The sequence below is a fragment of the Candidatus Sulfotelmatobacter sp. genome (assembly GCA_035504415.1).
Classification (GTDB): Bacteria; Vulcanimicrobiota; Vulcanimicrobiia; order Vulcanimicrobiales; family Vulcanimicrobiaceae; genus Vulcanimicrobium.
On record DATJRY010000019.1, the window covers coordinates 1 to 57,107 of the forward strand.

Consider the following 57,107-nt stretch of genomic DNA (forward strand, 5'->3'; position numbering starts at 1 on the left):
CGCCGCTCCGGCGGCGCGCTTCTCGTCCAGGTCCAGGAGTTGGAACCAGGTGGTAACGTCGGGGCGGTTCGGCGCGACCTCGGCCTTCATCTTGTCGAAGTAGGCTCGCGAGTGATCGTCGGGCGCCCACGCGCGGCGCTCGCGGTTGAACGCCGCGATCGCTTCCGGCGAGCGTTTCGCCAACAGCGACTTCGCCCACGCTTCGATCTTGGCGTCGTCGTAACCGAGCTCTTTGATCTTCGCCGCGAAGGTGTTGAAGTCGACGCCCAGCAGCTCGAGCACCGGCCGGTCGTGCGGGCAGTCGACGTCGTATTCACCCAGCGTGCCGTCGGCGTTGGCGTGCGCTTTGTCGATCACGCGCGGCAACGAGACGATGCCCGCCATCATCTCGTTGGGGCTGCGCGGATATTCTTTGGTCAAGTCCATGCTGCCCGTTTCCCCGAAAACCGCCGCGTGCTAGAGCTTGGCGGAGGCGCGCTCGGGCAGCACCCAGTCGGGGCGCACGAAGTGGCAGGTGTAGCCCTGCGGATAGCGCTCCAGGTAGTCCTGGTGCTCCGGCTCGGCCTCCCAGAAGGGGCCGGCGGGGGCGACTTCGGTGACGACCTTGCCGGGCCACAGGCCCGAGGCGTCGACGTCGGCGATCGTCTCTTCGGCGATGCGCTTCTGTTCGTCGGTGGTGTAGTAGATCGCGGAGCGATAGCTCAGCCCGCGGTCGTTCCCCTGACGGTTCAGCGTCGTGGGGTCGTGGATCTGGAAGAAGATCTCGAGCAGTCTGCGATAGCTCACGCGGCTGGGATCGAAGATGATCTCGATCGCCTCGGCGTGCGTCCCGTGGTTGCGATAGGTGGCATTGGGGACGTCGCCGCCGGTGTAGCCGACGCGGCTCGAGATGACGCCGGGGATGCGACGGAGCAGGTCTTGCATGCCCCAGAAGCAGCCACCGGCAAGAACGGCGCGTTCGGTTGCGGTTGCCATACGCTCCGTAGAACCCGTCCGCGGGTGCTATTGTTGCCACATGGAATCGTCCGCCGGCTTGCCTCGGCTCTGGGCCTCGCGCCCGGTGCCGCTCGCCTCCTTCACCGCGATCATGGGGATCATCGCGCTCGGGCTTGCTTGGCGGCTCGCCGCCGACGCCTGGGCGGTCCCGGCCGTCATCGGCGAGGCGCTCGTTCTGGGCGGGATCGCCGCCTTCGCGCTGCTGCTGCTGCGCTGGGCGCGACGGATCGCCGCGCATCCCGACGAGCTGCGGGCCGAGAGCCATGTCGCGATTACCGCCAGCTACTACGGGACGCTGGCGATCGCGCTCTCGGTGACCTCGGCGGCGCTGGTCCGGTACCAGCCCGCCGTGGCGCTCGTGCTGTGGGCGGTCGCGGCGCTGGGCGGTATGGCCCTGTTGATCTACCTGCTCGGCCATTGGATCGAGACCGGGCTCAAAGACGTCGAGCTGACGCCGGCGCTGCTGTTGCCGGTCGTCGGCAACGCCGTCTCGGTGTACCCGGCCGCGGCGCTGGGCGTCGTCCAACTCGCGTGGTTCTCGTTCGCGGCGGCGTTCGTGTGCTGGCTCGCGCTCTATCCGCTTACGATGTACCGGTTGCTGGTCGTCGAGCCCCGGCTTCCGCGGCGGATGGCGCCGCAGCTCGGCATCCTGGTTTCCTCGCCGGCCGTGTTTGCCAACGCGTGGTTCACCCTGAACGGCGGCGTCGTCGACGCGTTCGTGCTGCTGTTCGCCTTCAAAGCGCTGTTCTGCGCGATCTTGGTCGCCCGAATGTGGCGCATCGGCTACGGCGAGCCGTACAACGTGGCGATGTGGGGCTGGGCGTTCCCCGCCGCGGCGCTGGCGGGCGCCTTCATGCGCATCGCGCTGCGGACCGGCGCGCCGCTCTACTCGGTGCTCGCGGTTCTCACCGTGACGGCGGCGTCGTTGATCGCGCTGACCTGCGCGCTGCTGACGCTGCGCGGCTGGATCCGGGCGGCCGCCGTCGTCGCGGCGTCCGCGCCCTCGGTGCAGCGCGGCGGCTGAAAGGCCGTCGGGGCCGCGACGACCGGCATCTGCAGCTGCGCCAAGCCAAACGCGGTGAACAGCAAAACGGCGGCAAGCAAGGGGCCCGAGGCGGCGATGCGCGGCGAGACGTCGCGGCTGGCGTCGATCAGGCGATCGACGCGCGCCAGCACTTGGCTGCGGCCGACGAAGAAGCCCGGGACGACCGCGATGCGCCGGCCGCGCAGCTGACGGTCGACGATGTTCGTGAGGCACTCGGCATACGCGAGCGGATGACCGATCGCGTGCAGCACGACGTCGTCGCAGGCGACCTCGCGCTCGAAGTCGATGCGCCGCGCGACGTAGTGCAGCACGGGATGGAAGAAGAGGAGCGCGCCGACGATCCGCTGGGCCGCGTTGAGCCAGTCGTCGTAGCGCCGCAGGTGCGCGTGCTCGTGGACGATCACGCGCGTCAGGTCGGCCGGTTCGAGCGCGTCGGCGAGCGCGGTCGGCACCACGATCATCGGTCGCACGAAGCCGATGGCGCACGGGACGCGCACGCGTGCCGAGGCGCCGAGCGCGACCGGACGGCCGCGGCGCAGGTCGAGCGCGGCTCCGGGCGCGTCGAGCGGCTTCGCATCGGTCTTGAGCTCGAGGACGACGGCGAAGCGCCACAGCAGCCGCACCAGCAGCACCACCGCCGCGCTCGTCCACAGCAGCACCGTGAACGGTGCCGCGCGGCTGATGACGAACCCGGCACGGTGCACGGCGACGCTCGCCGCGAGCGCCTGCGCGGGATGCGCGGTCGCGACGTCGATGAGCGGCAACGCCGCCACCAAGAAGTACGTCGCCGTCCACAGCGCGCAGGCCGTCGCCGCGTTGCGCTGCGGCCACAAGCGCAACGCGAGCGCGACCAGCGCGACCAACAGCGCGCCTTGCCAGACGCCGTTGAGCAGAGCGGTGAGGGTGAGCGCGGTCATCGTTGTGCTCGCTTCGCGGCGTCGATGCGATGCCGCAGCTCGTCGAGTTGCTCCGGGGTGATCGCGGCGTCGTCGATCAGGTTGAGCGCGACCGACGCGGGTGAGCCGCCGAAGAAGCGTTGCGTGACGTAGGTGAGCGCGGTGCGGGCGGCCGTCTCGCGGTCGACGAGCGGCGAGTAGACGAACGCGCGTCCCTGTGCGCGGTGCTCGACGTAGCCCTTCGTTTCGAGGATCTTCAAGGTCGTCTGCACCGTGTTGTGCGCCGGCCGGTCCGCGAGGGGAATCGCATCGACGATCTGCCCCAAGCTGGCCGCTCCCAGCTGCCACATCACTTCCATGAGCCGCTGTTCCGCCTCGGTGAGCGGAACGGATCGTTTGCGAGCCATCGAGGGCCTCCCACGGCGGCGTACCTAACGAATTAGGTATAAGGGACCCTACCACCGCGGCGCGCTCGCGTCAAGCCGCCCGCGGGCGCTTAAGACTGGCCTAAGGGCGTCCTAAATTTGTTCTAACGAGCACATTTGGAGAGCGGAACCTCACCCCGTAGGGCAAAGAGGCAGGCGGATTCCCCGCGCGAACCCCCACCGCAGTTCTCTTCCGAGGAGCTCTCCATATGAGGATGCTTACCGGGCGAGCGATGTTGGCTATTGCATCGCTCGCGCTGGCCGTTTCATGCGGCCAGTCCACGACGCCGCCGCAGAACTTGAGCCCGGCGGCGACCCCCAGCCCGGCCCCGACGCCGACGGCAGGTTCGGGGGCACTCTCCTCGAGCGGCGCCGCGATCACGATGCCGGCGCTCGCCGGGACCACGGCCTCGATTCACTTCCCCGCACCCAGCGGATCGACGACGGCCACCGCGCTGAACGTCACCGAGTCGACGACGCCCCCGGGCTCGGTCACCGCGGCCGCCGGCAGCCGTCGCGGGGCGCAAGCGGTGCGCAAGATCGCCGACGCCTCGGGCGCCATCGTCTACTACGAGGTGCTGCCCTCGCCGGCGACGTCGGTTGGGTTCAGCAGCGGTCCCACCTGGCAGGTCAACGTCACCTCGGTGACCGCCGGGACGAACTACTACATCGCGCTCTACGATGCGACCACCGGCGACTGGAACACGACCTACGAAGGTCCGGCGACGGTGAGCGGAACGTACCTCAGCTTCAGCGCCAACAGCAGCGGGCTGACGCTGCCGGCCACCGGCGACGTCTTCGCGATCGTCGGGATCGCGGCGGCGACCCCGACGCCGACGCCCACCGCGACGGCGACGGCGACGGCCACCGCGACCGCAACCGCGACGCCGACGGCCAGTCCGACCGCGACGCCGACCCACACGCCGACGGCGTCCCCGACCGCGACTCCCACCGCGACTCCCACCGCGACCGCGACGGCCACCGCCACCGCGACGGCTTCGCCGACCGTCGCGCCGACACCGACCAACGTCATCGCCGATCCGGCGTTCGCCAGCGACAGCGTCGTGGCGTACAACTACGGCAGCGCGACGCCGGTACCGGGAACGAACGGTTGGACGCAGTGCGCATACAACGGCACGGCCAGCGCGGCCGCAACTGCTGCGCCGTATCCGAGCCCGAATCCGAGCTACACCCCGGCCTCCGGCGCGACTCCGGCGGCGATCATCGCCACCGGCGGCGCTCCGCTGCCGACGCCGACGACCGGGACGTACTCGCCGTTGCCCACCGTCTCGACGGTGCCCACGGCGAGCGGCGACAGTTACTCCGCGCAGTTCGCCGGCATTCTGAACTCCAACATCGAGGGCTTCTACTACAACGGGCTCTGCCAAACGGTGACGATCCCGAGCTCGCCGACGCTGTCGATGAACGTGTACCAGCAAACGAACGAGACTTCGGCGTACTTCGACTTCGTGGTGATGCTGCTGAACACGAACGGACAGTTCGTGGATGTGATCTACCACGAGAACAACGAGGCGACGCCGGACTCGTCGTTCCGCGCGCTGACGGGCCTTGCGCCGAGCGCCGGTTGGTCGGCCTATGCCGGCGGCACATATGAGCTCTACGTCGGCATCTGGACCAAGGGCTACAGCGCCAAGGACTACGGCTACTACTGGGTCGACGACGTGAACCTCACCGGGATTCCGGTGTCGCCGTCGGCGATCAAGCACAAGCCGACCTCCACGGTCAGACGCCCCGCGGCGGTACCGCGCCACTAAGGGTCCTCCGTCCTGGATGAAGCGCGTCCGGTCACTGTAATGCGACCGGGCGCGCTTCGCGTTCTCTTGCCTCTTTCCCGATAGAGTGTTGTCGATGATGTCCGTGCGTTCGCGTCGTCTCTTTTTCGCCGCGGTGCTCCCGCTCGTGCTGATCGCGTGCAGCGGCGGAGGCGGCGGGTCGCCGGCGCCAGCCGCTCCGGCGCCGACGGCGACGCCGGTGCCCAGCGGCTCGCCGGGCGCGAGCGTGTCTCCGAGCGCGACCCCGCACGCGACGGCGACGCCCACCGCCAGCCCGACCGCCACGCCGACGGCGACGCCGAGCCCGGCGCCGACCGCCAATCCGGCCGTCGTCTGTCAGCAGGCGCAGGCGGCGACCACGCCGGGAATCAGCCCGACAACGACGACGGCGTTTCTCGCCACCGTCCGGTCGGCGCGTTCGATCTGCATGAGCGCGTACGTCTTCACGACGGTCGCATTCCAAGCGCTCGACGCCGCGGCGAAGAGCCACGCCAGCGTCGTCGTCGTGTTCCCGCAAGAACAGGACAGCGGGTCGAACGCGAGCGATCTCGCGCAGCTGCAGGCCGACGGCGCGACGATCGTGATCGACCCCGGTACCGGCAGCACGAATCCGATCCACGCCAAGCTCGCCGTCGTCGACGGGATCGCCTATCTGGACGGCCACAACTGGGTCGAGGCGAGCGGCTCGGAGCCGACCGACGACGTGATCATCCAAGACACGCTGCCGGCCGACTTCACGGCCATCGAGAGCGCGCTCCAACTCGACCCCGTCAGCTCCGCCTCCGGGACGCTCGACACGCTCAAGTCGAACTCGCTCGCCATGGAAGCGGGCTTCCTGTCCGGGCTCAACCCCGGCGCGGGCGCACAGGTGCACTTCATGACCGAATCGTTCAGCAGCGGCGCGAGCAACGTCGTCTCGGCGCTGGAAACGGCCGCGCAGAACGGCGCAGCCGTCAACGTGATCCTGGTCGGCAGCGACGAGACCGGTTCGTCCGATCAGCAGTTGATCGCGACGATGAAAGCCCCACCGTACAACATCACCTTCTGCAGCAACGTGAGCACCGGCAGCGAGAAGGTGCTGATCGCCTCGACCTCACCGGGCGAGGTGTGGTACGGCTCCTCGAACGCGACCTCGTCGAGCTCGCTGGCCAGCAACTACATCGACTGGGGCATGCTGATCAGCGACGCGACGACGATTTCCGCCATCGACGCCTACTACCAGGCGCAGTTGCAGGCTTGCACGCCGATGTGAGCGAGCCGGGGCAAGCGGAGCCGCACCCGGCCGCCGCGAAGACCGCCCGCCCATGATCCGGCCGCGTATCCTCGTCATCGCGGGCATCATCATCGTCCTGGCCCTGCATCCGTGGACGTGGCCCGCGCACGGCACCGGCGACCTTTTCGTCCCGCTCGTGACGCTGGCGATCGTGGCGGTCGTGGCCGTGCTGTGCGCGATCAAGCTCGGGGATCTGCGTGTGCCCAAGCGCCGTCCACGCCGTCCGCACGTTCGCTTGGTGAAATCGCCGCCGCCGCGCACCGCCGACGACGTCACCCGCGCCGCCGAAGCGATCTTGCGCTCGACGCAGCGCCCGAAGCGCTGAGCGCGTCAGGCCGCGGGCGCCGGAACCGCGACCGCGACCGGCGCCGTGCGCAGGTCGGCGTAGACGCGCGTGAACTCCGCGCCGAACAAGAACAGCATCGCGGAGTAGTACACCCAGACCAGCAGCACGACCAATGAGCCGACGGCGCCGTACGCGTTGGCGATGCCGGCGCGGCCGAGATACAAGCTGAGCAGCGCTTCGCCCGCGACGAACAGCAGCGCGGTGACGGGTGCGCCCACCTCGACGTCGCGCCAGGAGACGTGGGCGTCGGGCAGCACCTTGTAGACGAGCGCGAACATCAGCCCGATCAGCACGACGTCGACCAGATAGCTGACGGCGCTCGCCGCGACGGGCGAACCGAAGAACGGCAAGACCGTCGCGAGGTGGGCGGTGAAGAACGCCAGCGCGACGTCGACGCACACCGTCAGCAACAGGCCCACGCCGATCAGCAGCAGCATCGCGGCCGAGACGAGCCGATTGCGCAGCGTCAGCCAGATGCCGTGCTGCCGCGGTTTCGCGCGCCATACGATGTTGATGGCCGATTGGAGCGTCAGGAACAATCCGGATGCCGCCAGCGCGAAGGTCACCCAACCGGCGGTCTGCGCGATCAACGAGCCTTGCCGGCTGGCGAAGCTGGTGTCGACCAGCGAGCGGACGAGCTGCGCGGTCTGGGCACCCGCGCCCAGCCCGATGGTCGAGATGATCTGGTTCTCGGCGACGTGGTGACCGTGGCCGCCGTCGGCCAACCCCACGACCTCGCCGGCGATCGCGATCGCGATGACGATCAGCGGCGCGATCGCGAAAACGGTCGAGTAGGCGATGGCGGCCGCCAGCAGCGAGGCGTTGTCGGCGCCGAACCGCGACCAGGTTTCCTTGAGCAGCCGAAGCGCGCGCGTCGCCATCGCCCGCCTCGTACCCGTGCGGAAGCGCGTTCAGGCGGGAAATCGCGCGGTTTTGGCCGGAAGACGAATCCCGTTGCTCAAGACGATCAAGGCGGCGGCCGTGCTGCCCGGGCTCGTGGCCTCGGCGGTCATCGCCGCGGCGGCCGTGGTCTGCGCGCACGCGGCGCCGGTCGTCGGCGCGCCGGTCTTCGCGCTGGTGTTCGGCGCGCTGCTCCGCGCCGTGCGGCCGCTGCCCCTGGTGCTGCGGCCGGGAACGGCGTTCTCGGCCCGGTCGGTCTTGCAGGCCGCGATCGTGCTCTCGGGCTTCGGACTCTCGCTGGCGACGGTGGTGCAGACGGGGCTGGGCACGTTGCCGGTGACCCTCGGGACGGTCGCGGTCGCGCTCGTGCTGGCGCCGCTGGTCGGGCGCGCGCTGGGCATCGCCGGGACGTTGCGCACCCTGGTCGGCTGCGGCACGGCGATCTGCGGCGCTTCGGCGATCGCGGCCGTCTCGGCCGTCATCGAGCCCAACGAAGCCGACGTCGCGCTGGCGATCGCGACGGTGTTCTTCTACAACCTGGTCGCGGTGTTCGTTTTCCCGCCGATCGGCCACGCGCTGCACCTCTCGCAAGACGCGTTCGGGTTGTGGGCGGGGACGGCGATCAACGACACCTCGTCGGTCGTCGCCGCAGGCTACGTCTACGGGCACGAAGCCGGAGCGCACGCGACGATCGTCAAGCTGACGCGCGCGACGCTGATCCTGCCGCTGGTCGCGGCGATCGCGATCGTGCGAGCGCGGCGCCTCGGCGCCGGCGGCCGGCGGCTGCCGTGGCGGCAGATCGTGCCGTGGTTCATCCTGTGGTTCTTGGTCGCCGCGCTGGCCAGCGGCGCCGGGTTGATTCCCGCCGCCTGGCACGCGGCCGTCGCCGAGCTGGCGACGTTCCTGATCTCGGTCGCGCTGGCCGCGATCGGCCTGCAGACCGATCTCGCGCGACTGGTGAAAGCGGGCGCGCGGCCGTTGGCGCTGGGCGGCATCCTATGGGTCGCGGTCGCGCTCTCGTCGCTCGCGATCCAGCGCGCGACGGGTCTGTAACCGCTAGCGAATCGTCAGCACGAAGCGCGCGGCGCCGCCGGTGCGCGGGCGTCCGTTGACGACCGGCGCGGCCTGGACGACGGCCGGGCCCGGCTGCACCAGCTCGATCGTGAGCGAGATGGTGGCCTTGCCCGCATCGTCGCTCTTGACGTCGTACGCCTGCGGATCGACGCGCGTCACCTCGTCGGGTTGATCGGAGGGCGGCAAGACGCAGCCGCGGGTGACGCAGGTGAAGCGTACCGCGGCGTGACGTTGGTGCGCTCCGTGCAGCTGCACGACCAGCGGGGTGGGGAACTGCGCGTCGTACGCCGCCTTGTCGCTGGCGACGTATCCCCACGCGCTCTGCGGCGTCCCCGAGACGGCCGTCACGGTGAACGGACCGCTCGCGGCGGCCGCCGCGGCGAGCAGTACCGGGACCAGGGGGCGCAGCATCTCGCCGGGGTCTTACCCGGCCAGCGCGACCGGTTCCTCGCCCATCAGGCGCGCGGCCAGCTCGCGCGCTTGCAGCGCGATCTCGGGGATCGCCGTCGTCTCGATCAGCGTCCCGAACCGGACCGGACCGAGCGCGTAGACGCGCGCTTGCGCGGCCCCGTCGCGACCGATGAGCGTGCCGTTCTGCGCGACCTGCACGCCGATGTGCAGCGGATACGGCGTCATCGTCCCGCGCGCCAGCAGCTGCGCGATCAGCGGGTTCGCCAGGTGGCGGAAATCGTGCTCGGGGCCGCTGCAGTTGACGACCCGCGCGGCCTCGAGAACGATCTGCTCGTCGCTGCCGCGCAGGCGAATCGGCACGCGCAAGCCGGCCGGCGTGGCGGCGATCTCGCCGGTGCGGCCGGCCAGCGTGCGCAGCGTGTCGGCCGCGAACAGCTCGGCCAGCAGCTTCGCCGCCTCCGGCGCGACGCGATGACGGTGCACGTTCCAGTACGGCATCACGTGGCGCACGAAGCGGCGCTGCTCGGCCAGCGAGAGGGCTTGCCAGAGCACGTTGGCGCGCGGCCGCACGCGATCGACGGCGACCCGCCAGTCCGCGCGCACGCCACGCGCGTCGTCGGCCAGCGTACGCATCGCGTCGAGCAGGTCGCGCGCGGTCTCCGCTTCCGGCGCGGCGGCCGGCGGCGCGTCGAACAAGCGGTGCTCGTGCGGCAGCAGACCGCGCCGCGAAACCATGACGATCGTGCCGCGGTGTCCGCGATGGCGCAGGCCCAGCACCGCGTCGACCGCGGTGAGCCCGGTGCCCAGCAGCACGACGGTCTCGTCCGATTCGGCGTCCAGCGCACCGGGCGCCCAGGCGGAGCGGAAGAAGCGCGGCGAGAGCTCGGCCCCGCTGCCCAGCCGCGGCCACGCCGCCGGCTCGGCGTTGCCGGTCGCCACCACCAGCGCGTCGGCTCGCAGCGTGGCGCCGTCGGAGCAGACGGCGCGCACGCCCTGATCGTCGATCTCCGCGTCGACGACCAGCGCGCGCCGGTGCTGGAGCCGCGCTCCCGCCACGGCGCGCGCGCGCGTCGCGATCGCGTGCAGATACGCGCCGTAGACGCCGCGCGGCGCGAAGCTCTGCGGTCCGGCGTGCTCGGGCGCGTGCGTCGCCAGCCAGCGCACGAAATGGTCGGGGTCGTCGGCGAAGGCCGACATCGCGCGCGCCGGCGCGTTGAGCAGGTGCAGGGGGCAGTCGGTCGCGTACGCCATCCCGGCGCCCAGCCGTTCGCCGGGCTCGACGATCGTGATCGGCGCGCGCAGGCCGCCGCGGATCAGCGCCGCCGCGAGCAAGGCGCCGCTGGCGCCGCCGCCGGCGATGACGACCGAGCGGTCAGGCATCGTAGGAGAGGTCGACGCGCGCGGCGCGCCACCAGCCGGCGTCGTCGACCGAGAACGCGCGGCAGAACTCGAACGCGCCGCCGTAGACGTGCACCGTGTGCGCCGTCTTGGTCCCGACGTTGCGGAACGAGTGGTACTCGAGCGGCGGGATCAGGATTCCCACGCAGCTCGGCGGAGCCAGGTGCTCGCCCTGGCAGCGAAACTTGTAGCGGCCTTCGACGTCACGGTCGAGCAGGCGGAACGCCGTCTCTTCCATCGTGCCGCGCACGACGATCTCCGCGCCCCACAGGCCGGCGTGGTCGTGCAGCGCGCTGGCCTGACCGGGCTCCCAGGTCATGCCGACGACGACGAAGCGGTCGTGCGGATCGCGGTGGATCAGCCGCCGCTGGTAGTGGTCCGCGCTCGCCGCCGGAAACAGGTCCGCGGCGAAGGCGCCGGCGGCTTCCAACTGGGCCAGCACCCGGGCGAGCCCCGTCACGCGGTCGGCGACGACGGCTCGCTCGATCGGTCCGATCACGTCCGCGAGGTCGGCCGGCGGCGGCGTGGCTGCGTGCATCTCCATCCCTTGGCGACGAGGGGCTCTCACCTTTCCATCGGGTCGGCCGCGGGCCGACTTGAGGAACCAGGCGGCCTCAGTCGTAGCGAATGGAGCGCACGACGACCGTCCTGTCGCCGGCCGGCCGGTGCCACACCCCGCGCTGGCCGACTTTCTTTCCCACGATCGCGACCGCCAGCGGCGAGTCGAAGGCGATCTTGCCGGCCCGCACGTCGCTGGCGTCCTCGGCGACGATGGTGAAGGTCGACTGGCTGCCCTCGGCCGCGCCGTCCAGGGTCACGGTGGCGCCGTAACCGACGCGGCTGCGGTCCTCCGGCGGCGCGTGGCTGATCGGTTGGCGGGTGGGCGGGACGACCTCGGGTTCCGGCACGTCGTCGCGCTCCTTGGTGAAGGCGCGGCTCATGCGCTCATGCTTCCCATGCCACGTGGGCGGCACACGCCGCCGACCGGGGCTCGCCGCAGCCGCGGGGCGAACGGCCGGGGTCGTGTTCCGATCAGCGGAATTCGATTGACTCCTCGATCGGCGGTGGCGTACCGTGAGGCCATTCTGCGCGCGCGAGTCGGAGGCGGCGTTTGGCGAGCTTACAGACGATCGACGACGCCCTGAGCATCCTCGAGTTCCTCGCACGGACCGGCGCGCCGCAGCCTCTCTCGCGCATCAGCCGTGACTTGAGCATGTCGAAGCCGCGTACGCATCGCATGCTCGCGACGCTGGTCGCGCGCGGCTACGTCACGCGCGATCCGCTGACCGCGCACTACGGATTCGGCGCGATGTGCGGTTCGCTGATCGCGCAGGCGCGCGCTGGCGTCTCGCTCTCGCAGGCGTGCGGACCGGCCCTGCGCCGGCTGTGGTCGTCGACGCGCGAGACCTGCTACCTCGCCGTCCTCGAAGCCGATCGCGCGATCGTCGTCGACAAGCTCGACAGCCAGCTGCCCGTGATCGCCACCTCGGTACTCGGGCGAGCGCTGCCGCTGCACGGCGTCTCCGCCGGCAAGGTGCTGCTGGCGAGCCGGCCCGACCACGAGGTCGAGGTGCTGATCCAGCGCAGCATCGCCGCCTACGGGCAGGCGCGCCCGCGCGACCCCGCGCGCGTCCTCGCCGAGGTGCGCCGCACGCGCGCGCACGGGTACGCCGAGAACCCGGGCGGCGGTTTCCGCGACGCCGTCGCGGGCGTCGCCGCGCCGGTGCGTTGGCCGGAGAAAGGCACCGTGGCGGCGGCCATCGCGGTGTGTCTGCCGGTCAACCGGTTCCGCGCGAACAGCGCCGAGCTGCGCGCGGCCGTGCTGGCCGCGGCCGCGGAAGCGTCGGCCGCCCTCGACGCCGCCGTCGACGCGGGGATCGGCGGACTCTCCAAGCGCGGCCGCTCGCGCACCCCGGAGGCGTCGTAGTGGTCTACGAGCTGCGCCGCTACGTCGCCGCGCCCGGCAAGGCCGACGCGCTGCTGCACCGCTTCGAGCACGGCACGCTGGCGATTTTCGCGCGCGCCGGGATTCGGATCGAACACTTCTGGCGCGATCGCGACCGCCCCGGCGACGTCGTGTACGTCTGCGCGTTCGCCGACGACGCGGCGCGCGAAGCGGCCTGGAAGGCGTTCGGCGCCGATCCGGCTTGGCACGCGCTCAAGGCGGAGACCGAGCGCGACGGCCCGCTGACCGTCTCGATGACCTCCGAGCTGCTGGTGCCGATCCTGGGCTTTCCGCGCGCGTGAAACCGGTCGACTTCGACTACGTGCGGCCGCACTCGCTGGCGGCCGCGCTCGCCGCGCTGGCCGGCGCGAACGGCGAAGCGAAGGTCATCGCGGGCGGACAGAGCTTGGGGCCGTTGCTCAACATGCGGCTGGTGCGCCCCGCGCTGTTGGTCGACGTCAACGCGCTGCCGGGGTTCGACGCGATCGAGGAACGCGAGCAATGGGTGCGCGTGGGTGCGACCGTGCGACAGCGCGACGCCGAACGCTCGGAGCTGGTGGCGCGCCGGTTGCCGCTGCTGCGCGACGCGCTGCCGTTCGTCGGCCACGCGCACACGCGCAACCGCGGCACCGTCGTCGGCAGCGTCGTCCACGCCGACCCGACCGCCGAGATCCCGCTGGTCGCCGTGTGCCTGGACGCGGTGGTCGAGATCGCCGGCCCGCGCGGCGCGCGCGAAGCGCCGGTCGCCGACTTCTATCAGGGATATCTGGCCACCGACCTCGCGGCCGACGAGCTGGTCGTCGGCGTGCGCTTCGGTGCGCATCCTCCGGCGGCGGGCGCGGTGCGGGTGACGGGCTTCGCCGAGATGGCGCGCCGTGAGGGCGACTTCGCGATCGTCGCGGCCGCCGTGCAGCTCGACGTCGAGCGCGAGAGCCGCCGGGTCCGCGAGGCGCGGTTGGGATTGGCCGGCGTCGGCGGCGCGCCGGTGCGTCTGCGCGCGAGCGAAGCGGCGTTGTGCGCCGGGCGCGACGGCGCGAGCGCGTTCGCCGACGCGGTGGCGGCGGCCGGGCCGGCGATCGATCCCGACGGCGACCTGCACGCGACCGCCGCGTATCGGCGCACGATCGCCGGACCGTTGCTCGCGCGCGCGCTGCGGCTCGCCTGGGCGCGGCTATGAGCGCCCGCCACACCGTCACCGTGACCTTCAACGGGCGCGAGCACCGCGCCAGCGTCCCCGCCCGCCGCAGCCTGGCGGATTTCTTGCGCGACGATCTGCAGCTGACGGGGACGCACCTCGGCTGCGAGCACGGGATGTGCGGTGCCTGCACCGTCCTGCTCGACGGCGCCGCGGTGCGCTCGTGCATCCTCTACGCGGTGCAGGTCGACGGCGCGCAGGTCACCACCGTCGAAGGGCTCTCGCCCGACGGCACCACGCTCTCGCCATTGCAGGATGCGTTCGTCGCCTGCCACGGGCTGCAGTGCGGTTTCTGCACGCCGGGGATGCTGATCGCCGCGACCGAGCTGCTGCGCGAGAACGCGGCGCCGAGCGAGGACGAGATTCGCACCGCGTTGGGCGGCAATCTCTGCCGCTGCACCGGCTACCAGCAGATCGTCGAATCGGTGCAGCTCGCGGCGCGCGGAGCGGACGCGCGATGATCCTCGCGGAGCCGCCGGTCGGCACGGCGGCGCGCCGCTTCGTCGGCAAGAAGCGCCGGCCGGTCGAGGATCGCCGCTTCGTGCTCGGGCAAGGCCGCTACGCCGCCGACGTGACGCTGCCGCACCTGCACCACGTCGCCGTCGTCACCAGCCCGTACGCGCACGCCCGCATCGTGCACGTCGACGTGCGCGCCGCGCTGGCGGTGCCGGGCGTGCTCGGCGTCGCGACCGGGGCCGAGCTGCGCGCGGCGTGCAAGCCGCTGCGGCAGTACATCGACGTCCCCGAGATCGCCTGGTACCCGTTGGCCGGCGAGCAGACGGTCTACGCCGGCGAGTGGGTCGTGGCCGTCGTCGCGTCCGAGCGCGCGATCGCCGAAGACGCCGCCGAGCTGGTCGAGGTGACGTTCGAGGAGATTCCGGCCGTGCTGGATCCCGAACGCGCGATCGAGCCGGACGCGCCCCCGACGCACGCCGCGCACCCGAGCAACGTCGTCTACCGGCGCACTTTTCGCTGGGGCGAGGTCGAGCGTGACTTCGCGCGCGCACCGCACCGGCTGCGCGGGCGCTACCGGTGGCACCGCAGCGCGACGGTGCCGATCGAGACCTTCTCGGTCGTCGCGGCCTGGAACGCGGGGACGAACCTGCTCGACGTGTGGGCGTCGATCCAGATGCCGCAGTTTCCCGAGCAGATGGCGCAGTCGCTGGGCATCCCGCTCAACGCGGTGCGCGTGCACTTCGACGTCGACGTCGGCGGCAGCTACGGCGTCAAGCGCGGGATCAAGCACGGGGTGTTGGCGGGGTACCTGAGCCGGCGCTTCGGCGTGCCGGTCAAGTTCGTCGAGGACCGGCTCGAGAACATGCGCGGCGGGGACATGCACGGCCCCGACCGCATCTTCGACGTCGAGGTCGCCTTCGACGACGACGGCGTCGTGCGCAGCATGAAGATGCGCACGCTCGACGACGAAGGCGCCTATCCGGGCCGCTCGCCGCTGCAGATGGGCAAACCGGTCGGCGCGATCGTCGGCCCGTACACGATCGGCAGCGTCGAGTACGAAGCGATCGCGGTCGTCACCAACAAGTGCAGCCAGGTCGCGGTGCGCGGTTTCGGGCAGGCGCCGACCAACTTCGCCATCGAGCTGACGATGGACCGCGTCGCCGAGGCGGTCGGCATCGACCGCTTCGAAGTGCGGCGGCGCAACTTCATTCCGCCCGACGCCTTTCCGTACGTGATCCCCAGCGGGACGCCGTACGACAGCGGCGACTACGGCGTCGTGCTCGGCAAGGCCGTCGACTGCGCCGGGCTGGACGAGCTGCTGCGTTGGCGCGATGCGGGTCGCGCGGACGGGTGCCTACGCGGGGTCGGCGTCGCGACGTGTCTGGAGCCGGGCGGCGGCAACGCGATCTTCGAGGCGCTCTTCAACCCCAAGAACGAGTCGACGACGTTCCCCGAGGGCTGTCAGGTCAAGATCGACCGCACCGGCACCATCAGCGCGCAGATCGGCGTCGCGACCTCCGGCCAAGGTCACGAGACGCTGGTCTCGACGATCTTGGGCGAAGCGTTCGGGGTCGAGCCGGACCGCATTCGCGTCATCCACGCCGACTCGCTGGCCGGGCTGCCCTCGCAGAGCCCGGTCGCGAGCCGGATGGCGATCGTGCTCGGCGACGCCGCGCTCGGCGCCGCGCGCAAGCTCAAGGACAAGATGCTGCGCATCGCCGCGCACCGGCTCGGCGCCGCCGCCGAGGAGTGCGCCTGGGACGCCGACACGGTGCGGCGGATCGCCGACCCGGCCGCCAACGTGAGCTGGGCCGAGATCGCGCGCATCGCGCACACGGCCTACCATCTGCTGCCGCCGGGGATGGAGCCGGGGCTGCAGGCGCAGTTCGTGCAGCAGGTCCAAGGCGGCGGCACGCTGCCGACGGCCGAGGGCGTGGTGCGGATGTATCCGTGCCAGTCGTTCTCCGCGCACGTCGTCGCGATCGAGATCGATCGCGACACCGGCCGGATCGCGTTCCACCGCTACGCGCTGGCGCACGACTGCGGCACGGTGATCAATCCCGACATCGTGCGCGGCATGGTGTTGGGCGGGATCGCGCACGGAATCGGCGCCGCGCTCTACGAGCGCTTCCAGTACGACGAGCACGGCCAGCTGCTCACCCAAGCGCTGTCCGACTATTTGATGCCGACGACGTACGAGGTACCCCACGTCGAGATGGTTGAGCACGAGACGCCCTCACCGCTGACCGCCTTCGGCCAGAAAGGCGTCGGCGAAGGCGGCTACATGACCACGCCGGCCGCGGTCGTCGCGGCGATCAACGACGCGCTCGCGCCGGGCGGCGCGCGAATCGCGCACGTCCCGGTGACGCCGGTCGACGTGCTGGAGCTGCTGGCGTGAGCGCGCCCGCCGTCGACGTCCACGCGCATCACGTGCCGGCGGCGCTGCTGCGCCGCGTGCGCGAGGAAGCGACGCGCCGCGCGTTCCCGCATTGTCAGGCCGAGGAGGCCGCCGGCGGCGCGGTCCGTTTCAAGATCGGCGAGGAGCCCTGGACGCGGCCGGTCGCGCCGGGGCTGATCGCGCTCGAGAAGCGCACGCAGAAGCTGGCGGGAAGCGCGATCGCGGTGCAGCTCAACGGCGGCTGGCTGGACCTGTTCGGCTATTCGCTGCCGGCCGAGGAAGGCGCGGCCTGGAGCGCGCTCCTCAACGACGGGCTGGCCGAGTCGCTCGCAGCGGCGTCGAGCGCCGACGTCGCGTACCTGCCGCTGGCGACCGTGCCGCTGCAAGACGGCCGGCTCGCGGCCGCCGAGCTGGCGCGGGCCGTCGCCGCGGGACACGCCGGCGCGATGATCGGCACCTGGATCGCCGGCGCCGGCCGCGATCTCGACGATCCCGACCTCGAGCCGTTCTGGGCGCAGGCCGCGGCGCTCGGCGTTCCCGTCTTCGTTCACCCCGTCTACGCCGGCGGCGGCGACGACGCGCGCATCCACGACTTCGGCTTGGCCAACGCGGTCGCGCGCCCCAACGAGACGGCGCTCGCGATGAGCCGGCTGCTCTACGCGGGCGTGCCGCAGCGCCATCGCGGCCTCAAGCTGGTCGTCGCGCACGGCGGCGGCGCGCTGCCCGCCGTGCTGGGGCGGCTGGCGCGCAACTACGACGTGCTGCGCGCCGCCGGCGAGAGCGTCGCCGATCCGCGCGCGGGCTTCGCACAGCTCTACTTCGACAGCGTCGTCTTCGATCCCGAGGCGTTGCGCGCGCTGCTGCGCGTCGCGCGTCCCGACGGGATCATGCTCGGCTCCGACGATCCGTTCCCGATCGGCGATCCCGCGCCGCGGGCGGTGATCGAAGCGCCGTCGCTCGAGCTCGATCGGGCCGAGCGCGCGCGGCTGTTGGCAGGCAACGCCTGCGCCGCGTTTCCGGGTGTTGCCGCCTGCTGCGGCGGTCACGCAGCGTTCCGCTAAGTGGAGGTCCGCATGATGGCTCGTGCCCGCATCCTCGCCCTGTCCGCGCTCGCAACCCTCGCGCTGCTCGCCCCGGCGGCCACCTCGGCCGATCCGCCGACGGTCACCTTCGGCGCCGCCATCTCGATGACGGGGACGCTCTCGCGCGAGGGTCAGCTCACCAAGGAAGGCTACGACCTCTGGCAGACCTACGTGAACGATCACGGCGGCCTGCACGTCGGCAAGACCCGCTATCGGGTCGCGATCAAGTACTACGACGACGAGTCGCAGCCGGAGAACGCGGCCCAGCTGGCAGCCCGGCTGATCGATCAGGATCACGTCAACTTCTTGCTCGGACCGTACGGGACGGGCACGACGTTCACCGTCGCGCAGATCGCGGAGCGCAAGAAGATCCCGATGGTGCAGGGCAACGGCGCGGCGGAGCGCCTGTTCACCTCCGGCTTCACCTACTCGTTCGGCGTGCTCACGCCGGGCAAGCAGTACTTGACCGGGATCATCGACATGGTGCTGGCGCAGCGTCCGGCGCCCAAGACCATCGCGATCACCTACGCCAGCGACGCCTTCTCGCAAGACGTGGCGTCCGGCGCCGCCGACTACGCGACCGCGCACGGTCTCAAGGTCGTCTACGACAACAAGTATCCGCCGGCGGCGACCGACGTCTCGTCGATCGTGACCGCCGTGCACGCGAGCAACCCCGACGTGATCCTCAACGCGGGTCACTTCGAGGACGCGCTGCTGATGGCCAAGTCGCTGCACGACCAGAACGTCGAGGCGCGCGCGTACGGATACTCCGTCGGACCCGACACGCCCGACTTCGTCGCGGCGCTGGGCAAGGACGCCAACGACGTGCTGGGCGGCTCGCAGTGGTCGATCTCGGTCAAGTACCGCGGCGTGCCCGGCTTCTACCAGACCCCGGCCGAGTACAGCGAGGCGTTCCAGCGCGTCTATCACCGGCCCGCCGACTACCACAACGCGGACGGCACCGCGGCGTGCCTGGCCTTTCAGTACGCGCTCGAGAAAGCCGGCTCGCTCGACCCCGAGAAAGTACGCGCCGCGTTGGCGGACCTGAACGTCATGACGTTCTACGGCCCGATCACCTTCGACAAGCGCGGGGTCAACATGACCAAGCCGATGATCGTGCAGCAGATCCAGAACCAGCACTTGGTCACCGTCTGGCCGCCCTCCGTCGCCAACGCCAAGCCGGTCTACCCGGCGCCGCCCTGGGACCGCCGCTGACCGGAGTGGAAGGGACGCCGCATGAGCAGCGTTCGAGTCCTGGTCGGGACGCGCAAGGGCGCGTTCGTGCTCACCGCCGACGGCGCGCGCCGTGACTGGACGGTCGCGGGACCGCACTTCCCCGGCTGGGAGATCTACCACGTCAAAGGCTCGCCGGCCGATCCGAACCGCATCTACGCCTCGCAGAGCAGCAGTTGGTTCGGCCAAGTCGTCCAGCGTTCCGACGACGGCGGCGCGACGTGGCAGCCCGTCGGCAACCAGTTCGCGTACGACGGCGTGCCGGGAACGCATCAGTGGTACGACGGCACGCCGCACCCGTGGGAGTTCGCGCGCGTCTGGCACTTCGAACCGTCGCTGACCGATCCCGACACCGTCTACGCCGGCGTCGAGGACGCGGCGCTGTTTCGTTCGACCGACGGCGGGATGACGTGGGCGGAGCTGCCGGGCTTGCGCGGGCACGGGACCGGTCCCGACTGGCAGCCCGGTGCCGGCGGGATGTGCCTGCACACGATCCTGCTCGATCCGTCCGACGAGCGGCGCATGTACGCCGCCATCTCGGCCGCCGGCGCGTTTCGCAGCGACGACGCGGGCGCGAGCTGGAAGCCGATCAACAACGGGCTGCGCTCGGAGCAGATCCCCAACCCGACCGCCGAAGTCGGGCACTGCGTCCATCGCCTGGCGATGCACCGCGAGCGCCCGCGGACGCTGTTCATGCAGAAGCACTGGGACGTAATGCGCAGCGACGATGCGGGCGAGTCGTGGCGCGAGGTCAGCGGGAACCTGCCGACCGACTTCGGCTTCCCGATCGAGGTCCACGCGCACGAACCCGAGACCGTGTACGTCGTCCCCATCGCGAGCGATTCGCACCACTTCCCGCTCGAGGGCAAGCTGCGCGTGTACCGCAGCCGCACCGGCGGCGACGAGTGGGAGCCGTTGACGAACGGCTTGCCGCAGCGCGACTGCTACGTCAACGTGCTGCGCGACGCGACCTCGATCGACACGCTCGACGCCTGCGGCGTCTATTTCGGCACCACCGGCGGCCAGGTGTACGCCTCCGCCGACGCCGGCGAGAGCTGGTCGGCGATCGTGCGCGACCTGCCCGCGGTGCTCTCGGTCGAAGTGCAGACGCTGCCGTGATCCGCGTCGTGCTGCCGGCGAACCTGCGCGCGCTGGCGCGGCTGCCGGGCGAGGTGGAGCTCGAGCTGAGCGGCGAGCCGACGCCGGCCGCGGTCCTCGACGCGCTCGAAGCGCGCTACCCGATGCTGCGCGGAACGATCCGCGACCACGCGACGCTGCGCCGTCGCCCGTACGTGCGCTACTTCGCGTGCGAGCGCGACATCTCGCACGAACCGGCGGACGCACCCCTGCCGGCCGCGGTCGCCGCCGGCGCCGAACCGCTGCTCATCCTGGGCGCCCTCTCGGGCGGCTGATCGCCGCGGCCTCACCAATGGCCGGAAGCGCCGCCTCCGCCGAACCCGCCGCCGCCCCCCGAGAAGCCGCCGCCGAAGCCGCCACCGCCGCCGCCGACGAAGCCGCCCCATCCGCTCGCCGGCCCCATCGCGCTCGACATCAGGAATGCGTCGAGCCAATCGCCGCGCGGCTTCCCGCGCCGGACGATGGTCACGACGACGGCGAGCACGATGCAGACGATCAGTCCGAAGAAGACCAGCGCCGCGAAGCCTTCGCCCCAACCGTCGTCGTCGCCGGACGACGGCGGCGGTGAGGGCGCCGCGGCCAAGACCGAGGCGGCGGCCGGGTCGATGACCACCAACATGTGATCGACGCCGCCGCGCACCGCGCCGTCGACGTCGCCGTGCCGCATCGCGGGCAAGATATCGTCCCGAATGATCTGCGCCGACTGGGCGTCGGTCAGCTTCGACTCCAAGCCGTACCCGACTTCGATGCGTACTGCGTGGTCGCGCATGAAGACGAACAGGATCGCGCCGTCGTCCTTCCCTTTGCGGCCGATCTTCCAGCGCTCGGCGGTGTCCGAGGTCCAGGTTTCGAGCGGAACGCCGCCCGTCGTGTCGCCGATCCAGACGATCACCTGGTGGCCGGTTTGCGTCTCGAACCCCCGCAGGTCGCCTTCGATCGCGGCGCGCGTCGGCGCGCTGAGCGCGTCGACGGTGTCGGTCACGTGTTGCGTCGGCGCGGGGGGAATCGTCAGCGCGGCGAGCAGCACCAGCCCGATCACGGCGTCGCCTCGGTGAAGTGCTCGTGCAAGGCGGCGCCGAGGCGGTCGATCCCGAGCACGATGGCATCGGCCGGCGTGCGCGTCTTGAACGCGGCGCTCATCTCCGCGACCAGCCCGTCCCAAAACGGCTGACCGACGCGCTCGTGCAGCGCGCGGTCGCCGAGGACCGCGAACGCGCGCGCCTTGGGCGCGACCAAGATGAGCCCCGCGTTCGCGCCGGGGTGCGTGTGCAGGCCGCCGCTGAGGAACTCGTCCTTGGCCCGCTCGAACGCGTCGAGCGTGGCGTCGGGGACGATGCGCACGGCCAAGCGCGAGGAGGTCCCGGTCTCGGCGCGGAGCAGCGCGGCTTGGATGCGCTCCCGGTCGCGGCGGTTCACGGCGAGAAGTTGACGGTCGGCGCCGTTTGCGCGCCCGGCTGCGCTTCGAAGTACGGCTTGGGCGCGAACTGCGCGCCGAACAACCCGACGATGAAGACCGTCGGCGCGGTCGCGCGCGCCGTGTTGAACGCGCGCGCGTCGTCGTTGTAGCGCTTGCGCTCGACGGCGATGCGGTTTTCCGTCCCCTCCAGCTGCGACTGCAGCGTGAGGAAGTTCTGGCTCGCCTTGAGGTCGGGATAGTTCTCGACCGTGACCAGCAGATGCGAGAGCGCGGCGCCGAGCTGGTCCTGCGCTTGCGCGTCCTGCGCGAACGCGTGGGGATCGCTCAGCGCGTTCTGCACCGCGGAGGCGGGCAGCTGGCCGACGGCGGCACGCGCTTGCGTCACGGCGAGGTAGGTGCTCTTCTCGAAGTTGGCCGCGCCCTTGACCGTGGCGACCAGGTTCGGCACCAGATCGGCGCGGCGCTGGTAGACGTTCTGTACCTGACCCCACTGGGCGTCGACGGCCTGGTCGAGCTGCACCAGCCGGTTGTACGTCGCGACGACGTAGAGGAGCACGATGACCACGATCGCGCCGGCGATCCAGAGGGAGCGGCGTCCTGACACGAGAGCCTCCTTGCTCGGCCCTTCCGCCGGGTAACCAGGCAAGCCTGCCGCGCCGTTTGACCGTGCCCGGAGGGCTGTGGTAGCGTGAAGGCGATGTTCGAAACCGGCCGTAGCGCGATGTGCTGCTGTCTCTGTCGCCCCCGAACGGGTCGGCCCGGTTTCTCATTGGCCTGACGGAACGCACCGTCGACCACGAGACCTCCGCCGACCGGCGGGGGTCTTTTCGTTTCATCACATCTCGGCATCGCAGCACCGGAACCGTAAGGAGAATCCATGTCACTGCAGCTCGGAGACACCGCTCCGGACTTCACCCAAGACTCGACGCAGGGTCCGCTCCACTTCTACGACTACGCGGGAGACAGTTGGGTCGTGCTCTTCTCGCACCCGGCGGATTTCACGCCGGTGTGCACGACCGAGCTCGGCGAGACCGCGCGCCTCAAGCCCGAGTTCGACAAGCGCAACGTCAAGGTCATCGGCCTCTCGGTCGATCCCGCCGACAAGCACGGCAACTGGGCCAAGGACATCGCCGAGGTCGGCGGCACCGCGCTCAACTTCCCGCTGATCGCCGACGCCGACCGCAAGGTCTCGCAGCTCTACGATCTGATCCACCCCAACGCGCTGGCGACCGCGACGGTCCGCTCCGTGTTCGTCATCGACCCGCAGAAGAAAGTGCGCCTGACGCTGACCTACCCGGCGGCGACGGGTCGCAACTTCGAAGAGATCCTGCGCGTGATCGACTCGCTGCAGCGCACCGACAACTACAAAGTCGCAACGCCGGTCAACTGGAAGCAAGGCGAGGACGTCATCATCACCAGCGCGGTGAGCGACGAAGAAGCGGCGCAGAAGTTCCCCGGCTACAAGACGATCAAGCCGTACCTGCGCACGACGCCGGACCCGGCGAAGCAGCCCGCGACGGTCTGATCGCGGCCGGCTGATAGCCGGCGTCTATGACGCGATGGGCGATGCGCCGTCGCGTCGGGCCTTCGCCTATGGTATCTATGAAGGATGCTTGCGGCGATGACCTCGCCCGCGCGGGTCGATCTTGCGGCCGCGCGCGGCTTGGTCTTGAACGGTTTGGCGCCCGTGCCGGCCGAGTCCGTCCCGCTTGCCGACGCGGCGGGTCGGATCGTCGCGCATCCGATCCGAGCGCTCGACGACCTCGTGCCGTTCGCCCGTTCCGGGATGGACGGCTACGCGGTTCGCGCGGACGATACGACCGGCGCGGTCGCCGGAGCGCTGGTGCTCCCCGTGGTCGGAACGGCGTTTGCCGGCGAGGCGCCGGCGCCGCTGCAGCCCGGAACCGCCGCCGCGATTGCGACCGGTGGGGCGCTGCCGCCGGGTGCCGACGCGGTCGTCCCCTTCGAAGAGGTCGACGACCGCGGCGCGACGATCGTCGTGCGCGCACCGGTCGCCGCCGGCGCTCACGTGTTTCTGCCCGGTGACGACGCCCGTCGCGGCGAGGTCGTGCTCGAGCCCGGCCGGGTCGTCACGCCGGGGATCGCCGCGTTGCTGGCCGCCGCCGGACACGCCGTGGTCCCCGTCCACCGCCGCCCGTGGGTCACCATCGTGTCGACCGGCGACGAGCTGGTGCCGGTCGACGAGCGGCCGGCGTTCGGGCAGATCCGCGACAGCAACGCGACGTTGCTGGCCGCCTGCGTGCGCCGCGACGGCGGTGAGGTCGAGCGCTGCGTGCGGGTGCGAGATGCCTTCGAACCGTTGCGCGACGCGCTGTTGCGCGCGCTCGACGACAGCGATCTGATCGTGACGACCGGCGGCGCGTCGACCGGCGAGCGCGACTACGCCAAGCGCGCGGTGCGCGCCGCCGGCGGAACGTTCGCGTTCGAGTCGGTCGCGCTGCGGCCGGCCCGGCCCAGCGCGTTCGCGCGCCGCGGCGCGGCCGCGATCGCGGTGCTGCCCGGCAATCCTGCCGCCGCGCACGTCGCGTACGCCGCGCTCGTGCGCGCGGCGCTGCTGCGGCTGGGCGGCCGCACCGACGTCGCCGCGCCGCACGTCGCCGCGGTGCTCGACGGCACCCTGCGCGGCAAGGCCGATCGGCACTTCCTGGTGTTCGGGCGCCTCTCGCACGACGGCACGCGTTTCCGCGTGCGCCCACTGCCCAACCAGTGCTCGTCGCTGGTGCGCACGTCGGCCGACGCCGACGCGCTGATCGTCGTCCCGCCGGGCGCGGGACTGCTCGCCACCGGCGCCGAGGTCGGTGTCGACGTCCTGGACTGGACGGGCGTCGCTTTTTCCGGGAGTCCCAGAGCATGAACGTGATCTCGCTGCTCGACGCGCCGCTGCCGCGGAAAGTCGCCGAGCTGCAGCTGGACGACGAGCAGCAGGCCGTCGTCGCGCGCGTCCTCGCCGAGCGTGGTGCGCTGCCCGGCGCGCTGCTGCCGGTGCTGCACGGCGTGCAAGACGCGCTCGGCTACGTGCCCGACGCGGCGCTGCCGGAGATCGCGCGCGGCTTGAACCTCACGCGGGCCGAGGTCTACGGCGTCGTCACCTTCTATCACCACTTCCGCCGCCACGCGCCGGCGCGGCACATCGTGCAGATCTGTCAGGCCGAAGCGTGCAAGGCGATGGGCGCCGACGCGCTGACCGCGCACGCGAAGGCGTCGCTGGGCGTCGACTTCCACCAGAACACGGCTGACGGCGCGGTCACCTTGCTGCCGGTCTACTGTTTGGGCAACTGCGCCTGCTCGCCGTCGGTGGCCGTCGGCGACGACGTGCACGCGCGGGTGACGCCGCAGAAGTTCGACGTGCTGATCGCCGAGCTGCGCGAGGCCGCGCGATGACGACCGTCTACGTGCCGCGCGAGACGACCGCCAACGCGCTGGGCGCCGAACGGGTCGCGCGCGCGATCGCGGCCGAGGCGGAGAAGCGCGGCGCGGCGGTGCGGGTCGTGCGCAACGGCTCGCGCGGGATGTGCTTCCTCGAGCCGCTGGTCGAGGTCGCGACCCGCTTCGGGCGCGTCGCGTACGGGCCGGTCGAACCGGGCGACGTGCCGGGACTGTTCGACGCCGGCTTCTTGGCCGGGGCGCCGCACCACCTCGGCCACGGCCCGACCGAGGCGATCCCGTATCTGGCCAAACAGGAACGGCTGACGTTCGCACGCGCCGGGATCGTCGATCCGCTCTCGCTCGACGACTACCTCGCGCACGACGGCTATCGCGGCTTGCGCAACGCGCTCGCGCTGGACGGAGCCGCGATCGTCGAGGCGGTCACCGACTCCGGCTTGCGCGGCCGCGGCGGCGCCGCATTCCCGACCGGGATCAAATGGAAGACCGTCCTCGGCGCGCAAGCCGATCAGAAATACGTCGTCTGCAACGCCGACGAGGGCGACTCGGGGACGTTCTCCGACCGCATGATCATGGAGTGCGATCCGTTCGTGCTCATCGAGGGGATGACGATCGCGGCGGTCGCGGTCGGCGCGACGCGGGGCTATATCTACGTTCGTTCCGAGTACCCGCTGGCCAAGCGGATTCTCGACGCCGCGATCGCGATCGCGTACGAGCGCGGCTACCTCGGCGGCGACGTCCTGAAGTCGGGCAAGCGCTTCGATCTCGAGACGCGACTGGGGGCCGGAGCGTACATCTGCGGTGAGGAGACCTCGCTGCTCGAAAGCCTCGAAGGCAAGCGCGGGATGGTGCGCTTCAAACCGCCGCTGCCCGCCGTCGAAGGGCTGTTCGGCAAGCCGACGGTCATCAACAACCTGGTCTCGTTCGCGTCGGTCCCGATCATCCTCGATCGCGGCGCGGCGTTCTATCGCGACTACGGGATGGGCCGCTCGCGCGGCACGCTGCCGTTCCAGCTGGCCGGCAACGTCAAGCAGGGCGGCCTGGTGGAGAAGGCGTTCGGCATCACCCTGCGCGAGCTGCTGCACGACTTCGGCGGCGGAAGCGCGAGCGGCAAGCCGATCCGTACGGCGCAGGTCGGCGGCCCGCTCGGCGCCTACGTCCCGGCCGCGCAGTTCGACACGCCGCTCGACTACGAAGCGTTCGTCGCGATCGGCGCGATGCTGGGTCACGGCGGCGTCGTCGCCTTCGACGAGGGGGTCGACATGGCGCAGATGGCGCGCTACGCGATGGAGTTCTGTGCGATCGAGTCGTGCGGCAAGTGTACGCCGTGCCGGATCGGCTCGACGCGCGGCGTCGAGACGATCGACAAGATCCTCGCCGGCGAGCGGGTCGAAGCGAACCTCGAGCTGCTCGAAGACCTGTGCGTGACGATGCGCGACGCGTCGCTGTGCGCGCTGGGCGGGCTCACGCCGCTGCCCGTCGAGAGCGCCCTCAAACATTTCCCGCACGACTTCGGCTTGCCCACCCCGACGGCCGTCTGACCCGAAAGGCACCCATTCGCATGCAATCGATCGTCGACGTCGACTTCGGAACCCCGCGCTCCCCGAGCACGCAGCTGATCGCGCTCGAGGTCGACGGCATCGCCGTCACCGTCCCGCAGGGCAGCTCGGTCATGTACGCGGCCACGCAGGCGGGAACGAAGGTGCCCAAGCTGTGCGCGACCGACAGCCTGGAACCGTTCGGTTCGTGCCGCTTGTGCGTGGTCGAGATCGAAGGCCGCCGCGGCTATCCGGCCTCGTGCACGACGCCGGCCGAGCCCGGCATGAAGGTGCACACGCAGAGCGGCAAGCTCGGCGACCTGCGCCGCAACGTGATGGAGCTGTACATCTCCGATCACCCGCTGGACTGTCTGACCTGCCCCGCCAACGGGAACTGCGAGCTGCAGGACATGGCGGGTGCGGTCGGCCTGCGCGACGTGCGCTACGGCTACGAGGGCGTCACCCACACCCATCAGGCCAAGGACACCTCGAACCCGTACTTCACCTTCGATCCGTCGAAGTGCATCCTGTGCAGCCGGTGCGTGCGCGCCTGCGACGAGGTGCAAGGAACGCTGGCGCTGACGGTCGAGGGCCGCGGCTTCGACTCGCACATCTCGCCCGGCATGATGGAAAGCTTCATGGACTCCGAGTGCGTCTCGTGCGGCGCCTGCGTGCAGGCGTGCCCGACCGAGACGCTGACGGAGACGTCGGTCATTCGTCTCGGCCAGCCGACGCGCAGCGTGATGACGACCTGCGCCTACTGCGGCGTCGGCTGCTCGTTCAAGGCCGAGATGAAGGGCGAAGAGGTCGTGCGGCTGGTCCCCAACAAGGACGGCCACGCCAACCACGGCCACTCGTGCGTCAAGGGCCGCTTCGCGTTCGGTTACGCGACGCACCCCGACCGCATCACCTCGCCGATGATCCGCGAGAAGATCACCGATCCGTGGCGCGAGGTCGGTTGGGACGAGGCGTTCAGCTACGCCGCCGGCAAGTTCAAGGCGATCCAGGCGAAGTACGGGCGCGAGTCGGTCGGCGCGATCAGCTCGTCGCGCTGTACCAACGAAGAGGTCTGGCTGGTGCAGAAGCTGGTGCGCGCCGGCTTCGGCAACAACAACGTCGACACGTGCGCGCGCGTCTGCCACTCGCCGACCGGCTTCGGCCTCAAGACGACGATCGGCGAGTCGGCCGGGACGCAGACCTTCGACTCGGTGATGAAGGCCGACGTGGTCTTCGTCATCGGCGCCAACCCGACCGACGGCCATCCCGTCTTCGGCTCGCAGATGAAGCGCCGGCTGCGCCAGGGCGCCAAGCTGATCGTCGCCGACCCGCGCGGCATCGACCTGGTGCGCACGCCGCACGTGCGCGCCGCGCATCACCTCAAGCTGCGTCCGGGCACCAACGTCGCGCTGCTCAACTCGCTCGCGCACGTGATCGTCACCGAGGGACTCGCCGACGACGCCTTCGCGCGCGAGCGCTGCGAGCCGGCCGAGTACGAGAAGTGGAAGTCGTTCGTCGCGCAGGAGCGCCACTCGCCCGAGGCGCTCGAGAGCGTGACCGGCGTTCCGGCCGCCGACCTGCGCGCGGCGGCGCGCCTGTACGCGAGCGCGCCCAACGCGGCGATCTACTACGGGTTGGGCGTCACCGAGCACAGCCAAGGCTCGACCGCCGTCATGGGGATCGCGAACCTCGCGATGGCGACCGGCAACTTCGGGCGCGAAGGCGTCGGCGTCAATCCGCTGCGCGGCCAGAACAACGTCCAAGGCTCGTGCGACATGGGCTCGTTCCCGCACGAGTTCAGCGGGTACCGCCACGTCTCCGACGCCGGCGTGCGCGGGATGTTCGAAGCGGCCTGGGGCGTCTCGCTCGACGGCGAGCCGGGGCTGCGCATCCCCAACATGTTCGAGGCCGCCCTCGACGGCTCGTTCAAAGGCCTCTACTTGCAGGGCGAGGACATCGCGCAGTCCGATCCCGACACGCAGCACGTCGAGGCGGCGCTGACCGCGATGGAGTGCATCGTCGTGCACGACATCTTCCTCAACGAGACGGCGAAGTACGCGCACGTCATCCTGCCGGGCAGCTCGTTCCTGGAAAAGAACGGCACCTTCACCAACGCCGAGCGCCGCATCCAGCGCGTGCGCAAGGTCATGACCCCGCTGGCCGGCAAGGAAGATTGGGAAGTGACGATGGGGCTGGCCGCGGCGCTGGGCTACCCGATGCACTACACCCACCCCAGCCAGATCATGGACGAGATCGCGGAGCTCACGCCGACCTTCACCGGCGTGAGCTACGAAAAGCTCGATGAGCTGGGCAGCATCCAGTGGCCGTGCAACGACGGCGCGCCGGACGGCACGCCGACGATGCACGCGCAGACGTTCGTGCGCGGCAAGGGCAACTTCGTGCTGACCGAGTACGTCGCGACCGAGGAGAAGGTCACCCGCAAGTTCCCGCTCTTGCTGACGACGGGGCGCATCCTCTCGCAGTACAACGTCGGCGCGCAGACGCGGCGCACCGAGAACGGCCGCTGGCACGAGATCGATCGCCTGGAGATCCACCCGCACGACGCCGAGGACCGCGGCATCAAGGAAGGCGACCTGGTCGAGATCGCCAGCCGCGTCGGATCGACGGTGTTGCCGGCGAAGATCACCGAGCGCGTGCAGCCGGGCGTCGTCTACACGACCTTCCACTACCCGACCTCGGGCGCCAACGTCGTCACCACCGACAACTCCGATTGGGCGACCAATTGCCCCGAGTACAAGGTGACCGCGGTGCAGGTCTCGCGCGTGCTCACGCCCTCGGAGTGGCAGCAGCGCAAGAGCACCTTCGACGAAGAGCAGGAACTGCTGCTGCGGCACGGTTTGGCCGTCGACGAACCGGCCGCGCCGCCCGTCGGCGCGCCGCGTTAGGCCGAGGCGATGCGCGCCGAACGCCTGGTGACGATGGCGAACCAGATCGCCAGCTTCTACGAACCGCAGCCGGACCGCGCGACGGCCGCGAACGCGGTCGCCGGTCACCTGCGGCGCTTCTGGGCGCCGGCGATGCGCCGCGACCTGCAGCTCCACGTCGACCAGACCGGCGGCGAGGGCGTCAGCGCCCTCGTGCTGGAGGCCCTCAGGACCCCGACCTTCGCGCGCTGAAGGGTGTCGGGTGCTGATCCGGCAGCTGCAGTATTTGGTCGCCTTGGCGCACGAAGGTCACTTCGCGCGGGCGGCCGAGCGCTGCGGCGTCTCGCAGCCGACGCTCTCGGCGGCGTTGCGGCAATTGGAGGACGAGCTCGGCGCGGCGATCGTCGAACGCGGGAACCGCTTTCGGGGCTTCACCCCGCAGGGCGAGATCGTGCTCGGCTGGGCGCGCCGCATGCTGGCCGACGAGCGCTCCTTGCGCGAGGAGCTCGACGCCTCGCGCGGGATGCTCAACGGACGTTTGCGGCTAGGTGTGATCCCGTCGGTCAACGCCGTGGTCCCGGCCCTGACGACGAGCTTCGTGCAGGCGCACCCGCTGGTGCGCATCGACGAGATCGAGACGACCTCGCACGAAGTGCTGCGCGATCTGGCGGCGTTCGATCTCGACGCCGCCGTCACGTACGTCGACGACGAGCCGTTGGAGCACGTGCGCACGCTGCCGATCGCCGTCGAACGGTACGTCGCCGTCGTGCCGGCCGCGATCCCGGTGCCCGACGGGGAGACGCTCACCTGGACCCAAGCCGCGCGGCTGCCGCTGTGTCTGCTGCGACCCGACATGCAGAACCGCCGCATCTTCGATGCGGCCTTCGCGGCCGCCGGCGCGACGCCGAACGTCCGCGTCGAAGTCTACTCGATGATGGCGAAACTCTGCTACGTCGAGTCCGGACAGTTCGCGACGCTGATGCCGGCCAGCATGGCGTATTGGGTCGACGCGCGCCAAGGCGTGCGCATACGGCGGTTGGTCGAACCCGACGTCGCCAAGGCCGTCGGGCTGGTCGTCGCCGAGCGCGACCCCTTCCCGGCGCTCATCGACGCGTTTTGGCGCCACGTGCGCGCGCAGGTCGCGCTCGCGCCGGCGGCGAGCTGACGCCGGTGCGGCCGACGATCGATCCGGGTCACCCGCTGTTCGGGCTCGGCTACGCGAAGCCGGTCGAGCTGCGCACGTTCGAGCGGCTGCACGACGGCGAAGCGTCGGTCGAAAGCGCGACGGTCGCCGAAGAGACGCCCGTCGCGCTGGTCTACAACGGTTGGCCGCACGTCGTGATGATGTGCACGCCGGCCGACGTCGAGGACTTCGCGATCGGTTTCACGCTGACCGAGGAGATCGTCTCCGACCTGGACGCGATCACGGGTCTGCAGGTCGTGCGGTCGAGCCAGGGGATCGAAGCGCAGCTGGTGATCCCCGACCAGGCGGCGGAGGCGCTGCGCGGTCGCGGCCGTTCCCTGGTCGGGCGCACCGGCTGCGGACTGTGCGGCGTGACCACCATCGACGACGCGCTGCGCCCGGGGCGCACGGTGGCGGCCGACGAGCGGATCGCGCCCGCCGCGCTCTATCGCGCCGGCGACGAGCTGCCGGCCTGGCAGCACTACAACGAAGGCACCGGTGCCGTTCACGCGGCCGGTTGGGCGACGCGCGAAGGAGCGATCGTCATGGCGCGCGAGGACGTCGGCCGCCACAACGCGCTCGACAAGCTGGTCGGCGCGATGGTGCGCGCCGGCGTCGCGCCGACCGACGGGTTCGCGGTCGTCACCAGCCGCGCCAGCTACGAGCTGGTCCAGAAGTGCGCCGTCGCCGGCATCCCGCTGCTGGCGGCGATCTCGCGCCCGACCGGCCTGGCCGTCCGCATGGCCGACGCCGCCGGCATCACCTTGGCGGCGCTGTTGCGCGGGCGCAGCGTCAACGTCTACAGCCACGCCGAACGCCTGACGCCCTGAGCTGCCGGGCGGGAGGAAAGCTTTCTCGCCGGACCGCAGCGTGCTGGTACACCAGTGCTGCAAGACTCTCGAGAGCGAGCTGACTCCGAGGGGACGCTCGCCTCCTTACGCGAGGAAATCACCGGGCCGGGCGGTCCCGGCCGCCGTGTGGACGACGAGCGGCTTGCGGCCTGGCTGCGCGAGGTCGCGCGGACGCGCGACTTCACCCGCGAGCCGCCCGCCGTCAGCTTCGCGATCGCCGACCGGGCGGTGCTGCAGCGCTTCGTCGACGGCCTGCGCAACGAGCTGCTCGACTATCGCGAGATCGTCGACGCGGCCGGCGAGAGCATCGAGCGCAACGCGCGTCAGCTGGCCGGGATCGTCGCCTCGACCGGCGAGCAGACCGCGGTCGTCGAGCGAACCGCGGCGGCGATCGCCGAGATCGAGCAAGGTGCGACGCACGTCGCCGAGACCGCGCACGACCTGCGCGCGACCTCGGGAACCGTCGCGGCGTCGTCGCGCTCCTACGACGCAGGCATCGCGGGCGTGCTGGAGCGGCTGCAGGCGCTGGTGGGCGCGGTCGAGGCGACGGCGGGTTTCGCACAGACGACCGAACGCGGCCGCATCGGGATCCAGAGCTTCCTCGAGCGGTTGCGGCGCATCGCGCGCCAGGCACGCCTGCTCGGCATCAACGCCGCCATCGAGGCGGCGCACCTGGGCGAAGCGGGACGCGGGTTCGTCATCGTCGCCGACGAGGTGAAGCGGCTCTCGACCTCGACCGTCGAGTCGGCCAACGACGTCGCCGGGATCGAGAAGCAGCTGCACGACGCCGGCGATCGCGTCGACGGCGCCATCCGCGAGGCCGCCACGATCGTACGCGGCTTGGCCGACGCGCTCTCGAGCGCGCAGCACCGCTCGGCGGAGCGCGCCGATCAAGTCGGCGAGCTGGAACGCGCGATCGGCGAGGTCGCCGGGCTGGTCGGCGAGCAGAGCGGGGCGCTGACGCTGGTCAACGACAGCATACGCGGCATCGCCGAGCATGCGCACGAGGTCTCGGAGGCTGCGGAACGGGCGGCCGGGTTGGCGCTGAGCGACGGGCTCGCCAACCTGCGCGCCGCGTTGGCACGCACCAGCCTGGGAACGCGCACGCGTCACACCAACGGCGTCGTCGACCTCTCGCCGGTGCCGGGACCCGTGCGCCAGGCCGCCGCCGAACTGCGCGATCTGGTCGACGGCGACGAGCGCGAGCTGCTGACGTCGGTCGCGCGGATCGCCGTCGCGATCGCGCGCAACAGCTACGAGTGGCGCTCGATCGGCTCCGCGCTCGGTGCACTGGGCTGGCTACTCGACGGGACCGCGCATACGATCGAGGACCTGGCCGCGGGTGCCGGCGCGGCCGCCGCCGCGACGCAGCGCATGCGTGACGCGATCGATGCGATCCGGGCCGGTTTCGGCACCGCGATCCAAGAGCTGCAGGCCGCGCTCGACCGGGTCGCGCAGGTGCGCGACGCCGTGCAGCGCGCGGCGACGTCCGTCAGCGCGACCTCGGAAGCGGGTCAGCGCGCCGGCGCGATCCTCGATCTGATCGACGCGATCTCCAGCGAGACGACGCTGCTCTCGTTCAACGCCGCGATCGAGGCGGCGCACGCGGGCGAAGCCGGCAGCGGCTTCGGCGTCATCGCCGACGAGATCCGTGCGCTGGCGACCGGGACCTCGCACGCGGTCGGCGAGATCGGCGAGATGCTGGGCGCGCTGTTGTCGGCCGGCGAGTCGATGCGCGAGGCGACCGGCGAAGCGCTCGAGCGCACGGCCGAAGTCGAACGGCACGCGACCGCCGTGCAGGACGCCGTCGGCGCGCTGCGCGGCGAGCTGCAAGGAACGCTGGCGCGCGCCGCCGAGGTGGCCGCGATCGTCGAACAGCAGCTGGGCGCGCTGACCGACGTGCGCAGCGCCACCGCGATCGCGCGCGAGCGGGTCGAGAGCGAGACCGTCGCCGCCGCCGACGAGCAGCGGCTCGAGCTGGCGATGCTCGGGATGCGCGCGCACGCGCTGGCCGCGCGCCGTCCGCTCGGCACGGTCGCCGAGGCCGTGCGCGAGATCGCGCTGGCCGTCGCGAGCGACATGGACGAGGTGTTCGAGGACGCGATCCGCCGCGGCGCGATCCGGCTCGACGACTGCTTCGACACCGACTACGTCGAGCTGACCGGTGAGCGGATCCGGCACCTGGCGCGCTTGTTCGACGTCTCGCGCGTGCCGGCGAGCGGCTTCGACCCGCCCAAGTACGAGACACGCTACGACGCCGCGATCGAAGGCGGGATCAACGCGGCGATCGACGCCGCGGTGCCGACGCACCGCTCGATCGTGGCGATGTTCGGCGTCGACCTCAACGGCTTCTGTTTCGGGCACTACCGCGAGTGCCGCCAGGACTGGACCGGCGACCGCGCCACCGACCTCGCCGGCAACCGCATCAAGCGCTTCTTCGACGATCCGTTGAGCCTGCGCTGTTCGCGCGTCGGTCTGGGCGGGGCGGCGCACAGCCTGCCGCGTCGCACCCCCTATGCGACCTTCCGCGAGAACGGCTGCACCTTGGTGCGCGGCGGCTTGCGGCCGTGGGCGGTCTACACCTACGCGCGCGACACCGGGATCGTCTACAACGACGTCTGCGTGGGGATCTTCGCGCGCGACCAGCGCGTCGGCACGCTGCGCGTCATCTACGACGCCGACTCGGTCTAGCGATCGGCGCCGGGCAGCCGCAGCCGGTAACCGACCGGCATCAGCTGCCAGCCGAAGCGGCCCGCCAGCGAACCCCACAGGCCGCGCGGGAAGAACAGCGAGAAGATCAGCGCCGAGCCGCCCAGGCCGACCAGATACCACGCGCCGCTGCCGCCGAAGATCGTCTCGACCACGAAGAAGACGATCGCGCCGAGGATCGGTCCCTCGAACGTTCCCAGCCCCCCGACCAGCGTCATGAAGATCATGTACGCCGTCCACTGCACGCCGAAGTAGGTCTTCGGCTGGAAGGTGATCAGCGTCGCCAGCGTCAGCGAGCCGGCCGCCGCGCAGCCGACCGCGGCGAGCACGAAGATCAGCCGTTTGGTGGCGAAGACGCGCACGCCGACCGACGCCGCCGCTTCCTCGTCGTCGCGGATCGCTTGGATCGACGCGCCCAGCCGGCTGCGCAGCAGCCAGAACACCAGCCCGACGACGACGATCATCAACGCCAGACCGAGCCAGTAGTTGCAGGCGCGGCGCGTCTGCGGCGCCAGTGCCGAGATCGCGATCAGCGACGTGCCGGTCTCGCCGTTGATCAGGTTGTCGAGGTTGACCAGCAGGTGCCCGAGCTCGGCGAACACCCACATCCCGATCGCGAACGCGCCGCCCCGCAGCCGCAGCGCGAACGACGAGAGCGGGAGCGAGACGAGCCCGACCAGGAGCGGCGCCAGCACCAGCGCCAGGTACACTTCGACGCCCGCGTGCGACAGCCGAATCGCCGCGTACGCGCCCAGCCCGAAGAACAGCTGCTGCCCGACCGAGACCAAGCCGCCGTAGCCGGCCAGCGCGTTCCACATCGCCGCCAGGATGATGTAGACGAACAGCGTGGTCAGCCGATCGGTCAGGTACTCGCCCAGGAACAACGGTCCGAAGGCCAGCACGACCAGCAGCCCGGCGACGCTGGCCATCCCGGCGATCGAGACCGCGCTCCAGCGCTGCACCGCGATCGGCGGCGCGCCGGTCACGTCGTCCTCCGCACGGGCCGGACCAGCGCCCGCAGATCGCGGCCGCCCAGCGCGAAGCGTGCCGCCAGCACCAACAGGAACACGACGTGACCGCCGATCAGGAAGCCTTGCGGGTTGACCTGCGAGCCGACGTTCTGCGCGACGCCCAGCACGATGCCGCCCAGCAGCGTCCCCCACAGCGAGCCGGTTCCGCCGATCACGACCGCCTCGAAGGCGAAGATCAGCTGCGTCGCGCCCGCGTAGGGGTCGAACGAGCTGCGCAGCCCGAGGAACGCGCCCGCGATCGCGACCGTGACCAGCGCGATGGCCGACGCGCCGGCGTAGACGGCGCGCGAGTCGACGCCCACCAGCTCGGCGGTGTCGGCGTCCTGCGCGGTCGCGCGGATCGCGCGCCCGAACGGCGTGCGGTGCAGGAACAGGTGCAAGCCGCCCAACAGCGCGACCGCGACGGCGAACGTGAGCAGCGCCAGCTCGCCGACCGACAAACCGCCGGCGGTCCAGCTGCTGTACGCGAGGTCGCCGACGTTCGGCGCCAGCGACCGCGTATCGGCGCCGTACCTCTCGAACAGCAGGTTGTCGATCACGATCGCGAGGCCGAAGGTGCTCAGCAGCGGCGTCAGCTCCCCGGCGCGCAGGGCGCGGTCGAGCACGCCGCGCTGCAAGAGCCAGCCCGCGATCGCCATGACCGGCACGATCGCCAACAGCGCCAGGAACGGCGAGAGGTTCCACTGCCCCGCGACCGTGAGCACCAAGAACGCCGCCAGCACCGCGATGCTGCCGTGGGCGAGATTGATGATGCGCATGACGCCGAACATGAACGAGAGCCCGCACGCCAGCAGCGCGTAGTAGCCGCCCAGCAGCACGCCTTGGACGATCTGGCCGATCCAGAACTGCGTCACGGTGCGCTCGCGCTTCCGGCGTGCCGCAAGCCGAAGTAGGCCTGCGTCACCTGCTCGCGCGTCATCGCCGCCGCCGCGCCTTCGAGCACGATGCGGCCTTCGAGCAGACAGATGATCCGCGTCGCGACGCGCAGCGTGCGCGAGAGGTCCTGCTCGACGAGCACGATCGTGGTCCCGCTCGCGATGACCGTGCGCAGCGACTCGTAGACGCGGTCGACGGCGATCGGCGAGAGTCCCAGCGAGAGCTCGTCGATGAGCAGCAGGCGCGGGTTGGTCATCAGCGCGCGACCGATCGCGGTCGCCTGCTGCTCGCCCCCCGAGAGGCTCCCGCTGCGCTGCTCGAGGTGCGGGCGCAGCATCGGGAACGCGTCCAGCACGGTGTCCATGGTCCAGCGGCCGCGGCGCGCGTGCGCACCGGCGACTTGGAGGTTCTCGCGCACCGTCATCTCGCCGAACAGCTTGCGGCCCTCGGGGACGAGCGTGATCCCCGCGCGCACGCGGCGGTTGGCGCGCTCGCCGCGCAGATCGCGTCCGTCGAAGACGACGCGCCCGGCGGTCGGTTTGTGCGCGCCGGCGATCGCGCGCAAGAGGGTCGTCTTGCCGGCGCCGTTGGCGCCGACCAGCGCGAGGATCTCACCCTCGGCGACCGTGAACGAGATGCCGCGCACGGCCTGCAGCAGACCGTGGCGCACGTCGAGCGCTTCGACGGCGAGCAAGCTCACGTCACACCGCTGCCGAGGTACGCTTCGATGACGGCGGGATGTGCCAGCGCGACCTCGGGCGCGCCTTCGGCGATGACGCGTCCGGCGTCCATGCAGACGAGCCGCCCGACGACTTGCAGCAGCACGTGCAGCACGTGCTCGATCCACACGATCGCGATCTTGCGGCCGCGTAGCTCGCGCACGATCGCGACCAGCTCGCCGGCCTCCGCGTCGGTCAGGCCGCCGCCGATCTCGTCGAGCAGTAACACGTGGGGATCCGTGGCCAGCGCGCGAGCCAGCTCCAACCGTTTGCGGTCGAGCAGCCCCAGCGCTTCGGCGCGCCGGTTACCGAGCTCGAGCATGCCGCACAGCCGCAGCGCGTCGATGCAGGCGTCGTACGCGTTGGGCCTGCTGCGCCCGGCGCCCATCGACGCGGCGACGAAGACGTTCTCGAAGACGGTCAGATGCCCGAACGGGCGCGGAACCTGGTGCGAGCGCGCGATGCCGAGCCGGCAGCGGCGCGCCGCGTCGAGCGCCGACACGGCGGCGCCCTCGAAGCGCACGCTGCCGGCGGACGGCGCGTACGTGCCCGCCAGCACGTTGAGCAGCGTCGTCTTGCCGGCACCGTTGGGCCCGACGATGCCGACCGCCTCATCTGCCGCCAGCGAGAAGTCGACCCCGTCGACCGCCGTGAACGCGCCGAAGCGCTTGGTCACGGCGGTGGCGACGAGGACGGGCTCACCGGCCGGCTGCACGAACAGAGAGGCCCGCTAACCGTTGTACGGCAGCAGTTTGGCCGTGATCGGGACGCGCGGGTCCCCGGCGTGCTCGGTGATCACCAAGTCGAACGGGTATTTGCTGCCCGGTTTCGACTTGACCCACTGATCGCCGATGATCAGCGTGGTCGCGACGTTGGGCACCGGGCCGTGGCCGAAATCGACTTTGCCGACGATGCTGGTCATCGCGACCGACCCGATCGCTTTGGCGACGGCGGCCTTGCTCTTCGGGTTGCCGCTCTTCTTGAGCGCTTCGAACCCGACGTCGAACAGCGAGAGCGACGCGCCCAGCTGCTGGTTCCACTGCCGGCCGGTGGCCTTCTCGTAGGCGTCGGCGAGCGCGCGCGAGCTGATGCCGCTGAAAGCCGACGAGAACGGGAAGTCGCGGTGCCAGTAGCAGCCGCTGGCGAGCTTGTCGCCGAGCGAGCCCAGCGCTTCGGTCGTGCCGGGGAACAGTCCGGTCTTGGCGATCTGGCAGATCTTCACCATCTTGGTGTAGCCCTGCTGTGCCGCTTGCCGCCAGAAGGTCGCGAAGTCGGGCGGGATCGGGAAGGTGTTGAAGATCTCGCACTGCTCGGCTTTGAAGCGCGCGATCTGCGAGGAGAAGTCGGTCGTTCCGTCCTCGTAGCCGCCCGGATCGATCACCGTGTAGCCGGCTTTTTCCAGATCGGGCTTGAGATGCTCGCGAATCGCGTTCCCGTCGGCGTCGTTCGGATACATCACCGCGACCTTCTTGTTGTTCGGGATCAGCTTCCATTGCGAGAGGTAACAGTCGAGAAATTGCTTGACGCCGAAGCTGAACAGATAGGTCCACTTGTACGGTGAGGGCGCGCCGGGCTTGGCGCCGCGGCCGAAGTACCACGCTTCCCAGGGCATGACCGTCGCCAGACACGGCACGCCCGCCGCTTCGCACGCGTCCGAGACCGGGTTGACGACTTCCGGTGTCGAGGTGACGAGCATGAAGTCGATTCCCTCGCGGGTGATCAGCTCGTTCGCGAGCTGACCGGCGCGGGCCGGATCGGACTGGCTGTCGCGATCGAGGATCTCGACGGCGTACTGCTTGCCGGCGATGGTGACGCCTTTGGCGAGCGTCTTGCGCGCGTGCTCGAGAATGAACGGGTCACACTCGCCGAAGCTGCCCAGCGGGCCCGTGCGGGGGCTGATGAATCCGATCTTGAGCGTTTCGGCCGCACTCGCCGCCGACCACAGGACCGGCGCGGTGCCGGCCAACGCCGCGCCGCCGGCGGCCGCCCCGACGGCGCCGACGAACGCGCGCCGTGAACTCCGATGTGCCATCAGAAGCCTCTCAGTGAGGCGGCCTCACCGCCGGTATGCGATTTCGCATGCCGGGACGGCTTCCGCATCTCGAAACGCCCGTACGGCGCGTTGGACGGAGAATTCCTGCCTGAGTCAGCCGCGGGTCTGGATTGCAGCTTCGATGCCCGCGCGGGTCGCGCGCATCGCCGGGAGCACGCGCGCCAGCATGTCGTCGACGCTCGCGCGAGCTCCGGGGATGCAGACGGTCATCGCCGCCGTCGTTCGTCCGCGCGTGTCGCGCAGCGGGATCGCGAGCGAACGCAGTCCCACCTCGAGCTCACCGTCGACGAGCGCGTAGTCGTCGGTGCGCGCCCGCTCCACGATCGCGCGCAGCGCCTGCGGATCGGTGACGGTGTGCTCGGTATACGACGGAAACCGCGCGCCGGCGAAGTAGCGCGCCAGCTCGGGCTCCGAGAGCCCGGCCAGCAGCACGCGGCCCATCGCGCAGGCGCTGGCCGGCAGCCGCCGGCCGACGCCGAAGTTGACGTTCATGATGCGCCCGGTCGGGACGCGCAGCACGCAGACGATGTCCTCGCCGTCCAGGACGCTGGCCGTGCACGTCTCACCCAGTTGCGCGACGAGTTGTTCGACCCAGGGCTGGGCCGCGTCCCAGACGTCGAGCGAGGCCAGGTAGGAGAAGCCCAGCTCGAGGATCTTGGGCGTCGGCCGGAAGCGGCGTTCGTCGAGGACGACGTAGCCCAGGCTCTCGAGCGTCAGCAGGAGGCGGCGCGCGCCGGCCCGCGTCAGGCCGGTGCTGACCGCGACCTCGGAGAGGGAGAGCGCCCGGCGCGCGGTCCCGAAGGCGCGGATGACGGCCAGGCCCTTCGCCAATGACTGGACGTAGTCGGATGCGGGGACCGCCGGGGCGGCCTCTCCCTGCGACGAGCGCGCCTTGTACATCTTTCGTCAGAAGTGTTCTGCGCGCGGAGGAGATTGCTTTCCCGGGCGGCGATTTCCAGGCCAGCCGGCTCGGAACGTATGTTCGGCGCCGGTAAAGTGAAGAGGAAGACCAAGCCGTGGACGACGTCACTGGAAAACTGCAGGACGCGGCTGCGCGCCTGCGCCAGACGTCGGGCCGCATCGCCGAGAACGCGCTGATCCAAGCTGTCTCGGTCCAGCAGATCGCCGACGTCGCCGCCGATTCGGCGCACGACCTCGCCGTCGCGCTGTCCGACGTGCGCGCCGCGTCCAACCAGGCCCGCGAGGCCGAACAACGCGTCAGCGCGACCGGCGCCGAGATCGACCAACTCGTGCGCGCCGTCGAGACGCTCGCCGGCGCGGCGCGCGCCAGCGGCTCGACGATGACCGATTTCCTCGCCTCGCTCGAGCGAATCGACGAGATCGTCGACTTCGTGCACGAGGTCTCCGAACGCACCAACCTGCTCTCGCTCAACGCTGCGATCGAAGCGGCGCGCGCCGGCGAGCACGGCCGCGGTTTCGCCGTCGTCGCCGCCGAGATCCGTAAGCTGGCCGACTCGACCCGCACCGCGACGGCCGAGATGGAGAAGCTGCTGGGCGCGGTCCGCAGCGGCGGCGAGAAGACCGCGCAGATCGCCGCCTCGTCGGACGCCTCGGTGCGCCAAGGCGAGTCCGCCGCGGCCGGTGCCCGCGACGCGCTGGTCGCGATCTCGTCGGCGGTCGGCTCGACCGCGTCCGCGTTCGACGCCGTCGAACGCTCGATCGAAGCCGAAGCCAGCCGCTCCGAAGAGTTCGGCCGCAACGCCGCGCAGCTGCTGCGCACGACCCGTTCCCACTACGCCGACGCGGTCGAGTCGAACCTGGCCGTCAACGCCATCGACTACCACGTCACCGAGATGCAGGCCGCGGGCAGCACGCCGCAGTTGAGCCCGGCGCGCGTGCTGTGCGCGCTGGCCGGCACCTCGGTCGCCGGCCGCGGCACCGACGAGCTGGCGCGGCGTCTCGCCGCCGACATCCCGGAGCTCGGCTTCGCCAACGTCCCGCCGCAAGGCCGCAGCGAGTTCGACGTGCTGCAGGCCGTGCGGCGCGGCGACGCCGTCGTCGGCGTGGTCAGCGTCGCAATCCTGGGCAACTTGGTGCCGGCGATCCAGCTGATCGAGGCGCCGTACTTGGTCGAAGACCGCGCCCATGCGCACGCGCTGCTGAGCGGCCCGTACGGTGCGCAGACGCTGGCCTCGATCACACCCTACGGACTGGTCGGACTGGGGTTCTTCGAGACCGGCTTCAAGCACGTCACCAACGTCGTGCGCCCGATTCGCATGCCCGCGGACATCGAGCGCCTGCGCTTGCGCGTCATGGAGGCGCCGGTACACGTCGCGATCGCCGACGCCTGGCAGGCGATGGTGCGGCCGGTGGCGACCAACAACATCCTGGACGCGTTGCGGCGCGGCGAGCTCGACGGGCAAGCCAGCAACTCGCTGCCGATGAACGTGGCCACCAAGATCTACGAAGCGCAGCGCTATCTGACGCTGACCGCGCACTCCTACGCGACGCAGGTGATCGTCGCGAACGCCGACTGGCTGCGCGCCGCCGGCGAGCACCGCGCGCGGATCGAGGCCACCGTCGCCGCCGTCATGAGCTGGCAGAGCGAGGACGCCGCGCGTGCCGAACGCGCGGCCTTCGCCGAATTGGAGAAGCGGCTCGAAATCATTCGGCTGAACGACGCCGAGCATCGCGCGTTCGTCGCCTCCACGCAGTCCGCGTACGGCGTCCTCGAACGGCTGGTCGGCAAGGAGCCGATCGCGCAGATCCGTCGCGCCGCCGATCAAGCCCGGCCGGAGAAACGCAGCACCGCGCGCGCGTCCTGACGAAAGGAAGTTTCCGCCAAGACGCCAACGCGGTCGTTCGGATAGAGAACTGAAGTTCGGATTCCGAACAAAGGAGCTCCCGATGGTCGAGACCGCTTCCCGTCTCCACACCGTATTCGGTTCGCTCGGCGACTACCAGAAGGGTAGCGTCGAGCTCGTGTCCGGCAGCGTCAAAGAATACGCGTTCTCCAACGTCTTCGACGTCGCGGCCAAAGCGAAGCCGTACGAGAAGATCGTCGTCGGCAAGAACTTGGAGTACGTCATCGAGGCCGTGCGCGCCGAGGGCACCTCGCCGTGGTACGCCTGCGCGCACGACGAGTTCGTGATCGTGATGGACGGGAAGATGCAGATCGACTTCGTCAAGCTCGACGACCCCGCGTCGGCCGCGCCGGAGAACACCGAGGGGACCGTGCTCGTCGCCGGCGAGCCGAAAGGCGAGAAGATGGGACTCGTGCGCGTAGCGCGCGGCCATCAGGCGTTGCTGCCCGCCGGCGCCGCGTATCGTTTCAGCGCCGCCGAGCCCGCGGTCTTCCTGCAACAGACGATTCTCGGCCCGCTCTCGCAAGAGCGCTGGGGCGAGATCTGCCTGCGCTAGCGCGAGAGAGAGTGAGAACGCATCATGGCTAGTCTCGAAGAAGCCGTTCCGACCGCGCTGCCCGAGCTCGTCGACGCGTCGGCGCCCGACGCCGTGACCGGCTACCGCACCTTCACGCTGGGCGGCTTCCGCTTCTCGCGTGACGGATATTTCGCGACCATCACCTGGCCGGTCGGCGAGAGCGGCAAACGCCAATCGCACACGATGGCCGTCGACTATTTCTTGCGCGCGCTGATGCGCGACGTCGCCTGGGGCTTCTTCTACGGCTGGGTCAACTTCGACCACGTCTTCGGGACGAAGAACCAGTACGGCACGGTGCAGGTCTACGGCGGGCGCTACAACGAGGCGTTGCACAAGGCCGGCGTCTCGTACGTCGAGACGTTCGAGTCGCCGGTCGCGATGGCGACCTTCAAGGCGATGCTCAGCGACTGGACCAACGCCGGCTGGGATCCGTTCGCCGCGCCGGAAGAGACGGGCAAGACGGTGTTCGGCCCGAAGAACGGCGACAACGACGCCGCCATCAACCGCGACCGCGTCGTGTCGCGCCGTATGGTCAGCCTGCCGGGCGACTCGGTGCTGCGCACCGATGCGACGCATCCGATCAACCGGCACTTCGCCGACGTGCCGCAAGACGAGCCCGACGTCGTCTGCGAGCCGGGCTTCGAGGGCGAGCTGGCCGCGTACAACTTGTTCGCGTACCTCTCACGCTCCGACGTGACCTGGAACCCGTCGGTCGTCAGCGTCTGCAAGCAGAGCTTGGCGTGCCCGACGACCGAAGAGTTCATCCTGCCCGTCAAGCACGGCAACGACCGCATCGAGTGGTTCATCCAGTTCTCGGACCACATCGTCTGGGACGTCGAGGACAAAGAGACGGGCCGACCACGCGCGCGGGTGACGATGCGCGCGGGCGACGTCGCCGCGATGCCGGCCGACATCCGTCATCAAGGTTACTCGCCGAAGCGCTCGATGCTCTTCGTGTGGGAGAACGCGACGCCGGGTCTGCCCGAACGCTACGAGGCGGGCGAGCTTCCCCCGTACCCGGCCGAGTTCTGATCGCACCGTGGCGCAGGTGAACGGCGCGGCGACGCTCGCCGCGCCGCGCACCGGGCTGTTCATCGGCAACCGGTTCGTCGACGCGCTCGACGGCCGCCGGCTGCCGGTGATCAATCCGCACGACGGCACGACGCTGGCCCAGATCGCGCTCGCCGGCGCCGTCGACGTCGACCGCGCGGTGCTGGCGGCGCAAGCGGCGTTTCCGTCGTGGAGCCGGCTGGCCGCGGCCGACCGCGGCCGGCTGCTGCTCAAGCTCGCCGACGCGATCGAAGCCAACGCCGAAGAGCTGGCGCAGTTGGAGTCGCGCGACACCGGCCACCCGATTCGCGACACGCGCCGGCTCGACGTGCCGCGCACCGCGGCGTGCTATCGCTACTTCGGCGGGATGGCCGACAAGTTCGAAGGCACCGTCGTGCCCGTCGAGGCCGGTTTCCTCAACTACGTCACGCACGAAGCGATCGGTGTCGTCGGGCAAATCTGCCCGTGGAACTTCCCGATCATGTTCACCAGCTGGAAGATGGGTCCGGCGCTGGCGGCCGGCAACACCGTCGTCCTCAAACCCTCGGAGCTCACGCCGCTCTCGACCCTGCGGCTGGCCGAGCTGGCCGCGGAGGTCGGCTTTCCCGACGGCGTGATCAACGTGGTGCCGGGCTTGGGCGAAGAAGCCGGACAGCGGCTCGTCGATCATCCCGACGTGCGTAAGATCTCGTTCACCGGCTCGACCGCCGTCGGCCGGCGGGTGATGGAAGGTGCGTCGCGCACCCTCAAGCGGGTCGGCCTCGAGCTGGGCGGCAAAGGCGCGAACGTCGTCTTCGCCGACGCCGATCTGGACGCCGCGATCGGCGGCTCCGCGTTCGCGATCTTCCACAACCAGGGGCAAGCGTGCATCGCCGGCTCGCGGCTGATCCTGCACGAAGCGGTCGCCGACGAGTTCCTGGCGCGCTTCGGCGCGCTTGCGGCATCGATCCGCCTCGGCGATCCGCTCGACGAGCGGACCGAGATGGGACCGCTGACCTCGGCGGTCCACCGCGACCGCGTGATGAGCTACGTCACGGTCGCGCTCGACGAGGGCGGCACGATCTTGCAGGGCGGCAAGGCGCCTGACGATCCGGCCTTGGCCGCCGGCTACTACGTCGAGCCGACCATCGTCGCGGCGCCGCTCGGCTCGCGCGTGACCTGCGAGGAAGTGTTCGGTCCGTTCGTCAGCGTCGCGCGCTTCCGCACCGACGAGGAAGCGCTGGCACTCGCCAACGCGACCGAGTACGGATTGGGCAGCGGTCTGTGGACGCGCGACCTGGCGCGCGCGCACCGCTTCGGCCGCGACATCCGCTCGGGGATGGTGTGGATCAACGCCTACAAGCGCGTCAATCCCGGCTCGCCGTTCGGCGGCGTCGGCGCGTCGGGCCAAGGCCGCGAGATGGGTTTCGAGGCGATGCGGCAGTACACCGAGCCGAAGTCGGTGTGGGTCAACGTCGATGCGCGGATCCCACCCTTCTATCCTCGCTGACGCCGCCGCGCTGGTGCGCGGCTTCGTCTACGAAGGGACGCCGACGCGCGTGGTCTTCGCGGCCGGTGCGTCGGCGCAGCTGGCCGAGGAGCTCGATCGCGCCGGCTTGCGCGCGGTACTGCTGGTCGCCGGCGACGAGCAGTACGCGCGGCTGGGCGACGTCGCCGCCGCGCTCGGTGCACGGGTCGGCGGGACGTTCAACGAGGTGCGCGAGCACGTGCCGGTCGCGCTCGCCGCGCGCGCGCGTCGCTTCGCGGCCGAGATCGGCGCCGACGGGATCGTCGCGCTGGGCGGGGGCTCGGCGATCGGCCTGGCGAAAGCGGTCGCGCTCACCAGCGGCCTGCCGATCGTGGCGGTGCCGACCACCTATGCCGGCTCGGAGATGACCCCGATCTACGGGCTGACCGAAGACGGCCGCAAGACGACCGGCCGCGATCCGCGCGTGCGCCCGCAGGTCGTCGTGTACGATCCGCTGCTGACGCGCACGCTCTCGCCGGAGCTTTCCGCCGCCAGCGGCCTGAACGCGCTGGCGCACGCGGTCGAAGCGCTGTACGCGATCGACGCGAATCCGGTCGTCTCGCTGATCGCCGAGGAGAGCATTCGCGCGCTGGCGGCCGGGCTGCCCCGCGTCGTCGAGGGGCCGGACGACGTCGACGCGCGCGCGCAGTGCCTGTACGGTGCGTGGCTGGCCGGCATCGCGCTCGGCTCGGTCTCGATGGCGCTGCACCACAAGCTCTGCCACACGCTCGGCGGGACGTGGGATCTTCCGCATGCGCGCACGCACGCGGTCGTGCTGCCGCACGCGGCAGCCTACAACGCACCGGCCGCGCCGACCGCGATGGCGCGCGTCGCGCGCGCGCTCGGCGTCGACGACGCGCCGCGCGGGCTCGCCGATCTCGCGCGCCGGCTGGGTGTGCCGGGAACGCTGCGCGAGCTCGGTTTTCCGTCGGCCGCGCTCGATCGCGCCGCCGACCTGGCCGCGGCTTCACCCTACCCCAATCCGCGCCCGATCGAGCGCGACGCGATCCGCGCGCTGTTGGCGCGCGCGTTCGACGGCGAGCTCGCGCGGGCGTGACACCCACACACCGGAAGGAGGCACCACGATGGGAAGCTCGTACGACCTGACCCGCCGCCGCATGCTCGGCATCACGGCCGCGGGCGCCGCCGCCGCGACGCTCGGCGTCCGCGCGCCGGCCCGCGCCGCACGCACGATCACGCTCGGCTTCGTTTCACCGCAGACGGGACCGCTCGCCGCGTTCGGCGAGGCCGACAGCTACGTGCTCTCGGCGCTGCGCAAGCGGCTCGCCGACGGCATCACGATCGGCGGCACGAAGTATCCCATCGCGGTCGTCGTCAAGGACAGCCAGTCCTCGCCGAACCGCGCCGGTGAGGTGGCCTCGGAGCTGATCTTACAGAACAAGGTCGATCTGATGCTCGTCTCCTCGACGCCGGAGACGACGAATCCGGTCGCCGACCAGTGCGAGCTCAACGCCGTGCCGTGCATCTCGACGGTGACGCCCTGGCAAGCGTGGTTCTTCCCGCGCCACGGCGATCCGGCCAAGGGCTTCGAGTGGACGTACCACTTCTTCTGGGGACTCGAGGACGTCGAGTCGGTGTTCCTCGGGATGTGGAATCAGGTCAGCACCAACAAGCTCGCCGGCGGTCTGTTCCCCAACGACGGCGACGGCAACGCGTGGGCCGACCCCGTGCACGGCATGCCGCCGGTGCTGGCGAAGGACGGCTACAAGCTGAACGACCCCGGCCACTATCAAGACCTGACCGCCGACTGCTCGGCGCAGATCAGCGCGTTCAAGAAGGGCGATTGCGAGGTGCTCACCGGCGTGCCGCTGCCGCCGGACTTCAAGAACTTCTGGACGCAGGCGCACCAGCAAGGCTATCGCCCCAAGATCGCGTCGATCGGCAAGGCGCTGCTGTTTCCGAGCTCGATCGAGGCGCTCGGTCCGATCGGCAACGGGCTGACCAGCGAAGTCTGGTGGACGCCGGCGCATCCGTTCCACTCCTCGCTGACCGGTCAGAGCGCCGGGCAGTTGGCGGCGGCGTACAGCGCCGCGACCGGCAAGCAGTGGACGCAGCCGCTGGGCTTCTCGCACGCGCTCTTCGAGGTCGCGGTGCACGTGCTCTCGCACGCGTCCGACGTCAACAAGAAGGAAGCGATCCGCGACGCGTTGGCGACGGCCAGCGTGGATACGGTGGTCGGTCCGGTGCGGTGGGGCAAAGGACCGGTCAAGAACGTCGCCAAGACGCTGCTCGTCGGCGGCCAGTGGGAGCACGGGAAGAAATACCCCTACGAGCTGGTCATCGTCGAGAACGCGCTGGCAAAGGAGATTCCGCTGCAAGGGAAGGTCAAGCCGCTCGCATGACGGCGCTCGTCGAGGCGCGCAGTCTCGCCAAACGGTTCGGCGCACTGCGCGTCGTCGACGACGTCTCCCTCACCGTCGCACCCGGCGAGGCGCTCGGGATCATCGGCCCCAACGGCGCCGGGAAGACGACCCTGTTCAACCTGCTCGGTGGCGACTACGCCACCGATGCGGGCACCATTGCGTTCCAGGAACGCGACGTCACGCGGCTGGCGCCGGCGGAACGCGCCCGTTTGGGCATCGGGCGGACCTACCAGATCGCCGACCCGTTCGTCAAGCTGACGGTGTTCGAGAACGCGCTGGTCGCCGGCACGTTCGGCGCGCGGCGCGGCACGCGCGACGCCGAGGCGCTGGCCGTCGAGGCGTTGCGCCGTACGCACCTGCTTGCCAAGGCAAACCGGCCGGCGGGATCGCTGCCGCTGCTCGACCGCAAGCGCCTGGAGGTCGCGCGCGCGCTCGCCACCGACCCGGCACTGCTCTTGCTCGACGAGATCGCCGGTGGACTGACCGAGGCCGAGGCGCACGAGGTGGTCGCGCTGGTGCAGGAGGTCGTCGCCGCCGGCGTCGCGATCGTGTGGATCGAGCACGTCGTGCACGCGCTCTTCGCGGTCGCGACGCGGCTGATCGTCATGGCCGACGGCAAGGTGTTCGCCGAAGGCGAACCGCGCGCCGTGCTCGACCGCCCCAACGTGCGCAGCTTGTACCTGGGGATCGAGGCGTGATGCTCGACGTGCGCGGGCTGTCCGCGTTCTACGGCGACTTCCAAGCGCTCTTCGACGTCGACCTCTCCGTCGACGCGGGGGAGCGGATCGCGCTGGTCGGCGCCAACGGCGCGGGCAAGTCGACGCTGCTGCGCAGCATCGCCGGCACGCTGCGCTCGCGCCCCGACGCGATCGTCTTCGACGGCGCGCCGATCGGCGAGCTGCCGGCATCGAAGGTCGCGCGGCTGGGAATCGCGCTCGTCCCCGAAGGACGGCGGCTGTTCCCCAGCCTCACGGTCGAGGAGAACCTGCGCGCCGGCGGGCTCGGCGATCGCACCGGCGCTTGGAACCTCGAGCGCGTCTACGCGCTCTTTCCGATCCTGCGCGAGAAGCGCAACGCGCCCGCGACCTCGCTCTCGGGCGGCCAGCAGCAGATGTGCGCGATCGGACGGGCGCTGATGGCCAATCCGCGCCTGCTGCTGTGCGACGAGATCTCGCTGGGCTTGGCGCCGGCGGTCGTCAAGCAGGTCTACGCCGCGCTCGACGAGGTGTGCGCGGGCGGTCTGGCGGTGGTGCTGGTCGAGCAGGACGTCGAGTTGGCGCGCTCGCGAACGGAGCGCGTGGTGTGCCTGCTGCACGGACGCGTGACCCTGACCGGGCGCTCGTGCGAGCTGGAGCGCGAGACGATCTCGCGCGCGTACTTCGGAGTCTGAGGCGTGGGCTGGATCGACACGATCATCCAAGGGATCCTGCTCGGCGGCCTGTTCGCGCTCTTCGCGCTCGGCCTGGCCGTGATCTACGGCGTGATGAAGCTGATCAACATCGCGCACGGCGACTTCATCGTGCTGGGCGCGTACGTCGCGCTGGGCATCTCCGGCGCGACCGGCCGCAGCCCGTTCGTCGTGCTGCCCATCGTCGTCGTGATCTTCATGCTGTTCGGCTACGTCTTGCAGCGCACGATCCTCAACTACACGCTCGGGCGCGACATCCTCATCCCGTTGGTGGTCACCTACGGCATCTCGGTCGTGATCCAAAACTTGCTCCTGCAAGTCACCTCGGCCGACTCACGTTCCCTCAAGGTCGGCGGCATCGAAACCGCCAGCATCGCGCTGCCGGGTGGACTCGCGATCGGGTGGCTCCCGCTGCTCACGCTCGCCACGGCGCTGGCGGCGACGATCTTCTTGGAGTGGCTGTTCAACCACACGCGCCTGGGGATCGCGTTCCGTGCCGCCTCGGACGATCGCGAGACGGCCAACCTGATGGGCGTCAACGACTTGCGGCTGTACGCCTACGCGACCGCGATCGCGCTCGGGGTCGTCGCGCTGGCGAGCTTGTTCATGGGGATCAAGTTCGAGTTCACACCGGATCTAGGCTCGAGCTTCCTCCTGTACGCCTTCGAAGCGGTCGTGATCGGCGGTCTGGGGTCGTTCTGGGGGACGTTCTTGGGCGGCATCGTGCTCGGCGTCGCGCAGGCGATCGGCTTTGCGATCAACCCCGGCTGGGGGATCTTGCTGGGCCACTTGGTGTTCCTCGCGGTGTTGGTGCTGCGGCCGAACGGCCTGGTCCCGCGGAGCGCGGCCGCGTGAGCGCGACGCCCGCGACGTCGGCCGGCTTCGCGGTCCGGCGCACGACCGGAACGGCGCGCATCGCCCTGGTCGTCGGGGTGCTGGTCGTCGCCGCGCTGGCGGCGCTGCCGCTGGCCGGCAACGCCGAGGCGATGCGGCTGGTGGTCGAGTTCATCTGCGTGTTGACGATCGCGCAGATGTGGAACTTCTTGGCCGGCTACGGCGGCATCGTCTCGATCGGACAACAGGCGTTCATCGGGCTGGGCGGGTATGCGCTGGTCGCGTTCGTCAACCACCTCGGCGTCAACCCGTTCTTGGCCGTGCCGCTGGCGGGTATCGTCGCCGCACTGCTCGCGATCCCGACCTCGTACGTGGTCTTTCGCTTGAAAGGCGCGTACTTCGCGATCGGAACCTGGGCGGTGGCCGAGAGCTACCGACTGATCTTGGCCAACGTGCAGCTGTTCGGCGGCGGTTCCGGCGAGAGCCTGACCGCGCTGGTCGCGATCCCGCTGGCCGTCCGCGAAATCGTCACCTACGAGATGGCCGTGGTGCTCGGCGTCGCCGCCGTCGGCGGCGTCTATTGGCTGGTGCGTTCGCGACTGGGTCTGGCGCTGACGGCGATACGCGACAGCGAACGCGCCGCGGCCAGCGCCGGCGTCGACGTGCGGCGCACGACCCTGACGATCTACGCGATCGCCGCGCTCGGCGCCGGGCTGGCCGGCGCGTTGTACTTCCTCGAACAGTTGCGCATCACGCCCGACGCCGCGTTCGGCATGAGCTGGATCCCGCTGATGTTCTTCGCCGTCGTGATCGGCGGGCTGGGCACGATCGAGGGGCCGATCGTCGGGACGCTGCTCTACTTCGTCTTGCGCCAGGAATTCAGCGACTCGGGGGCCTGGTATCTGGTGGGCCTGGGGGTGCTCTCGATCCTGGTCATGCTGCTCGCGCCCGAGGGTCTGTGGGGGTTGGTCGCGCGGCGGTGGAACTTGCACTTGTTCCCGGTCCGCCGGCGGCTCGACGTCGCCGGCGAGACAGGGACCGCCAATGGAGAGCTGCACGCATGACGACCGACACGCCGGTGCTCCCGGTTACCGAATCCGCCCTGGCCCGTGCCGGGATGACGCCTGATCCGCGCTTGCGCGAGATCATGACCTCGCTGATCGGGCACCTCCACGCCTTCGTGACGGAAGTGAAGCTGACGCCCGACGAGTGGACGGCGGCGATCTCGTTCCTCACCCGCACCGGGCACGCGTGCACCGACCTGCGCCAAGAGTTCATCCTGCTCTCCGACACGCTGGGCGTCTCGGTGCTCGTCGACGAGATGGCCAATCCCAAACCCCCGCCGGCGACGCCCAGCTCGGTGCTCGGCCCGTTCTACACCCACGATGCGCCCGAGATCGCGCACGGCGACACGATCGCGCGCAGCGGTAAAGGCGAGCTGACGTACGTGCGCGGGACCGTGCGCGACATGCAAGGCAAGCCGATCCCGGGCGCGCTGGTCGAAGCGTGGGAGACCGACGGCGAGGGCACCTACGACACGCAATACGCGGTCCGCGAAGCGCCCGACTATCGCGGTTACCTGCATACCGGACCCGACGGCAGGTACGCGTTCTACGCGGTCAAGCCGGTCAGCTATTCCGTTCCGACCGATGGCCCCGTCGGCGAGATGCTGCGCGCCGCCGGCCGGCTCTCGATGCGGCCCGCACATCTCCATCTCAAGGTTTCCGCCGCCGGATACGAACCGCTGACGACCTCGGCGTACACGGCGGGCGATCCCTACATCGACGCCGATGCGGTCTACGGCGTCAAGCCGGAGCTGATCAGGACCTACGAGCCCTACAAGCCCGAAGCACACGGCGCGCTCGATCCCGCGCCGCAGTGGGTGCTCGACTTCGACATCGTGCTGCCGGCGGCGTGAGCGACTGGCGGAGCCTGCGCTTCGCCCCCGCGCCGGGTACGCGGCTGTGTGCGCTCGACGAGATCACGCCGACCGGTCTGGAGGTCGTCTTCGGTGAAGGCAAGGACGCATTTCGCGTCGCCGTCTTCAACACGCCGGCCGGCGTGCGCGCGTACCTGAACCGCTGTCCACACTTCGGCATCCCGCTCAACGTCAAGCCGACCTTCACGCTGCACCGTGACCAGGTGCTCTGCGTGAGTCACTTCGCGCTGTTCCGTCTCGTCGACGGATTTTGTGTGGAAGGCCCTTGCATGGGTGCCGGCCTGGAGCCGATTCCACTGCGAGTCGCCGGGGACGGATTGGTGATCGCGTAGGCGAACAGCGCTCGATGGCCACTCCCGAGGGGAAGGTGGGGGCGAGCGCGCCGGCGGTCAGCGGCAGTGCCTGGGCGGTGCTCCGCGAGCGGCCGTTTCGGGCGCTCTGGCTGGCGGACTTCATCAACAATCTCGGGTTCTTCGCGCAGGCGGTCGGCGCCGGTTGGTTGATGACGTCCCTGACGTCGGATGCGCACGTGATCGCGCTCGTGCAGACGGCGACCTCGCTGCCGCTGTTCGTCTTGGCGATCCCCGCCGGCATCTTGGCGGATCTCGTGGACCGGCGACGGCTGATCCGCGATGCGAACATCTTGCTCACGCTGGTCGCCGCCGCGCTCGCGGCGCTGACGTTCGCGGGGCACGCGTCGGTGTTCGCGCTGCTGGCCTTCACCTTCGTGCTGGGGGCGATCGACGCGCTGCAAGAGCCGGCGTGGGGCGCGCTCATTCCGGAGGTCGTCTCGGCGCGCGCGCTGCCGTCGGCGATCGCGCTCAACGGAATCGGCTTCAACCTGACCCGCGTGCTAGGGCCGCCGATCGCCGGTTTCCTGGTCGCCGTTACCGGGCCGGCCGCCGCGTTCGCGATCAACGCCGCCTCGTTCGTGCCGACCATCGCGGTGATGCGGCCGCGTGCCGGATGGCGGTGGCCGACCCGTACGGCGTTCGCCGACGGGTTCGCCAAGACGTGGTCGGTCGCGCGAACGTCGGTGGGCGTGCGGCGCGTCCTGGCCCGCAACGCGGCGTTCTCGACGTGCTCGAGCGTCTTGTTCGCGCTCATGCCGTTGCTCGTGCGCGAGCACTTCCACGGTTCGGCGGTGCAGCTCGGCGTACTGCTCGGCGCGCTCGGCGCGGGCAGCGTCACGATCGCACAATTCTTCGGCGAGGTCCGCACGCGTCTGGGGATCGAAGGGGCGGTCTTCATCGGGACGGTGACCCTGGGCGCGTGCGTGATCGTCGCCGGCTGCACGCCGTGGTTTCCGCTCGCCGTCGTCGCGCTGTTCGTCGCCGGTTTCGGCTGGCTCACGGTGCTCTCGACGCTCAACACCTCGATCCAGTTCGCCGTCGACCCGCAGCATCGCGCGGCCGGGTTCGCACTGTACCTGGTGACGTCGCAGGGCATCAACGCGGTCGGTGCGGCGTTGTGGGGCATCGTCGCGTCGGCGGGCGGCGTCGGCACGGCGTTCGTCGCGGCCGGTGCGCTGTTCATCATCCTGGGCGCGGCGACGCGTCGCATCCCGCTCCCTTGGTCGCAGTGAGTGCAGTCGGCGCAAACGCGTTTCACGCTTGCCCGTTGGCTATGACGTGGACGACGCGCACACCAGAGTCAGCTCCTTGTTGAGCGCGTTCGCGATGTGGTACCGTAGGCGCCCCACTATCTCGTTTGGTGCCGACGCGCATCGTGAAAGGCGTATTGTCGATGAGTACCATCACCGTGAAAGATGGCACAGAGATCTACTATAAGGACTGGGGTACCGGTCAGCCGATCGTGTTCAGCCACGGTTGGCCGCTCAACGCCGACGCCTGGGAAGACCAAATGTTCTTCCTCGCGCATAACGGATATCGGTGCGTCGCGCACGACCGGCGCGGTCATGGCCGCTCGAGTCAGCCGCTCACCGGGAACGACATGGACACCTACGCCGACGATCTCGCCGAGCTCGTCGCGCACCTCGACTTGCGAGACGCCATCCACGTCGGGCACTCGACCGGCGGTGGCGAAGTCGCGCGCTACATCGCGCGCCACGGGCTTTCACGAGTCGCCAAGGCGGTGCTGATCTCCTCGGTGCCCCCGATCTTGCTCAAATCGGCAAGCAACCCCGACGGCGTACCGATCGAGGTCTTCGACGGGATGCGCAAGAGCGTCCACGACGACCGCGCCCAGTTCTTCACGGACCTGAGCCTTCCGTTCTACGGCTTCAACCGACCGGGCGCAAAGGTCTCCCAGGGTCTGCGCGACTCGTTCTTCCTCGCGGGGATGCTGGCCGGGATGCCGGGGGCCTACGACTGCATCAAGGCCTTCTCGGAGACCGACCAGACCGAAGACCTCAAGATGATGACGATCCCGACCCTCGTCATCCAAGGCGACGACGATCAGATCGTCCCCATCGCGCTGGCCTCCGAGCGTCAAGCAAAGCTCATCCCCAACGCCGAGCTGCACCTCTACAAGGGCGCGCCCCACGGCCTCCCTTCGACGCACAAAGACAAGCTGAACGAAGACCTCTTGGCGTTCGTCAGCGGCAAAGTTCCCGCCGCCGTCTAACCGCGCACGTTCACACCCGCCGCGTCAACGCTGACGCGGCGGGTACTCGTAAAGCCGCAGCAATCTCCTTGAAGCCTACGCAATCCGTGTCGCAGGCTTCGACTTCAGCACTTCGTTCAAGAACTTTCCCTTCGAGGTGCTTGGGCTCTTGAAGTCTTCCCATTCAGCAGGAGAACAAGCCGCGTAGGCCCATTCAGCTCCTGAATGGAATCGGACGTAAATGGTTTCTGCGTTCTCATCATACGCAAACGAGACGAGCGCAGAGGATTCGGCGTCGATCCAATCTGGTGTCACTGGGCTCTCTTTTCTGGCGCGCCGCGCCACTCCGCGATGGCATCGGCAAGCGCTAGTGCCTTCGTGCCCGATCTCCAAGGAGAGAGCGGAGGGTCTTCAGCTTGCGGCCGTGGGTTCGGAGCGTCGATCAGGCTCCTAGCTGGTATCGTTGTCGCTTCGCCGGAAACGATTGCTTCGCCAGTGCGAAGCGATGGCAGCGCATCAGCTAGACCTTGAAGAGAGTCCGGCAGAGCTTTCTTAACGCAACTCTGATCTGCGCCGTTGGTGAGCCTCAGTGCGACAACCGTTCCGACTTGTGACAGCGCGGTTTCTGGGAGCTCAGAAGGTCGTTGAGAGATGAGCATGATTCCAAGGCCATACTTGCGCCCTTCCCTTGCTATTCTGTTAACAGATGTCTTGGCGTTCTGTGTATCTTTAGAATCGCCCAAATATCGATGTGCTTCCTCGAGTACGACCAACACTGGGCTACCCTTGCCTATACCCTTAGAGCTGTGCGTCGCGAGTTGAAATAGTGTATCAAGAATGATCCCAACTGATAGGTCTGTCGCTTCAGAAGTTGCACCGCTGAGGTCTAACACGGAGATGGGCGCGCTATTCCCCAGCCATTGCGTGATGTATTGAGGAAGGGGGTCTTCAATCGCGACTAGGTCGTCTCGGGACAGGAAGAACTGCAGCCGTTCATCGCTTAACTTAAGACGCATTCGATCGGGAAAAACCGAGTAGCGACCGTATGACGTACCTTGATAAGGCGCGCTATTCTTAGCCGTCGGAACAGCAAATTGTGGGGGCTTAAGTGTTTCCGCATCTCCTGGGTCGAGAAGCATCACGTCGCCAAGATCTTTGCCGTCTTTATAGGTTGCGGAGTTTTCGTACGCCAGTCGATACCATACGTTGTGTAGATCGAACGGAACTGGAGTGTCCGCAGCAATAAGTGGTTCGGGTATACTAAGCCATCGCGACGTAGCCGCGAAGGCTCGTCGCTCTTCGCTTACTAGTTCGCTGAAGCGAGTAAGGAGCGTAGCTCCCTCGCTGCCGGTCAGAATGCGCAGTAAGTCCGACGCCGGAACAGCCCAGTATGGAACTTTGAGTCGATTCTCCCGGGAGCCCATTACGCTCGCAACAGCTCCTATCGAGCCTAAAGCGCGCCCGTACTCGCCGTGAGGATCGATCACGACGATGTTGCTTGCCGTGAAGCCACCATGAACAAAATTCTGCAAGAGGGTTGAGACTGCGCTTGTCTTACCGGAGCCGGTCGACCCAACGACTGCTGAGTGGCGAAGGACCAAGAGTGACGCGTTAAGCGCGACAGGGATTTCGCGGAAAGCGGAGAGACCGCCCAGTCTAACGTGCTTATCGTCCCCTAGAGGGAAGACACGAGCCAAATCGCTTCGAGTGGCGAAATGGACTTCATCGTCAAGTCCTGGAAAGCTCGAAACACCTCGCGAAAACTGGCCGAGAGCATCGAGTTCTCCCAGCAATTGCACCTGGAGCCACCGGTCACCGACGGTAGGCGCGCTCCCAGGCGCCGGCGCACCGCTGAGTTCCGATATTCCTATCATCACGACGGAGGCCAAGAGGGTAATTGGGCCTTGCGGAATCCTAACTAGCGATCCGATCTGCCCTATCGGCTGAAGGTGGCCTTCCCAAATAGGTGACGTGCCGGCCAAGTCGGTCACTAACTCAACAGTGACGAGGCTCCCGAGGACGTGACGGACAACGCCGATTCTCGTGGGCTCACGCATTGGCTGACGTCGGTGCTAAGCGACTACCGGTAAGGAACAGGGCCAAGCGACGGAAGTCCCCAAGCAAAAACCGCCCGCCTTCAAAAATCCCTGCTGCAACGTTGTCAGCAGCCCAATTTGCGCGAATGCCACCAATTATCGCTTCATTGGGACTTAAAACCAAGATGTTGCGATATATTTCGGCGCGCGAAGCAAGGTCAACCGGAATTTCGTGGAAACACGCCGCAATGATTTCGGACCGTGGGAATCGTTTCGCTGCATCATAGATCACGTCGTTCAGGTGCTGATCCCCGAACGAGTATCCGCAAATCAACGTGCAGCTTTCTGGCAGGGCGAGCCCGTGTCGAAACCGATCCATTAGTACCACGAAAGGAACGCGACGGCTATCGTCATATTTTTCGTCAGAGGGATATATTGCTGCTGCTGCACCGGTTTGAACTGGCGCGCCTAATCTGAAGACGCTTCGGCGCTCATTGTGGCTTTCTAGCTGCCAGTTGATTGAACCGTGAAGCTTCCACAGACGAGTGAAGCCTGCCGGGGGTATTGACTCCGGATCGATGTCGGGAACATCAACAAGGTCTTCTCGGAATCGAGCCTTTAGTGTGCCAACAAATCCGTCAAAGTACGAAACGCCCTCTTCTTCGAGCCCGCGTTCGATGAGCGTGTCATAATTCGTGGTAAACACTTCAATGGGTAGCTTATAACGCGCACCCGCTGCCCAAATGGCCAGGCTCCGAAACGCGTCAATTGAACCTGGGGGTTCCGCTACTGATGCGACAATTGACGCGCATAGGGCCACATCTAGGCCGCGAGCTTCTTGGGACGTAAATTGGGACACCCGCTCGGCGCCTTCTGCAATCGCAGCGATCCGCCGTAGTTTGGTCAGCACTTGTTCGATGTTTAAGCTGTGGTCTAAACGTTCGGCAAAAGCCCTGTACTGCGGCGTTAGAAGGCCAATGGCGGCGGCTTTAATTCCGGTAAGGCCCGGGAGCCCAGCCGTCATCCCGGCTCCTGCTCCGAGTAGGAGCGAAACGTGCCTCGACCGGGCCGCAAGCTTAGCATTTAGCTCGCTGGCAGTGGAAATAGGGTCATGCATGTAGACGACTCCAGCCCCGAACCCACCTCGGGTGTCGTGCGTCGTTTAAACGGTGTTTTTACTTAGATGTCCCTGGCTTCATGCCTCTGCCAAGATAATGTACTAATCCGTCTTTCCATTGTGCCAAACTGGGCCACTGATGCCCGGGCGAAGATTCGTGCCCTAGCGGAGCAAAGCTCGCAACGTCCGCTCGTCGAT

The 57,107-nt window shown here is 69.6% G+C and carries 56 protein-coding genes and 1 pseudogene; 37 read left to right on the forward strand and 20 right to left on the reverse strand.

Annotation, left to right across the window (positions count from 1 at the left end):
* Positions 1–426, reverse strand: a 426-nt coding sequence (locus tag VMD91_16535) for a DUF5069 domain-containing protein (GenBank protein ID HTW85679.1), incomplete at its 3' end; no start/stop codon positions are given.
* A 30-nt stretch (positions 427–456) separates the two neighbouring features.
* Positions 457–975 (reverse strand): peptide-methionine (S)-S-oxide reductase MsrA, encoded by a 519-nt coding sequence (msrA, locus tag VMD91_16540; protein ID HTW85680.1) that lies wholly within the window; start codon positions 973–975, stop codon positions 457–459.
* An 85-nt stretch (positions 976–1,060) separates the two neighbouring features.
* Between msrA and VMD91_16545 the strand changes: the two genes are divergently transcribed.
* Positions 1,061–2,020 carry a hypothetical protein gene (locus VMD91_16545; protein HTW85681.1) on the forward strand — a complete coding sequence of 320 codons (960 nt, stop codon included), beginning with the start codon at positions 1,061–1,063 and terminating at the stop codon, positions 2,018–2,020.
* A gap of 263 nt (positions 2,021–2,283) precedes the next feature.
* On the opposite strand, the pseudogene VMD91_16550 reads toward VMD91_16545, so the two are convergent.
* Both VMD91_16550 and VMD91_16555 read right to left on the reverse strand, forming a co-directional pair.
* Positions 2,284–2,958, reverse strand: a pseudogene (locus VMD91_16550) (M56 family metallopeptidase).
* Positions 2,955–3,344, reverse strand: a complete 390-nt coding sequence (locus VMD91_16555; GenBank protein ID HTW85682.1) for a BlaI/MecI/CopY family transcriptional regulator — start codon at positions 3,342–3,344, stop codon at positions 2,955–2,957. Before VMD91_16555 ends, VMD91_16550 begins: the two are co-directional and overlap by 4 nt.
* Before the next feature lie 227 nt (positions 3,345–3,571).
* On the opposite strand from VMD91_16555, the gene VMD91_16560 reads away from it, so the two are divergent.
* From VMD91_16560 to VMD91_16570, 3 genes are all read left to right on the forward strand, one after another.
* Positions 3,572–5,137, forward strand: a complete 1,566-nt coding sequence (locus VMD91_16560) for a hypothetical protein (protein HTW85683.1) — start codon at positions 3,572–3,574, stop codon at positions 5,135–5,137.
* Between the two features lie 103 nt (positions 5,138–5,240).
* Positions 5,241–6,407: a hypothetical protein gene (locus tag VMD91_16565; GenBank protein HTW85684.1), complete on the forward strand. Its 1,167-nt coding sequence runs from the start codon at positions 5,241–5,243 to the stop codon at positions 6,405–6,407.
* A gap of 52 nt (positions 6,408–6,459) precedes the next feature.
* Positions 6,460–6,753, forward strand: coding sequence for a hypothetical protein (locus VMD91_16570; GenBank protein ID HTW85685.1), 294 nt, complete (start codon positions 6,460–6,462; stop codon positions 6,751–6,753).
* 5 nt (positions 6,754–6,758) lie between these two features.
* Here the strand turns inward: VMD91_16570 and VMD91_16575 are convergent, their stop codons facing one another.
* Positions 6,759–7,655 carry a YihY/virulence factor BrkB family protein gene (locus VMD91_16575; protein ID HTW85686.1) on the reverse strand — a complete coding sequence of 299 codons (897 nt, stop codon included), beginning with the start codon at positions 7,653–7,655 and terminating at the stop codon, positions 6,759–6,761.
* Between the two features lie 73 nt (positions 7,656–7,728).
* Here VMD91_16575 and VMD91_16580 point away from each other — a divergent pair, with 73 nt between their 5' ends.
* On the forward strand, positions 7,729–8,727 hold the full coding sequence (locus tag VMD91_16580) for a putative sulfate exporter family transporter (protein ID HTW85687.1): 999 nt from the start codon (positions 7,729–7,731) through the stop codon (positions 8,725–8,727).
* A gap of 3 nt (positions 8,728–8,730) precedes the next feature.
* On the opposite strand, the gene VMD91_16585 is transcribed toward VMD91_16580, so the two are convergent.
* The 4 genes from VMD91_16585 to VMD91_16600 all read right to left on the reverse strand — a co-directional run bounded on the left by VMD91_16585 (position 8,731) and on the right by VMD91_16600 (position 11,498).
* On the reverse strand, positions 8,731–9,159 hold the full coding sequence (locus VMD91_16585) for a hypothetical protein (protein ID HTW85688.1): 429 nt from the start codon (positions 9,157–9,159) through the stop codon (positions 8,731–8,733).
* A gap of 12 nt (positions 9,160–9,171) precedes the next feature.
* A complete protein-coding gene (locus tag VMD91_16590) occupies positions 9,172–10,539 on the reverse strand; it encodes an FAD/NAD(P)-binding protein (GenBank protein ID HTW85689.1) in 1,368 nt (455 codons plus the stop codon).
* Entirely contained in the window at positions 10,532–11,095 is a 564-nt protein-coding gene (locus tag VMD91_16595; protein HTW85690.1) for a cysteine dioxygenase family protein, read from the reverse strand. The genes VMD91_16590 and VMD91_16595 overlap by 8 nt, the downstream gene beginning before the upstream one ends.
* A gap of 76 nt (positions 11,096–11,171) precedes the next feature.
* Positions 11,172–11,498 (reverse strand): GreA/GreB family elongation factor, encoded by a 327-nt coding sequence (locus tag VMD91_16600; GenBank protein HTW85691.1) that lies wholly within the window; start codon positions 11,496–11,498, stop codon positions 11,172–11,174.
* Between the two features lie 170 nt (positions 11,499–11,668).
* Here VMD91_16600 and VMD91_16605 point away from each other — a divergent pair, with 170 nt between their 5' ends.
* Genes VMD91_16605 through VMD91_16645 form a run of 9 tightly spaced genes read left to right on the forward strand, consistent with a single transcriptional unit; the run spans position 11,669 to position 20,278 of the window.
* Positions 11,669–12,484, forward strand: a complete 816-nt coding sequence (locus tag VMD91_16605) for an IclR family transcriptional regulator (GenBank protein HTW85692.1) — start codon at positions 11,669–11,671, stop codon at positions 12,482–12,484.
* The gene (locus tag VMD91_16610; GenBank protein ID HTW85693.1) at positions 12,484–12,804 is read left to right on the forward strand and encodes an NIPSNAP family protein; all 321 of its coding nucleotides are present in this window, start codon (positions 12,484–12,486) and stop codon (positions 12,802–12,804) included. The genes VMD91_16605 and VMD91_16610 overlap by 1 nt, the downstream gene beginning before the upstream one ends.
* Positions 12,801–13,679 (forward strand): FAD binding domain-containing protein, encoded by an 879-nt coding sequence (locus VMD91_16615; GenBank protein ID HTW85694.1) that lies wholly within the window; start codon positions 12,801–12,803, stop codon positions 13,677–13,679. Before VMD91_16610 ends, VMD91_16615 begins: the two co-directional genes overlap by 4 nt.
* The gene (locus VMD91_16620; protein ID HTW85695.1) at positions 13,676–14,158 is read left to right on the forward strand and encodes a (2Fe-2S)-binding protein; all 483 of its coding nucleotides are present in this window, start codon (positions 13,676–13,678) and stop codon (positions 14,156–14,158) included. Before VMD91_16615 ends, VMD91_16620 begins: the two co-directional genes overlap by 4 nt.
* Positions 14,155–16,551: a xanthine dehydrogenase family protein molybdopterin-binding subunit gene (locus tag VMD91_16625; protein HTW85696.1), complete on the forward strand. Its 2,397-nt coding sequence runs from the start codon at positions 14,155–14,157 to the stop codon at positions 16,549–16,551. The genes VMD91_16620 and VMD91_16625 overlap by 4 nt, the downstream gene beginning before the upstream one ends.
* Positions 16,548–17,612 (forward strand): amidohydrolase family protein, encoded by a 1,065-nt coding sequence (locus VMD91_16630; GenBank protein HTW85697.1) that lies wholly within the window; start codon positions 16,548–16,550, stop codon positions 17,610–17,612. The genes VMD91_16625 and VMD91_16630 overlap by 4 nt, the downstream gene beginning before the upstream one ends.
* 12 nt (positions 17,613–17,624) lie before the next feature.
* On the forward strand, positions 17,625–18,848 hold the full coding sequence (locus tag VMD91_16635) for an amino acid ABC transporter substrate-binding protein (protein HTW85698.1): 1,224 nt from the start codon (positions 17,625–17,627) through the stop codon (positions 18,846–18,848).
* Positions 18,849–18,869: 21 nt separating this feature from the next.
* On the forward strand, positions 18,870–19,985 hold the full coding sequence (locus tag VMD91_16640) for a hypothetical protein (protein HTW85699.1): 1,116 nt from the start codon (positions 18,870–18,872) through the stop codon (positions 19,983–19,985).
* Entirely contained in the window at positions 19,982–20,278 is a 297-nt protein-coding gene (locus VMD91_16645) for a MoaD/ThiS family protein (protein HTW85700.1), read from the forward strand. Before VMD91_16640 ends, VMD91_16645 begins: the two co-directional genes overlap by 4 nt.
* Positions 20,279–20,289: 11 nt before the next feature.
* On the opposite strand, the gene VMD91_16650 is transcribed toward VMD91_16645, so the two are convergent.
* The 3 genes from VMD91_16650 to VMD91_16660 are packed head-to-tail and all read right to left on the reverse strand — an operon-like array spanning position 20,290 to position 22,024.
* Entirely contained in the window at positions 20,290–21,042 is a 753-nt protein-coding gene (locus VMD91_16650) for a TPM domain-containing protein (GenBank protein ID HTW85701.1), read from the reverse strand.
* Positions 21,039–21,419: a TPM domain-containing protein gene (locus VMD91_16655; protein ID HTW85702.1), complete on the reverse strand. Its 381-nt coding sequence runs from the start codon at positions 21,417–21,419 to the stop codon at positions 21,039–21,041. The genes VMD91_16650 and VMD91_16655 overlap by 4 nt, the downstream gene beginning before the upstream one ends.
* Entirely contained in the window at positions 21,416–22,024 is a 609-nt protein-coding gene (locus tag VMD91_16660) for a LemA family protein (GenBank protein HTW85703.1), read from the reverse strand. Before VMD91_16660 ends, VMD91_16655 begins: the two co-directional genes overlap by 4 nt.
* A 273-nt stretch (positions 22,025–22,297) precedes the next feature.
* On the opposite strand from VMD91_16660, the gene VMD91_16665 reads away from it, so the two are divergent.
* From VMD91_16665 to VMD91_16705, 9 genes are all read left to right on the forward strand, one after another.
* Positions 22,298–22,945, forward strand: coding sequence for a peroxiredoxin (locus tag VMD91_16665; protein ID HTW85704.1), 648 nt, complete (start codon positions 22,298–22,300; stop codon positions 22,943–22,945).
* 96 nt (positions 22,946–23,041) lie between these two features.
* Positions 23,042–24,295, forward strand: a complete 1,254-nt coding sequence (gene glp / locus VMD91_16670) for a gephyrin-like molybdotransferase Glp (protein ID HTW85705.1) — start codon at positions 23,042–23,044, stop codon at positions 24,293–24,295.
* On the forward strand, positions 24,292–24,822 hold the full coding sequence (locus tag VMD91_16675) for a formate dehydrogenase subunit gamma (protein ID HTW85706.1): 531 nt from the start codon (positions 24,292–24,294) through the stop codon (positions 24,820–24,822). Before glp ends, VMD91_16675 begins: the two co-directional genes overlap by 4 nt.
* On the forward strand, positions 24,819–26,366 hold the full coding sequence (locus VMD91_16680; GenBank protein HTW85707.1) for an NADH-quinone oxidoreductase subunit NuoF: 1,548 nt from the start codon (positions 24,819–24,821) through the stop codon (positions 26,364–26,366). The genes VMD91_16675 and VMD91_16680 overlap by 4 nt, the downstream gene beginning before the upstream one ends.
* 20 nt (positions 26,367–26,386) lie before the next feature.
* Positions 26,387–29,266, forward strand: coding sequence for a formate dehydrogenase subunit alpha (gene fdhF / locus VMD91_16685; GenBank protein HTW85708.1), 2,880 nt, complete (start codon positions 26,387–26,389; stop codon positions 29,264–29,266).
* Between the two features lie 9 nt (positions 29,267–29,275).
* Positions 29,276–29,497, forward strand: a complete 222-nt coding sequence (locus VMD91_16690; protein HTW85709.1) for a formate dehydrogenase subunit delta — start codon at positions 29,276–29,278, stop codon at positions 29,495–29,497.
* A gap of 10 nt (positions 29,498–29,507) precedes the next feature.
* Complete coding sequence (locus tag VMD91_16695) at positions 29,508–30,410, forward strand: LysR family transcriptional regulator (GenBank protein ID HTW85710.1); 903 nt, start codon at positions 29,508–29,510, stop codon at positions 30,408–30,410.
* 5 nt (positions 30,411–30,415) lie between these two features.
* Positions 30,416–31,258, forward strand: a complete 843-nt coding sequence (fdhD, locus tag VMD91_16700) for a formate dehydrogenase accessory sulfurtransferase FdhD (protein HTW85711.1) — start codon at positions 30,416–30,418, stop codon at positions 31,256–31,258.
* Between the two features lie 147 nt (positions 31,259–31,405).
* The gene (locus VMD91_16705) at positions 31,406–33,970 is read left to right on the forward strand and encodes a methyl-accepting chemotaxis protein (protein ID HTW85712.1); all 2,565 of its coding nucleotides are present in this window, start codon (positions 31,406–31,408) and stop codon (positions 33,968–33,970) included.
* On the opposite strand, the gene VMD91_16710 is transcribed toward VMD91_16705, so the two are convergent.
* The 6 genes from VMD91_16710 to VMD91_16735 all read right to left on the reverse strand — a co-directional run bounded on the left by VMD91_16710 (position 33,967) and on the right by VMD91_16735 (position 39,567).
* Positions 33,967–34,974 (reverse strand): branched-chain amino acid ABC transporter permease, encoded by a 1,008-nt coding sequence (locus VMD91_16710; GenBank protein HTW85713.1) that lies wholly within the window; start codon positions 34,972–34,974, stop codon positions 33,967–33,969. The two genes, VMD91_16705 and VMD91_16710, sit on opposite strands and share 4 nt — an antisense overlap.
* A complete protein-coding gene (locus VMD91_16715) occupies positions 34,971–35,873 on the reverse strand; it encodes a branched-chain amino acid ABC transporter permease (GenBank protein ID HTW85714.1) in 903 nt (300 codons plus the stop codon). The genes VMD91_16710 and VMD91_16715 overlap by 4 nt, the downstream gene beginning before the upstream one ends.
* Positions 35,870–36,595: an ABC transporter ATP-binding protein gene (locus tag VMD91_16720; GenBank protein HTW85715.1), complete on the reverse strand. Its 726-nt coding sequence runs from the start codon at positions 36,593–36,595 to the stop codon at positions 35,870–35,872. The genes VMD91_16715 and VMD91_16720 overlap by 4 nt, the downstream gene beginning before the upstream one ends.
* A complete protein-coding gene (locus VMD91_16725; GenBank protein ID HTW85716.1) occupies positions 36,592–37,329 on the reverse strand; it encodes an ABC transporter ATP-binding protein in 738 nt (245 codons plus the stop codon). The genes VMD91_16720 and VMD91_16725 overlap by 4 nt, the downstream gene beginning before the upstream one ends.
* Positions 37,330–37,344: 15 nt before the next feature.
* A complete protein-coding gene (locus VMD91_16730) occupies positions 37,345–38,646 on the reverse strand; it encodes an ABC transporter substrate-binding protein (GenBank protein HTW85717.1) in 1,302 nt (433 codons plus the stop codon).
* Between the two features lie 114 nt (positions 38,647–38,760).
* The gene (locus VMD91_16735) at positions 38,761–39,567 is read right to left on the reverse strand and encodes an IclR family transcriptional regulator C-terminal domain-containing protein (GenBank protein HTW85718.1); all 807 of its coding nucleotides are present in this window, start codon (positions 39,565–39,567) and stop codon (positions 38,761–38,763) included.
* 116 nt (positions 39,568–39,683) lie between these two features.
* On the opposite strand from VMD91_16735, the gene dctP reads away from it, so the two are divergent.
* The 14 genes from dctP (at position 39,684) to VMD91_16805 (ending at position 53,777) form a co-directional block, all read left to right on the forward strand.
* Positions 39,684–41,453 carry a TRAP transporter substrate-binding protein DctP gene (gene dctP, locus VMD91_16740; GenBank protein HTW85719.1) on the forward strand — a complete coding sequence of 590 codons (1,770 nt, stop codon included), beginning with the start codon at positions 39,684–39,686 and terminating at the stop codon, positions 41,451–41,453.
* Between the two features lie 82 nt (positions 41,454–41,535).
* Complete coding sequence (locus tag VMD91_16745; protein HTW85720.1) at positions 41,536–42,048, forward strand: hypothetical protein; 513 nt, start codon at positions 41,536–41,538, stop codon at positions 42,046–42,048.
* A 24-nt stretch (positions 42,049–42,072) separates the two neighbouring features.
* Positions 42,073–43,101: a hypothetical protein gene (locus VMD91_16750; protein HTW85721.1), complete on the forward strand. Its 1,029-nt coding sequence runs from the start codon at positions 42,073–42,075 to the stop codon at positions 43,099–43,101.
* Between the two features lie 7 nt (positions 43,102–43,108).
* Positions 43,109–44,608, forward strand: a complete 1,500-nt coding sequence (locus VMD91_16755; protein ID HTW85722.1) for an aldehyde dehydrogenase family protein — start codon at positions 43,109–43,111, stop codon at positions 44,606–44,608.
* Between the two features lie 13 nt (positions 44,609–44,621).
* The gene (locus VMD91_16760) at positions 44,622–45,683 is read left to right on the forward strand and encodes a maleylacetate reductase (GenBank protein ID HTW85723.1); all 1,062 of its coding nucleotides are present in this window, start codon (positions 44,622–44,624) and stop codon (positions 45,681–45,683) included.
* 28 nt (positions 45,684–45,711) lie between these two features.
* Positions 45,712–46,989, forward strand: coding sequence for an ABC transporter substrate-binding protein (locus tag VMD91_16765; GenBank protein ID HTW85724.1), 1,278 nt, complete (start codon positions 45,712–45,714; stop codon positions 46,987–46,989).
* Positions 46,986–47,708 carry an ABC transporter ATP-binding protein gene (locus VMD91_16770; protein HTW85725.1) on the forward strand — a complete coding sequence of 241 codons (723 nt, stop codon included), beginning with the start codon at positions 46,986–46,988 and terminating at the stop codon, positions 47,706–47,708. The genes VMD91_16765 and VMD91_16770 overlap by 4 nt, the downstream gene beginning before the upstream one ends.
* Positions 47,708–48,400, forward strand: coding sequence for an ABC transporter ATP-binding protein (locus VMD91_16775; GenBank protein ID HTW85726.1), 693 nt, complete (start codon positions 47,708–47,710; stop codon positions 48,398–48,400). Before VMD91_16770 ends, VMD91_16775 begins: the two co-directional genes overlap by 1 nt.
* Before the next feature lie 3 nt (positions 48,401–48,403).
* Positions 48,404–49,273, forward strand: coding sequence for a branched-chain amino acid ABC transporter permease (locus VMD91_16780; GenBank protein ID HTW85727.1), 870 nt, complete (start codon positions 48,404–48,406; stop codon positions 49,271–49,273).
* Positions 49,270–50,316 carry a branched-chain amino acid ABC transporter permease gene (locus VMD91_16785; protein HTW85728.1) on the forward strand — a complete coding sequence of 349 codons (1,047 nt, stop codon included), beginning with the start codon at positions 49,270–49,272 and terminating at the stop codon, positions 50,314–50,316. The genes VMD91_16780 and VMD91_16785 overlap by 4 nt, the downstream gene beginning before the upstream one ends.
* Positions 50,313–51,170 (forward strand): dioxygenase, encoded by an 858-nt coding sequence (locus VMD91_16790; protein HTW85729.1) that lies wholly within the window; start codon positions 50,313–50,315, stop codon positions 51,168–51,170. Before VMD91_16785 ends, VMD91_16790 begins: the two co-directional genes overlap by 4 nt.
* Positions 51,167–51,523 (forward strand): Rieske 2Fe-2S domain-containing protein, encoded by a 357-nt coding sequence (locus VMD91_16795; protein ID HTW85730.1) that lies wholly within the window; start codon positions 51,167–51,169, stop codon positions 51,521–51,523. Before VMD91_16790 ends, VMD91_16795 begins: the two co-directional genes overlap by 4 nt.
* A gap of 14 nt (positions 51,524–51,537) precedes the next feature.
* Entirely contained in the window at positions 51,538–52,776 is a 1,239-nt protein-coding gene (locus VMD91_16800) for an MFS transporter (protein ID HTW85731.1), read from the forward strand.
* A gap of 176 nt (positions 52,777–52,952) precedes the next feature.
* Positions 52,953–53,777 (forward strand): alpha/beta hydrolase, encoded by an 825-nt coding sequence (locus VMD91_16805; protein HTW85732.1) that lies wholly within the window; start codon positions 52,953–52,955, stop codon positions 53,775–53,777.
* Between the two features lie 290 nt (positions 53,778–54,067).
* Here the strand turns inward: VMD91_16805 and VMD91_16810 are convergent, their stop codons facing one another.
* Both VMD91_16810 and VMD91_16815 read right to left on the reverse strand, forming a co-directional pair.
* Positions 54,068–55,813: an ATP-binding protein gene (locus tag VMD91_16810; protein ID HTW85733.1), complete on the reverse strand. Its 1,746-nt coding sequence runs from the start codon at positions 55,811–55,813 to the stop codon at positions 54,068–54,070.
* Complete coding sequence (locus VMD91_16815; GenBank protein HTW85734.1) at positions 55,806–56,816, reverse strand: SIR2 family protein; 1,011 nt, start codon at positions 56,814–56,816, stop codon at positions 55,806–55,808. Before VMD91_16815 ends, VMD91_16810 begins: the two co-directional genes overlap by 8 nt.
* Positions 56,817–57,107: the final 291 nt, after the last annotated feature.

Coding starts and splice junctions, on each gene's coding strand:
- VMD91_16570 (HTW85685.1), top strand. CDS start 6,460: ATGATCCGGCCGCGTATCCTCGTCATCGCGGGCATCATCATCGTCCTG.
- glp (HTW85705.1), top strand. CDS start 23,042: ATGACCTCGCCCGCGCGGGTCGATCTTGCGGCCGCGCGCGGCTTGGTC.
- VMD91_16600 (HTW85691.1), bottom strand. CDS start 11,498: ATGAGCCGCGCCTTCACCAAGGAGCGCGACGACGTGCCGGAACCCGAG.
- VMD91_16675 (HTW85706.1), top strand. CDS start 24,292: ATGAACGTGATCTCGCTGCTCGACGCGCCGCTGCCGCGGAAAGTCGCC.
- VMD91_16635 (HTW85698.1), top strand. CDS start 17,625: ATGATGGCTCGTGCCCGCATCCTCGCCCTGTCCGCGCTCGCAACCCTC.
- VMD91_16735 (HTW85718.1), bottom strand. CDS start 39,567: ATGTACAAGGCGCGCTCGTCGCAGGGAGAGGCCGCCCCGGCGGTCCCC.
- VMD91_16620 (HTW85695.1), top strand. CDS start 13,676: ATGAGCGCCCGCCACACCGTCACCGTGACCTTCAACGGGCGCGAGCAC.
- fdhF (HTW85708.1), top strand. CDS start 26,387: ATGCAATCGATCGTCGACGTCGACTTCGGAACCCCGCGCTCCCCGAGC.
- VMD91_16790 (HTW85729.1), top strand. CDS start 50,313: ATGACGACCGACACGCCGGTGCTCCCGGTTACCGAATCCGCCCTGGCC.
- VMD91_16625 (HTW85696.1), top strand. CDS start 14,155: ATGATCCTCGCGGAGCCGCCGGTCGGCACGGCGGCGCGCCGCTTCGTC.
- VMD91_16690 (HTW85709.1), top strand. CDS start 29,276: ATGCGCGCCGAACGCCTGGTGACGATGGCGAACCAGATCGCCAGCTTC.
- VMD91_16815 (HTW85734.1), bottom strand. CDS start 56,816: ATGACGGCTGGGCTCCCGGGCCTTACCGGAATTAAAGCCGCCGCCATT.
- VMD91_16745 (HTW85720.1), top strand. CDS start 41,536: ATGGTCGAGACCGCTTCCCGTCTCCACACCGTATTCGGTTCGCTCGGC.
- VMD91_16560 (HTW85683.1), top strand. CDS start 3,572: ATGAGGATGCTTACCGGGCGAGCGATGTTGGCTATTGCATCGCTCGCG.
- VMD91_16555 (HTW85682.1), bottom strand. CDS start 3,344: ATGGCTCGCAAACGATCCGTTCCGCTCACCGAGGCGGAACAGCGGCTC.
- VMD91_16750 (HTW85721.1), top strand. CDS start 42,073: ATGGCTAGTCTCGAAGAAGCCGTTCCGACCGCGCTGCCCGAGCTCGTC.
- VMD91_16680 (HTW85707.1), top strand. CDS start 24,819: ATGACGACCGTCTACGTGCCGCGCGAGACGACCGCCAACGCGCTGGGC.
- VMD91_16640 (HTW85699.1), top strand. CDS start 18,870: ATGAGCAGCGTTCGAGTCCTGGTCGGGACGCGCAAGGGCGCGTTCGTG.
- VMD91_16810 (HTW85733.1), bottom strand. CDS start 55,813: ATGCGTGAGCCCACGAGAATCGGCGTTGTCCGTCACGTCCTCGGGAGC.
- VMD91_16590 (HTW85689.1), bottom strand. CDS start 10,539: ATGCCTGACCGCTCGGTCGTCATCGCCGGCGGCGGCGCCAGCGGCGCC.
- msrA (HTW85680.1), bottom strand. CDS start 975: ATGGCAACCGCAACCGAACGCGCCGTTCTTGCCGGTGGCTGCTTCTGG.
- VMD91_16775 (HTW85726.1), top strand. CDS start 47,708: ATGCTCGACGTGCGCGGGCTGTCCGCGTTCTACGGCGACTTCCAAGCG.
- VMD91_16730 (HTW85717.1), bottom strand. CDS start 38,646: ATGGCACATCGGAGTTCACGGCGCGCGTTCGTCGGCGCCGTCGGGGCG.
- VMD91_16665 (HTW85704.1), top strand. CDS start 22,298: ATGTCACTGCAGCTCGGAGACACCGCTCCGGACTTCACCCAAGACTCG.
- VMD91_16800 (HTW85731.1), top strand. CDS start 51,538: ATGGCCACTCCCGAGGGGAAGGTGGGGGCGAGCGCGCCGGCGGTCAGC.
- VMD91_16595 (HTW85690.1), bottom strand. CDS start 11,095: ATGCACGCAGCCACGCCGCCGCCGGCCGACCTCGCGGACGTGATCGGA.
- VMD91_16765 (HTW85724.1), top strand. CDS start 45,712: ATGGGAAGCTCGTACGACCTGACCCGCCGCCGCATGCTCGGCATCACG.
- VMD91_16575 (HTW85686.1), bottom strand. CDS start 7,655: ATGGCGACGCGCGCGCTTCGGCTGCTCAAGGAAACCTGGTCGCGGTTC.
- VMD91_16585 (HTW85688.1), bottom strand. CDS start 9,159: ATGCTGCGCCCCCTGGTCCCGGTACTGCTCGCCGCGGCGGCCGCCGCG.
- VMD91_16770 (HTW85725.1), top strand. CDS start 46,986: ATGACGGCGCTCGTCGAGGCGCGCAGTCTCGCCAAACGGTTCGGCGCA.